Genomic DNA, 57,377 nt, shown 5'->3' on the forward strand with positions numbered 1-57,377 from the left:
ACCCTTCTGAATCTGCATATTCGATTTCAGCTGCACTAATTTAACCGGTCCAGTCGATAACTCACCAATCACTATCGAACCGTTGAAGTCAAAGTGGTTCAAAAAGTCAAAGGGTAAAGATGAATCAATGTCCGCGGTTTCATGATCGCTAATTTCCGAAGTAGCTACTGAAGAGACTTCATTTGAGCCTTCGTGAGAGTGTTCTTTGGTTACTTCACTCTGATCTCCATCCGCCTGAGAGACACGAGATGTGTCAGTCTCAACCGTTGTTTCAACGGAGGTATCTTCTTGGCTGCCGGAGGAAGAAAGTTCTGACGGTTGCGCTTCAACGTTCGCTTCGTTAGACGCACTTGTTTGAACTTCCGACTGCTGGGGCAGTAACGTTGCTGGTAAAGTTGCTTGAGCTCTTTGTAGTGATCTGAAAACAGATAAATCACTTAATTCCAGTCGGCCAAAGACAAGGTCTCCTTTGATGTCAGGGAAATCAAAGCCAGCACTCTCGCCTCGAAATGTCATAGGCGCTCCGTGAAGTCTGGCAAAGATTTCACTATGAATTTTTTCTTTATTCCAATCAATTTTCACATTGCCGGAGACGGGAATGCTCTCTGCTTGTTCAGGCAAGGAAATTGATCCTTGGATATGATCGGCAGTAGTGAAAGTTGTTGCTGTGTCAAAAATGATGGGTGAACGCAAATCAACTTTCAAAGTCTGATCTCCTGCTCCCTTGTTGTATTGAATATGGAAGTCAGGAGCTTGCCAACTGTCTTGGCTGATGTGTAATTCAGCCACGGACAAAGAGACGTCACCAAGGGATTGATCACCGGTTATTTGTACTTTTGCGGTTTTTGTGTAAATGGCCTCAGCGGACAATTGGGTCAGAGGTGAATCCAATTGCGCTTGGAAAGATTTGCCTTGTTGGGTTCCGCTGGTTTGAACGGAAAGATTTTCAATGGCGACTTTGCCAGAAGCTAAATTCAGGTCCAAAGAAAAGCCTGCCTGTACATCCAGGAGGAGATTTTCAGGCAATATCTGAATCTGTGTGCTGAGTGCAACCGGCGCATGCATCTGCGGAGCAGGGCCAGAGATAACTGCTCTTAAATTTTGAAGATTGAACAGCCTTCCGTCATGCTTCAGGTGAATGTCGGAGTCGTTGAATTCAATAGATTCAACCGTCAAACCATCAATAAGAGCAGTGTCGGTTGTTGAATTATTTTTCAACCATTCAGGCAATGACGGGCATTCCGTTTCTTGCAACGAAAATCCGTCAACCAAGATCTTCTCAATATGGATTTGGCCGAAAATAAGCCAAACAGGGCTTACGTTAAAGTGAGCAGAACGGTAAATGGCAATCAGTTTGTTTTGGGAGTCAAATAGTTGCGCGCTGGGCAGCTCAACCGATATCGTTGGTAAAACCCTAACGGTCGGAAGTTCGTTTGCGCGCATGACAAAGCCCATCTGATTTAAGGACGATTGCAAACGATCTTGAACGGATGCAGGGGTAACCAGGAAATACAGGGCAACGACGCTGCCAATTGCCAACAGCGCCAATATGCAGATCACCCAGAGAATTTTGCGGATAATACGCATGGGATTTGTCCAGAACACAGAACCACTTTGCCAAACATAGCACGAAATGCGATCCGTTGCAGAGCCAAAAGAGCACTATTTATTGCGCCACTTATTTCGAATGGTTTGACGCAAGTTAGGAGCAAGACGCTCGAGAGCGTCAAGCGTCATGAAAATAGAATCTCTTCCACGGTTAGAGAGTTCTCTGAAACGGGCCAGCAGCTCACTTTCTTCCTCAACGGGATTGTGGCGCTCACTAGTGATAATGAAGAGAATATCGAAACCACAGTCGTTGAGTCGGGGCATCCTGAAAATTCCCGGATCTTCTTGCCCCAACTCATACTTTTGGTACATTTCCAAGGGTACGCCAAGCAGCTGGGCAATTTGCAATTCGGTATAGCCCAAACGTTCCCGTTCGGTTCTTAACCGTTCACCAAATTCTCGACGACGTTTCGCAAGAACAGTTGCCATAATTTAAGGTCTAATAAAAATGTACCTAAATGTCTATCGGTTAGATCGTAACGATCCCTCTTTTTATTTTAAACATTAAAGAGGAAATTCATGACATCGCCGTCTTGAACGATGTAATCCTTTCCTTCAGCTCGCATTTTCCCGGCTTCTTGAGCACCTTTTTCACCATGATGAGAAATGTAATCATCAAATGAAATAGTCTGAGCGCGAATGAATCCACGTTCAAAGTCAGTATGAATCACACCGGCGGCTTGAGGAGCAGTGTCTCCCTTATGAATCGTCCAGGCACGAACCTCTTTAGGGCCGGCCGTAAAGTATGTTTGCAGACCAAGCAGGTCATAGCCGGCTCTAATGACGCGATCCAAACCTGCTTCATGCATTCCCATGTCTTCCAAGAAGAGGGCTTTATCCTCTTCGTCTAATTCTGCGATTTCGCTCTCAATTTTTGCGCATAAAGCCACCACGGGAGCATTTTCTTTAGCAGCAAATGCTTTGACGGCATCGAGCAAGGGATTATTGTCAAAGCCGCTGTCATCCACGTTGGCTACGTACATGGTTGGCTTAACAGTCAAAAGGCAAAGAGGCTTAATAATGGCCTTTTCCTCAGGCGTCAACGATACCTGACGAGCCGGCTTGCCTTCGTTGAGCACGGGTTGGATTTTTTCCAAGACCGTAACCAATTTCAAAGCCTCTTTGTCTCCGCCTTGGCGAGCTTGCTTAGAGTATTTATTAAGCATCTTCTCAACCGTTGCCAAGTCCGCCAGAGCTAATTCCGTATTAATAACTTCAATATCTTCCGTGGGGTTGACGTGACCGGCGACATGAACGATGTTGTCGTCATTGAAACAGCGAACGATATGGGCAATGGCATCGCACTCACGAATGTTGGCTAAAAACTGATTGCCTAAGCCTTCACCCTTACTGGCGCCGGCAACAAGACCGGCAATGTCTACAAATTCGACAACAGCAGGAACAATTCGGGCAGGATGTACGATATCGGCTAGCTGTTGGAGTCGGTTATCGGGAACTTCAACAATGCCGACATTGGGTTCAATCGTGCAGAAAGGATAGTTTTCTGCTGCGATGCCCGCTTTAGTTAAAGCGTTAAAGATGGTGGATTTGCCAACATTGGGCAAACCGACGATTCCACATTTCAATCCCATGATTTTATTTCCAAAAAGTTAATGCGTGCATTTTAGCATTGACATGTGATACTACGAGAGAGTCATTGAGGCGAAAATCAAGATTTTTCAATTGCAAGCATTAATTGGTGAATTTGGTTTTCGCTGAAAATTTTTATTCCTGATTGGTAGAGCAATTCAGCTAAAACTCCCCGACCCTCTCTAATTTGTCCGTCAAAATTTCCAGAATGAATAAAACAAACCCCACAGGCCGGACTTTTTTCTTTTAATAGCGCAAAAGAAGCATTAATGCTTTGGGCTGTCTTTAAACAATGCAAAGCTCCTTTGCGGTATTGATCGGAACAATCGCGACCGTTAACACTTAAAACGCGCGACTGTTTATCTAAGACCCCTTTAGCATTACCTGAAAACTCAATTTCACAAGGGCTGCGCGGGATGGGTAAGCCGCCCGCGCATTCAGGACAGATAGGTAAGAGAAGACAGCCTTTATTGATTAAACAACCAAGATCGGCCGGTCGACTTTGTCCATCAAAGCGAACTTTTTGTCCCAAAAGACAGGCACTAACGAGGATGATCGGAGGGCACTTGTCCAATTATTGTTCCTCATTCTTTTCGGGATTTGTTTTTGGCTTAGGAGAACCGTATTTCGCCAATGAACGCTGAACTCGAGCCATATCACCACAGGCAATGTCATTGGTTGTTTTAAGAGCAGCAGCAATACACTCTTGAATCATCTCTTTATGCTCAGAACTTGGAGCATGCAGAACAAAATCAGCGACGGGTTGCGCCATTCCTAAAGATCTCGGGTGGCCGGTACCTAAACGGAGTCTCCAAAAGTTCGGTGTGGAAAGTTTTTCAGTAATATCTTTTAGGCCATTATGACCGGCGTTTCCGCCGCCTTTTTTCAATTTCATGCACCCAGGCATCAAATCAAGCTCGTCATGGACAACAAGAATTTCTTCCGGAAGTATCTTGTAGTAAAGGGCCAGAGCAACGACGGCTTGTCCTGAGCGATTCATGAAAGTTGTGGGCTTTAAAAGCCAAATATCCTGCCCAGCTAAACGAACCCGAGCGACTTCGCCTTGAAATTTTTTCTCTTCATGAAAAAAAACTTTTTCTCTTTGGGCAAGTTGATCCAAGAACCAAAAGCCCGCATTGTGACGGGTGTCGGCGTAGTCAATACCGGGATTTCCCAGACCAACAATTAATCGAATCGCAGGCATATATCAGATATCCATATTAAAGATGGGAGCAATTCTATATTTTTGTATCGAGCTCGGTTATAAAAAAAGGGCGCCGAGGCGCCCTTTTTTCGAGTCTAGTCGAAAATTATTTTGCTTCAGAAGCGGCGGGCGCAGCTGCAGCAGCAGGAGCAGCGGCGTCAGCAGCGGCAGCATCAGCAGTCGTATCTTCTTCTTCTTCGACTTGAGCAACGACAGACACAACAACCGGGTCTTCATTGCCGTGAACCACAGCGGAAACACCTTCCGGCAATGCGATGTCAGAGACGCGCATCGTCGTTTGAGCGGTCAAACCAGACAAGTCAACAGAAATGAATTCCGGCAAGTCCTTCGGCAAGCAGCTGACTTCGATAGAGCTGCGAGCGTGGTTGATGAGACCCTTGCTGATCTTAACGGCCGGGCTGTTTTCAGCACCGAAGAAGTGCAACGGCACGCTCATGGTCACCGGTTCATCAGCATTGACACGTTGGAAGTCAATGTGCATGACTTGCGGCTTGTACGGATGCATTTGGAAAGCGCGCAAAACAACGAGCTGATCCTTACCATCCAATTCCATCGTCAAAATCGAGGTGTGGAACTTTTCCTTGCGCAAGGCGTAGAAAATAGGATTGTGTTCGAGCTCGATCGGCGTGGCCGCAACGTTGCCGCCGTAAACAATACCGGGCAACTTGTCGGCGCGGCGCAGACGGCGGCTCGCACCCGTACCTTGCGCTTGACGCGTGGTGGCGATGATTTTCATAAGATTTCTCCAAAATTAAAATTCCCGGGACGCGACCATCCACTAGGAACAAAAAAAGATTGTTAAAAAACAATCGAGTGTGCAATTGTACAGATTTTGCACAAAAAGGCGAGTCGTTTTTCCGACTCGCCTTAAATTCACATTAGCAATTTTCGAACAAAGCGCTCACAGAGTCTTCACGAGCAATGCGAGAGATCGTTTCACCGAAAATATTAGCTACAGAGACTTGAGTGATCTTCGGACACTTAAGGGCATCCTCACGTAACGGAATCGTATCCGTGACAACCAACTCATCCAAGTCGGAATTCGTAATGCGTTCAATAGCCGGGCCGGAAAGAACCGGGTGGGTAATGTATGCACAAACTTTGATTGCGCCGCGTTCTTTCAGTGCCTTAGCAGCATTGCAAAGTGTTCCGGCGGTATCGACGATATCGTCGGTAATGATGCAAGTGCGGCCAGCCACTTCACCGATGAGGTTCATCACTTCTGCCACGTTGGGACGTGGACGGCGCTTATCAATGATGACCATGTCCGTGTTGAGGGACTTCGCCATGGCACGAGCGCGAACAACGCCGCCGACATCGGGGGAGACCACGACAGGGTTTTCATAGTTACGGCTTTGAAGTTCACGCAACAAGATAGGCGTTGCGTAAATATTATCAACCGGAACATCGAAGAAGCCTTGAATTTGGTCAGCGTGCAAATCCATCGTCAAAACACGGTCGACACCAACGGATTGGAGCATATTGGCAACCACTTTGGCGGAGATGGCCACTCGAACCGAGCGCGGGCGACGATCTTGACGTGCGTAGCCGTAATAAGGCATCACAGCAGTGATACGGCGTGCAGAAGCTCGACGCAACGCATCAACCATAATCATCAATTCCATCAAATTGTCATTGGTGGGAGAGCAGGTGCTTTGCAAGATGAAGACATCGCGACCGCGGACCTTTTCGTCAATTTCCACCATGACTTCACCGTCAGAGAAATGACTGACAACAGCTTCACCAAGGGGAATATTGAGATGTTCTGCGACTGCATGGGCAAGTTTGGGATTGGCATTGCCCGTAAAAACCATGAGATTGTCCGGAACCATTGGGACCATGATATGACTCGCCGAAAGTTAGGAAGAGAGAACTCTTCGGTTAGTATTTGGCGGCTTAAAAACCGCTTCGTAAAAAAACAAACGGGAGCTAGCACAACAATGCTTGCTCCCGAAAGTTGGCAGGGGAGGAAGGATTCGAACCTTCGAATGCCGGAATCAAAATCCGGTGCCTTAGGCCAGCTTGGCGACTCCCCTACAAATTTTGGTTCAGCATGATAATGCTGACAACGTCGGGTGTATTGTAAGACTTTTTACCGAAAAATGTTTCCAACTGGATGGCAAATTTTCAAACACCCTTTCCGCCTCATCTTTTGGCATCACGGCAAAAACTGCAGAGCCAGAGCCTGTTAGGCGGAATTGAGGTAAATCCGTTAGCAACTTATTTACCTCGGGATTCACAATTTTTACGATCGGTTCTAGATCGTTGTGTCCCAATCTCATCCACTCACCAGATTGCTGAGCGGCGTCGAGGATCGACATTGTGACGTATTTCGTATTTCTTGTCAAGTCCGGATGTGAAAAAATTTCTCCCGTTGCTTGATTGACTCCGGGCCAAATGATGGCAAAAGGAATGGATGGGATGGAAATGGGGATTAATTTTTCGCCAATACCTTCAACCCATGCATTTGTTCCCAAAAGAAAAAATGGAACATCAGCTCCCAATTGAAGCCCTAAACGCATCAGTTCATCTTTTGTTAAATGCAAATTCCATAGATGATTCAATCCCATCAGTGTCGTGGCTGCATCAGAAGAACCACCTCCCATACCTGCACCGGAAGGAATGCGTTTGACAACGTTAATCGTTGCTCCAAAAGAAGAGCCAGTATATTGTTGCAGTAATTTAGCCGCTCGAACACATAAATCTTTTGATGGATCTCCGACAATATCACCAGTACGAACGACTTCAGGGTCATTGCGAGCGGATAAGCTGATGGTGTCACAAAGGTCTACCAAAACAAAAACAGATTGCAACTCGTGGTAACCGTTTTGTCGACGACCAACGATATGCAAAAAAAGATTCAATTTAGCTGGAGCAAGCAAATTAAGAATCATGATCTCGGCTCGAGACAACAAGAAGAACAGAAATGCTAGGGGCAAAAGAGGTTGCTTCTCTCGTCAATCTTATACGTTTGGGTAAGCCCGACTCATCGTAATTTTCATAGGTGATCAACCAACCGCTTTGTTTGACTTGATTATAAGGGGGAGCACTGGGGATGGTGGATGCCGTCTGGTTGGGAATAACTTTACCGTCGATCCAATAATTTAGTCCATCAACTGGTACGCTGAACCCGAGGCTCTTTAGTAAAAGCGACTCGGCGTCGTTGGCGTACACGGTCGGATTGCCTAACGTCTCCAAAGATACTTCTGTGGGAGTTCGCGTGATTCTCGCCAAAGTGTTCCCTAAAGCACTTTTTAAATCCAAAATAGTTAAATCTGTGTTAGCTTGCGTTAATGTAAAACGGCCGCTGTGATTTTCCTGCTGAGAGGCAGAACGTGCAATCAATGAAAATCGACCTTGCCAAGATTGCTCAAGTTCGGGAGTGGACAGGGCGACACACCCTGTCAACAAGATGCTTGCAATGCCGGTGGCGATAAGTTTAAAAGTCATTTTTTACCTAAAAACGCAGATGTAACCGATCCATCAATGAGTTAATCTCCTGATCTTCCGCATTCTCTTTGAGCATGGGTCGAAGGATATCCATCGCTTTGGGTGTTTCCCCTTGAGCTTGGTAAACCTCAGCAAGGTGCAGCAGTATTTCTTTGTCATTAGACAATTTGGCGGCTTTTTCCAAATAATTTTGAGCTTGCTTGAGACTTCCTTGTTTGAAATAAAGCCAACCCATGGAATCTAAGAAGGCAGGGTTCTCAGGTTCTTGTCGAAGAGCTTTTTCAATGAGCAGCTTGGCTTGATCCAGCTTGACGCCGTTTTCTACCCAAAGATAACCCAGCGTATTGTAGAAATTGGCGTTATCGGGATAGAGTTCAATCGCGTTTTGTAAATATTTCTCAGCTTCATCAATGCGTTTAATCTCATTGGCAATAACGGCGCACTGGAAAAGTAACGTAGCATTATCTTTGTCAGTGGACAAAGCCTTTTTCATTGCTTCATAAGCTTGCGGCAGTCGATCGGCTTCGTAAAGTATCTGAGCACGTTTATGGAGGAACTCTGTTTTCAGTTGATCATTAACTTTTGTTTTATCAAGAACGTCAATTGCTTCATCAAAATGCTTTTCCGCAGCGAATGCTTGAGCTAAAAATAAACGAGACTGCGGGAAGAATTCACTGGACTGATCCACTTGACTAAACCAGTCCGCAGCAGCGGAGAAATGACGTTGTTTATAGTCAATCATCCCAAGAGATAAATAGGTTCTGGGAAGTCTTTCAAGAGAAACTTTTTGCTCTTTGGCCAGACGCTCAAAGGTCATTAAATATCGCTTAGTTTCATCCAATAGTCCGACAGTATCGCAAATACTGGCTAGAGTAAAAGCCAAATTAGGCATCTTCTGTGAGAAAGGATCCAAAATTTGGATTTGTTTTTTTACGCCTTTTTTATTCTGTGTACGTGCATAAGCTTTAGCTAAACCCAGTTGAGCATCGTAGTCTTTTGGGTGACGTTTGACGAAATTTTCAAGAGTACTGACCGCTTTAAGCGGTTCTTTTGCGATGAGCGTATCGGCGTATTCCAAAAGTGCAACCGTACTATCGGGAAGTTGTTGCCAAGCAATTTTTGCAAAATGTTCTCCGAGTTCCGCATTGCCTGTTCGGCGATATAGCTTGGCTAGTGTCAATGCTGCCTCTTTCTGGTCTTTGCACAAACTTGCCAAAGGACGCAAAAAGGTCAGTATCTGTTGAGGTTGGGCTGAGCTGAACTGAGCTTGGAGAGCAATCGCTTGAAACCGTTTTAGGCGTTCTTGCTGGTTTTTCGCACTTAAAATGAGATCCTTTGCGCTCTGCTGCCGCTTTTCAGACAAATCGCCCTGGCGGATTTGAGTCAGCGTATTAGCCAATTGAGCATCCGCATTTGACGGAGAGAGTTTCTCCCAAAGTTGTGCCGCTTCTGAAGCCTGTTCAAAGGCGTGAGCACCGTCTGCTATTTCAAAGGCGCGTTTCGCCAAACGAGGGTCTTTTGTTGTTCGGGCGGTTTGCATATAAGTTTGAAATGCCGTGGCAGGGTCATTGCGCTGCAGAGCAAATTCTGAAGCAATGATTTGGAAAAGAAGTCCCCCGGTTAGTTCAACATTCGGAAGCGTTTCTTTAGCCCAGGATGAACTCACCAAGCAAGTCAGACTTAACGCGGTGCAAAGGGCTCGTTTAAAAGTAAATAGATTAAGAGGCATGTCTTTATAATCAGCAAGGATTTCGCTATTGTACTGTTTTCCTAAAAATCCATGATCTCGGAACAATTTTCTCAAACACTTATTGATTGGCAAAAAGTCCATGGTAGGCATCATTTGCCTTGGCAATACGCACACCCTTACGCACGGTGGATTTCCGAAATCATGTTGCAACAAACTCAAGTTTCTACGGTCATTGAATACTATGATCGCTTTATGAAACGTTTCCCGACCGTCCAATCCTTAGCAGAGGCTTCTGAAGATGAAGTCATGCAATATTGGTCGGGATTGGGTTACTACTCACGAGCGAGAAATTTACATAAAAGCGCAAAAATCATTGTCTATGATCACAAGGGCGTCTTTCCCACAACTCGCCTTGAATGGGAGTCCCTTCCAGGAGTTGGCCGCAGTACAGCTGCGGCCATAGTAGCTTTTAGCTTTGGGGCTAAGGAAACTATTTTGGATGGGAATGTCAAAAGGGTTCTGATGCGTTATTTTTGTCTTGACGCCCCTGTTGATAATGGTGAAACAACTAAAAAGCTGTGGGATTTGGCTGAAAATCTGTTACCTCAAAATGATATTGAAGCCTATATACAAGGGCTAATGGATTTAGGCGCCACAGTTTGTACAAGAACCCCTAAGTGTGTCATTTGCCCATTTCGAGAAACTTGTCAAGCTTTACTGAATGGCAAACAAGGGGATATTCCAGCTCCCAGAAAAAAGCTTAATCGTTTGGAAAAAGAGAGGACTTTTTTCCTTCTTTGGCATGAGGACGGTTGTTTGCTGCAAAAACGATCGGCCCGGGGTGTTTGGCGGGGACTTTTTAGTTTGCCTGAACGAGAAGGCGAAATGTCGGAGGAAGACATTTCGGAGGCGCTTTCTGCTCAAGGCTTCATGATTAAAAATATTCGAAGGTTAGAAAGTTTTCATCACGACTTTTCTCACTACCGTCTCGTCTTGCATCCTTGGGCAATTCATATCAAAAACCCTGATACAGTGAAAAACGACGAGCGATGGGCAAAAGTCGCAGAGTTGTCCGACATTGGGCTTCCCGCTCCTATCAGAGGTCTACTAGAGCGTTTTTTCGCTAGAGAGTCTGACGAAGACCTTTTACCGGTTTTTTCGCTTGACCGATGATGCGGTGACGGATGGCGACAGAGGGAAGTTTCTGTGCAAAATATTTAGCTAGAGTTTCCGCGACATAGACAGAACGATGCTGACCGCCCGTACAACCAATAGCCACGGTTAAGTAGTGCCGGTTTGTTGCTTGGTAGCTGGGCAACCACTTTTCGATGAAGAACTCAATGTCTTTAACCATTTCAGTGACCATCGGCTGCTTTTGCATAAATTCAACGATGGCTTCATCTTGTCCCGTCAGTGGCCGCAGTTGAGGATCGTAGTAAGGATTGGGGAGATTGCGGACGTCAAAAACTAAATCTGCCGCGGTGGGAATGCCGTGTTTATAACCGAACGATTCAAACGTCAAACTGAGATCGGCATGAGGGGCATCGGCGAAGTCTTTCACCCAAGTGCGCAGAGTGTTGCTTTGCAAGTGAGTTGTATCCAGAACGTGTGCCTGCACACTATAAGGCTCGAGTAACTCGCGTTCTCTCGTGATGACTTCTGAGAGCGTGACTTTTTCATTACCGGCGCTAAAGCGCAACGTTAACGGATGTCGGCGTCGGGTTTCAGAGAAGCGTTGAATCAGTTCCTGAGTGGAGGCAGTCAGAAATAAAACGCGCACATCCCAGTCTTTTTGTGCGTTAAGTTCCTCAATGAGTTTTTCGGGAGCGTAGCCCTCAAAGTCACTTCTTGCATCAACAGCAAAAGCAACATAGTCCTGAGTTTGTTGCAGGGCTTTAGCAACCGGGATAAGAAAAGACAGAGGGAGATTGTCAATGCAGTAGTAGCCGGAATCTTCCAACTGTCGGATGGCGACAGATTTTCCTGAGCCCGAAAGACCGGTGACAATAATAAGCTTCATACAAGTCCCCCCACACAAAGTCAGACTATTGTAGCGGAAAGCTTAACTATTGTTTTCAACAGCTGCCACGGTCAAAGAGGTAACGCCTTGTTCTTGCTTGAGTTGAGCTTTGACTTCTTCGTTAAGGATATCCCACTCGTTTTCAAGGGCGTCTTCTTTACTTTCTCGGGCTAAAACAGTGGGAGCAACCCAATCCATGATACAAGCACAGACCTCAACGGCGTTCTCTGCTTTTCGGATTTTTGCACACAACGTTTTATCTTCCATCATGGCGATGCACTCGCGCAAAAGCGGCAAGTACTCATCGTCATTGTCTGTTTTTGGGACGATGAGGAAAAAGAAGATATCAACCGGTTTGGTGTCATACGGTGTTGGGTCAACGTGAATCGGACGTTGAAGAAGGACAATTGTGATGATGGGCTGCTTCAGTCCCTCAATTTCACAGTGAGGCAGTGCTACTCCAGCTCCCAAGGCATTATTACCTAAACGTTCCCGTGCGTAAAGTGCTTCAAAGACCTGTGTGTGCGGAACGCCTGACATTTGAAAAGCTAAGCAAGCCTCTTCGAACACGCGTTTTTTTGTCGCGCGTTGCATTGAATTGAAAAAAATAACGTTTGAAGATGAAAGATATTGATATATCTGATTCATAGCACGCACTACATGCGGAAAGCTTCACCCAAGTAAGCTCTACGCACGTCTTCATTTTGAACGATGTCTTTCGGATGACCGCTAGCCAAGACGCCGCCATCGCAGATGATGTAGGCATGATCACAAATGCCGAGCGTTTCTCGGACGTTGTGGTCGGTAATTAAAACACCGATACCCCTGTTTTTTAAGAAGCGAATAATCCGCTGAATTTCAATAACAGCAATTGGGTCAACACCGGCAAAAGGTTCGTCCAACAAAATAAACTTAGGTTCCGCAGCCAGTGCTCGGGCAATTTCGGTTCGGCGACGTTCACCGCCAGACAAACTCATGGCCGTATTGGTTCTCAACCGTGTTATTTGTAACTCGTCAAGCAAGTCGTCAAGTTTTTTATCAATTTCAGCCTTTGAATAGCTTTTCCCGTTCTCGTCTTGTTGAAGTTCCAAAATGGCGCGGATGTTTTCTTCCACTGTCATACGACGGAAAACGGAAGCCTCTTGCGGTAGATAGGAAACACCAAGACGAGAGCGTTTATAGATAGGCAAGTGGGCGATAGATTGACCATTAAGCTCAATAGAGCCTCCATCGGAGACAACCAATCCAACGACCATGTTAAAAGTTGTGGTCTTGCCGGCTCCGTTTGGACCTAACAGACCGACGACTTCTCCGCTTTTAACTTCGAGCGACACGTCTTGCACAACCCAACGACTGCCGTATCTTTTTTTCAGACCAATAGCTTTCAGCGTATTGACTGGAGCCTCTACTTCTGTTTTTTCTTGATTATCAGAAGCGACCTCATCTTGCGTCGGTTGGACGGAGCTTAGTTTTTCTTCATTGGTTGGCACTATCGGAATCCTTTTGGGTAAATGTACGACTGAGCATTAGCGAGTACTGCTGCGTGGAGCTATAACGGTACTGGCTCGCCCGCCTTCGCTACCTTGGATAATTGTACGTGAGCGGATTGTATCGTAGACGATTTTATTCCCCCTTGCACGATCCTTAACGACTCCGTTTTCGGATCGTTCAACCAGTGCCTTGCCTGTAAGGGTAATAATGCCGGTACGTTCCTCATAAACGATTTGCTCAGCCTTGCCAGAGACCCATTCCTCAATTCCCTTTGTTTTGGGATCTCGTTTTTGGCGAAAAGTTGCTAATTCTCCGGTGAGTGTTCCTTTTTTGTAGCCTTGAGCGGTTTCCTGAAGCACTAATTTTTGTCCGGTTAAACGCATAGTCCCCTGATCAACTCTAACTGAACCGGTATAAGTGGCGACCTGTTTCAATTCATCGCCAAAAAAGTGATCAGCTTGAATCTCAATGGGTTTTTCTCTATCACGGCTTTCGGCCTGCACGGTCGGAACGGCTAAAGCTAAAAGCAGAGCAAAAACAGTTAAAAATTTCATCTCAAATCCTGGGGTGTTTAAGGAAGCAAGTTCTTTGAGCTTCCCTGAGGTTCTATCACCGTAGTAACTCGGCTTTTCAGTTCAACAGTTCGGGACATATTGTCAAAAACCATCCCCGTACCATGAGTTCTGTCGTTGCCGCTGAATATATCGACCTTGTCATCCGTTTCGTAGCGATTAGTGTCTGTGTATACCGTCATGCTTTGGGTTTCAAGGCGAGTTGCGGCAGTTTGACCACTGGCCGCTCTTGAGGCAACGACATCACCCTCAAACACAAAAGTTTCTCCTGCATCACTGCTATGCCCCTTTAAAGCTTGGGCGTGTGTAATCGGTTCATCTGGAGAGACGGTTGTAGCCTGGGGCTTAACCATGGTGATGGAATCATTGGAAAAATGCCGAAATTCTTCAGCCTGTAAGCGATTTTTGGCAACGCCGTTTTCATCAAACGTAACAATAGTTGCTTCAGAAGCGATGAAATCCGGAGATTCTTCACTCGGGATGTATCGCAATTTGCTAAAAGAGGCCTGCATGGCGTACCAGTAGCTGGCCGCAATGAGAAGCAGCAACAAAATAATAGCGATAATGGCAGTCAGTCTTTCTCGCATTCTTTCTCTCAATTAGTAGCGATGCCTGGCGTTAGGATCAGGGTGTAGGAACATTTTTTCCAAAGTACTTTCCCATTTTCCTTGAGTCTTCAAAATGAACTCTGCCAATTCTCTAACAGCACCGGCTCCTCCACTGTATTGGCTCTTAAAATCGGCCAATTGAACAATTTCTTCAACGGCGTTGCTTGGGCAAGCGGCTAAGCCTACCTTTTGGATAACGGCGTAATCAGGCAAATCGTCGCCAATATAAGCGATTTCTTCGGGCGACAACCCCGTGGCAGTGAGAAGTTCTCCAAGTCCCTTTACCTTGTCGCGCTGTCCCTGAAGGACATTGGTGATGCCCAATTCATGCGTGCGACGTTTGAGAATTTCAGAACTTCTGGCCGTTAGGATTGCAACATCAACGCCATTAGCCAACAACATCTTGATGCCGAGGCCATCCTTAACATCGAAAGCCTTGAACAACTCGCCTTCGTTACCGATGTAAATTTTACCGTCAGTTAAAACACCATCGACATCGCAAATCAGTAACTTAATTTTTCTAGCTTTTTCTGTGAGTGTCATAGTACTTTGGCTGTCATAAGATCGTGAATATGCAATGCACCGATGAGGTGGTTTGCTTCATCAACGACCAGCAATTGATTACAAAGAGAACGATCAAGAATGTGGGCAGCCTCAGCGGCCAACGCAGTCTTCGCAATCGTTTTGGGACTGGGAGTCATAACATCGGCGATGCAGACTTGGCGAATGTCGCCCATTCGCTCAATCAGTCGTCTCAAATCGCCTTCGGTAAAGATACCTTGAACACAATTGTCTTTGTCGACGATGGCAGTCATGCCGATGCGCTTGAGCGTAATTTCGCGCACAGCATCCAAAACAGACACCGTATTGAGTACGCTAGGTACCTTTTCGCCGGTTCTCATGACATCGGAAACATGAATCAGTAATCGGCGACCTAAGGCACCACCGGGGTGCGAACGCGCAAAGTCATTCGAGGTGAATCCCTTGGCTTGAAGGCAGGCAACTGCCAAAGCATCTCCCAACGCAAGTGTTGCCGTTGTACTGGTGGTCGGAGCCAGACCAAGAGGACAAGCTTCTTGTCTGACACCGACATCTAAGTGAATATCAGCATATTTAGCCAGTGCACTATCCGGCGCGCTTGTCATGGCAATCAGGGGAGTTCCCTCGCGCTTGATAACCGGAACAATGGTTAAAAGTTCATTAGTCGTCCCAGAGTTGGAAATGGCGATGACGACATCGTCTTTCGTGATCATTCCAAGATCACCGTGGGCAGCCTCACCCGCATGAACGAAAAAGGCAGGTGTCCCAGTAGAGGCTAACGTCGCAGCCAGTTTGCAACCGATATGGCCACTTTTGCCAACGCCGGATACAACAACACGCCCTTTACAATTTAAAAGACATTGCACGGCTTTTAAAAAAGTATCGCCTAAACGATCGGCGAGGTTAGTCAGAGCTTCGGCTTCTCTGCTTAAAACCGTTCTGGCTAGTGCTAAGGTGGAATTATTTGTGTGAGCGTGCTCAATCATTATTAAAAGATCCTTCTACTTTCCCAATCATAACTCAGCGTATTCATTATTTTTTTCTTAGTGATTGAGAATTTTCGATAGAAATTGTACGGCTCTTTCACTCTTAGGTTGAGTGAAGAATTCTTGTGTCGGGGCATTTTCCAGAATCTCACCGCTTTCCATAAATAAGACTCTGTCAGCAACGCGTCTGGCAAATCCCATTTCATGAGTAACAACCATCATTGTCATGCCGTCTTGAGCGAGTTCCACCATGACATCGAGTACCTCGTTAATCATTTCAGGATCAAGTGCAGAGGTTGGCTCATCAAACAACATGCAGACGGGATCCATTGCCAACGCTCGGGCGATGGCGACACGTTGCTGCTGACCGCCTGAGAGTTGACCGGGGAATTTCAAGGCTTGTTGAGATAAATGGACGCGTTCTAGGAGACCTAACCCCCTTTCTGTTGCTTCATCCCTGCTTCTACCTAGCACTTTCATTTGCGCTAAAGTCAGGTTGTCGATGATGGAGAGGTGGGGGAAAAGTTCAAAATGTTGGAAAACCATCCCGATATGTTGTCGCAATTTCGGCAAATTTGTTTTGGGATTGCCGACATCAATGCCATTGACAATGATTCTGCCTTCCTGAAAAGGCTCTAGTCCGTTTACGGTCTTAATCAGCGTTGATTTTCCGGAGCCGGACGGACCGCAGACAACGACCACTTCGCCTTTTTCAACACTGGCGGTGCAATCCTTAAGGACTTGGAAGTTTTCGCCGTACCATTTGCTGACATGTTGAATTTCAATCATTGCCATTATTTATTCTCCTAGTGGGAGCTGACGCTGAAGTCGGGTTTACGGCCTTCTTCAAAGGCTCGACACGCTTCTTTGACTTCATCGCTTTGAAGCCTTTGGGTCAATGCATCGTGCTCTGCATTTAATGCTTCACGAATAGCGATCCCTTGATGTTTTCTCATTAGGGCTTTGGTAGCTCTAAGACTTCCCGGAGGCAGTACGGTTAAACGAGCGGCACGAGCAAGCGTCTCTTTTAATACATCCTCATCCTTAAAGACTGAGGTGACAATTCCCATTTGCAACGCTTCAAAGGCAGAAATTGGTTCACTAAGCAATAATTTTTCCATTGCCTTCTTAAAGCCTGCTTTTTCACAAAGGCTAAATGTCAGTCCGAATTCCGGTGTCAGGCCTAATGCAGTAAAGGGGACTGAAAAAAGGCTTTTTTCTCCGCAGTAAACCATGTCACAGAAGCAAAGAATGGCTACGCCTAGTCCAACAGCAGGGCCTTGGACGGCAGCCAAAATCGGTTTATCAAAGGCGATCATCGATTCAATGAGTGTATCGTAGGCCTGTTGAATCTTTTCATCTCTGTGTAATGATTCTTGAAGATCTGCACCGGCGCAAAAGACAGTCTCCTCGCCGCTTATGATCACACAGCGAACAGCATCATCTTTTTGGGCTTGTGCTAAAACTTTTACCCAACTCAAACATGTTGCTGCATCAATTGTGTTGCGTTTAGCCGGGCGAGAAATCACTAAATGACAAATACCGTTTTGTACACTGACAGTTAAATCAGACATATTTTCTCACTCTAAATTCAGCGTGTAGACAACGAAAGCATCGTCAAGAGTTTCATCCTCATGGCGGACAAATCCGAGCGAATCCATTAATGCGAACATCCCGTCATTGCCGCGTAAAACATAACCGATGAGGACGGTAAGTTTCATAATTTTTGCTTGTTCGATAAGCTCTTTCATGAGTAATGAGGCCAAACCGCGCCGCTGCCATTCATCTTCAACAACTACACCGAACTCTGCAAATGATGTTCCAGGCATACGCTTAAAACGAGCAACGCCATGAATGAGATCAGGCTCTTCGGTGTCACACGCAACAATCGCTACTTCTCTGTTGTAATCAATATTTGTGAGTTCAATCAGTTTTTCTCTAGCCAACTCATTGGAAGAGATGTGCAGTCGCAAGTAAGTTGTTTGAGGCGAAAGTCGCTTCAAGAAGTCACGAAGAGAGTCGTAGTCTTGAGCATGGATACTGCGAAGTGATATTTGTCCGCCCTTGATGTCTCGCCAAGCAGAATCGATAGATGGCTCCGGCGCTAAAGTCAAGTGGGAGGCCAATGCGTCTTTGTCTAAGTTATTGGGAGATATGCCAATATGAGCGTCTAACACAATACAGCCACCTTCATCGACTAAAAGCGGATCAATCGTTAGATCACGGATAAGCGGGAAATCGGTGACGAGCTTGGAAATTCTCATCAAAATTTGAGCCAGAGCTTCTTTATTGGCAGCAGGCATACCTCGGAAATCACCGAGGTAAGTGCTTACGGTCGGCTTCTCGATGAGTGCGGCAGCCAATGGCTTGGTCAGTGGAAGCAGTTCACAGACATCGTCCTTGTAGATGTCTCCCATATGGCCGCCAGCGCCAAAGCTGATAACAGGTCCGAAGCGAGAATCTGTATGAACGGTAATTTTGACTTCCCGTCCATGAGGTTGACGGATGTAACGCTGGATATAAAGTCCCTCTAATTGAGCGTAAGGGGCCCTATTTTTAACGCTTTCCAAAATGCTTTGGCTCGCTTTCAAAACATCCTCTTCAGTTTTGAGGTCCAGCGCGACTCCGCCGACATTACTTTTGTGTATTACGCCCTTGGCAATGGCTTTGATAACAACAGGAAAGCCTAAATTTTTAGCAGCATTAACCGCTTCAATTGGAGATTGCACAAGAATACCGGTGGCAGCTGTTAAGCCCAGACAAGCCAATAGCTTCTTTGTTTGCAACTCATTTAAGCTGTAACGCTCGTTACTCTTATTTTCTTCCAGTATGTTTCGGATAGCCCTTTCATCTGCAGGCAATGGGTCGCTTTCAGAGGCGATTGTGGCTGCAAGATAACGTCGTGACTGGGCGTAATGAGCCATCCATGAAAACGCTTTTATTGCGCTCTCAGGGCTTTTTAAAACGGTAATAGGATGGTCTTTCAGCCGTTTTTTGGCCGCAATGGTTTGAGACTCTCCAATCCAAGCGGTGATGATGGGTTTATAGCTGGCATCTGTTGCGTAAGCGATGGCATCGCAAACTCGCTCAAGTGGCGCAGCAAATGTCGGAGCCGTCACAATGATGATGGCGTCAACATTCTCATCTTTATTTAAAGCATCGACGGCAAGCTTTATTCGTCTGGAATCCGCGTCAGCCCATAAGTCGACGGGATTAGTCATCGGAAGCGGATTGTCGAAAATCTTGTGTAACTTTTCCGTTGTTGTACGAATCAGAGTGGCAATTTTCACGTCACACTCTGAGGCGGCATCAGCGGCGAGAACACCGAATCCGCTACCGTTACTGATGATGCCTACGCGATTGCTGCGGGGGAGGCGTTTTTGACCAAAAATTTCAATTGCAGAAAGCATTTCTTCGAGACCGTAGACTCGAATTGCGCCGGCTCGTTCCAACAGGGCATTAAAAACCTTGTCGTCGCCGGCGGGCACTCCCATTCTGCTAGCCAGAAGTTGCGAGGCTTGAAGGCTTTTCCCGCCCCGAAGGACAATGACCGGTTTGTGTTTGGCCGCTTCTCGAACAGCCGAGAAGAATTCTCTGGGATTTCGGATACCTTCAATGTGCAAAACGATAACACCGGTTTCTTTATCTTGAGCAAGAAAATCAACGACCTCACTCATTGAAACATCAATTTCATCGCCGGTGTTAATTAGCGTGGAGAAACCAATATCTCGAATTCGTTTAGTTGCCAAAAGGGAAGTGCCGATAACGCCAGATTGAGCGGCAAAACCGACATTTCCGGCTAACGGAAGCTCTGACCAATAACTAGCATTTAAATTCATGCTGGGGCGCATAATGCCCAGACAGTCGGTTCCGATTAAGCGAAGCCCTAAAGCGTGAGCCTTATTGACAATTTTGGCTTGCCAATTCGAATCAGATGTGACGGAAGCATCACTGGGGGCAAGAGCTATCCAACGAGTGCCATGAGAGGCGATATCTTCCAGAACGCTCTCAATGGTTTTTGTGGGAACGGCCAAAATAGCCAGATCAATGTGGTCTTCAATGGCTTTGATACTTGGATAGCAAGGAATATCCCCTAAATAACGGTATTTGGGGTTAACAGGATAAATTCTTCCGCTAAAACCGGCACTGATTAGGTTTTTCCATAGCGGCGCTCCGCGAGAGGCTTCACGATCACTGGCGCCGATAACGGCGATACTCTCAGGAGCCAAAGCTGCACGTAATTGGTGGGACGTATCCATTAGAGAATCTTTCGAGCAAAAATTAACCCCTCAATTTTACTCAAAAAAGCCCTAACTCCCTATTTTTCCGTAAGAAAATATTGCTTCTCCAATCGACTTTGCTTAAAGCGATAAGAGAGGCTTTGCTAAAATTAAAAGATATCCTTCAATTCCCTTGTTTGACAGGGGAAAGAAGCTTCTTTTTCACTAAGAGCTAGTTTCAGGACGTCTTATATGAAAGTCAACGGCATCCCCACCCGTACGATTTGGTCAATTGAACATGGTCAAGCCGTAGGAATTATTGATCAAACTAAGTTGCCCTTCGAGTTTAAGAAGGAAAGACTTGATGATTGGCAACAAGTGCGAGATGCCATCGCGACTATGAAAGTAAGAGGCGCGCCCTTAATCGGTATTGCCGCTGTTTGGGCTCTTGTGTTGGCTATACGCGATAACGCGAGCGATGATTTTATTCATGAAGTCAGAAGTGAGTTGATTGCGACTCGACCGACCGCGGTTAACCTTCAATGGGCAGTTGATCATGTGGTCAAACGCGTCATTTCATTGCCGCAAAAGGATCGTTTGCCGGCGGTCTATAAACTGGCCAAGGAAATGACTCAAGCCGATGTTCTGACTAATCGAGCCATCGGAACTCACGGTGCGAAGGTAATTGCGGAGATCTACGCCCGTAAGCGTGAACCGGTCAATATTCTTACCCATTGCAATGCCGGTTGGTTAGCAACTGTTGATTACGGTACCGCATTGTCTGCCGTGTACATTGCGTTTGAACAGGGGATTCCTCTTCATGTTTGGGTTGACGAAACCCGTCCTCGCGAACAGGGATTGTTGACCGCTTGGGAGTTGGCTGGTGTCGGCATCCCCCACACCGTGATTGCTGATAATGCCGGAGGCCATCTGATGCAGCATCGTGAAGTCGATGCGGTTATTGTTGGGGCTGATCGAATTACGGCTATTGGCGACGTGGCCAACAAAGTTGGAACTTATCTAAAAGCGCTCGCAGCCAAAGATATGGACGTTCCCTTTTATGTGGCGGCTCCGTCGTCAACGATCGATTGGTCTATTCAAGACGGCAAGCACAGCATAAAAATAGAAAATCGAGCGGGAGACGAGCTGCGGATTGTTCGCGGCTTGGATAAAAAAGGACATGCTTGTGACGTCAGGATCATCAGTGAGCAAACTAATGTTGAAAATCCGGCTTTTGATGTAACCCCTGCCAAATTGGTGACAGGAATTATCACGGAAAGAGGCGTATGTGCACCGGAGTTTTTAACAAGACTATTCCCAGAAGGGGCAAGGGCTCACGCTAGGGGGTAATGGTGCATCAGGAAAAAGATTTAAGAGAGCTTGTTATTAAAACCGCTCGTAGCATGAATACATTGGGCATTAATGTTAATAAAAGCGGGAATGTTTCTGTGCGTGCTCGAGTTGGGGAATTAGAAGGTTTTTGGATAACGCCGACAGGCATCGCCTATGAAGATCTTGTTGCTCAGGACATCGTTTTTGTAGCCCTGGATGGTTTGCCGCACGAAGAATTCGCTAAGCAAAGAAAAGCCTCAAGTGAGTGGCTAATGCACGCAGAAGTTTATCGTCACCGTCAAGATGTCAGTGCCATTGTGCACACTCATTCGGTGTATGCCACGGCTCTTGCCTGCCAAGATCTTTGCATCCCGGCGTTTCATTACATGGTGGCTGTTGCCGGAGGCAATAGCATAAAATGCGCGCCCTACGCCTTATTTGGCTCAGAAGAGTTAGCAAAGATCGCGGCAGAGGCTCTTGAAAAAGAAAATGCCTGTCTTTTGTCTCACCATGGGGTGTTGGCCGTAGGCGGTAGTTTGAGCGCTGCGTTAAAGCTTGCTCATGAAGTTGAAAATTTGGCACACATGTATACACTGACTCGTCAACTCGGAGAACCCAAGTTGTTGTCTGAAGCTCAAATGCAAGAAGTAATGGAGCGATTTAAAACGTATGGACAACAGTAAAAACGCTATTCCCCGTTGGGAGAAGCCGGATGGCAGTCCGGTTTCCTGTACAGAAAAAGTCATGGTTTTGAATGAAAACTATGAAGAGTTGCGCTCAATGATTAAAGATGCATTAGAGGACGCATTAGTACTCGGATGCTCCGAAAAGCAGGTTCGAGAGAGTTTCCACGCTCTTATCGATGAAATTCAGTCTGACATCAAAGAATGTCAGCATAATCCTTAGTTTTCTGGTGTTTTACTGATCAATAGCCAAAGAGCAATCAAAGCGCATAATGCGGCGGTAGCGTAAAAGCTTTCAAAGTATTGGCCGAACGTATTGTGAATAACGCCAAAAATGAGTGGCAGAAAAATAGCGCCGGCAAAGGTGAAAAAGAGCGTGCCGCCGGTGGCTACCCCAGCTTTCCCTTCCGGAGCGATTCTGGCGACATGAGCTAAGTAGACTCCATTCCAGCCGATGGCTGAGCCACCCAAGCAAAAACATACAGCTAAGAGCAAAATGGTGGCTGTTTGGGGGCTAAAAAAGCCTACGCTGACAAGCATGGCAGCCATTAAGAAGCCCAACAGCGATAGGGTTAATCTCGGCGAATGAATCCAGTCAGCAAAAATTCCCCAAAAAAGACGTCCGCACATTCCGCCGATGCTGGCGGCACTCAAAGCCATCCCCGCTAAAACAATCGGAATTGAAATATCTTCAACCATGAAAGAGACGAGGTAGCTGAATACACACATTTGTGTGCCGTTATAAACGAAGGAAACGATACACATGCGGCGCAATCCGGCCTGGGAAGTGACCAGCCGCAAAGCGTTTAACACAGTGTGAATACTAAAGCGTGATCGTGGATCAAAGTGATCATCTAAACTGCTTCGGTGATACAAAACAAGTAAAGCGACGGAAAGCGCAAAAATAGCCATTACGTGAGGGCCAGCCTGCCAGTTATTAGCCCAAAGCGCAACGCTTGGGACAATAAAACCGGCCAAAGCGCTACCTAGAGGAACGGCGGTTTGTTTGAGGGAGAAAACAAAGCCCATCCGTTCTTTGGGTACGGTATGCGCCAAAATATCGCTGGAAGCCGGGGTGATGGGGCCGTAACTGAGTCCAAGTAAAAGCCCGCCCAAACAAATACACCAGAAATTCGCTACGGCGCTAAGCATAAGCCCAATGGCTGCCAGAATCAGACAACCTTGAGAAACATGGATGCCCCCATAACGGGTGACCATTGTCCCGCCGGCTACAGCGGCAAAGGCTGCACCGATATAAATAAAACAGACGTATGTGCCGATGAAGGAACTGGGCATTCCAATGGCTGCGGCTACCAGTGGAGCAATAGCCGATAGAGTTACTGTACTGGCTGTGGCGATTGACTGAATCGACATCGTCGAGACGAGCGCCAAACGAACAACGGTCATATCTGTTTACCTATTAAGCAAGATGTTTGTATTGTAATTCAAGGTCTCCACATACGGTGAGCAAAAAAGCCAGTCGAGTATCTCTATCAGTTGGTCTGAATAGGCATACAATCAAGACAGAGGACAAGGAGCAATTTTTATGAAAATATTGAAAACAATTAAAATTTGCGCGCTTTCAATGTCTGCGCTGATTTTAGCGGGGTGCGCTCATCCTGATTTGATTGATGTCGGTACACCGGAAAACGCGGTGCTAACCGAATTGGGAATGCCGGACTCAAAGATGACTCAGCCTGATGGCAGCTTTATTTTGGTGTATTCCATGCAGCCTTTCGGGCAGGAAGTTTATTGGATGCGCTTTGATAAGAATGGAAATTACATAGGCAAAGAGAAAACCATGAACGAGGATCATTTCAAATTAGTGATCCCCGGTAAGCACACCAAAGCGGACGTATATCAGATGTTTGGGCATTGCGCTCAGGAGTATGAATTCAAACTCCAAGACCAAACGGCATTCATGTATCGATTCAATGACATCGGCGGTATGGATATGGCTTTTTGGGTGCAGTTTGATTTAAATGGAGTTGTCACAGAGACCGCTGTCACTCAAGATCCCTGGGATCATGACGGCGGATGGTTGTTTAGTCTTTAATTCAAATTGAAGAGAAAAATAACGGGAACCCTCAAAATGAGCGGTTCCCGTTATTGATTATGGGCTAATTATTTCAATTAGTCCTTGGCCGGTTGCGGGTTACGCAAACGAATGTGCAATTCACGCAATTGTTTTTCGTCCACAGGGGCCGGAGCATTCGTCAACAAGCACTGAGCACGCTGAGTCTTCGGGAATGCAATCACGTCACGAATGGAAGGAGCACCAGCCATAATCGTCACGATGCGGTCAAGACCAAAGGCGATACCGCCATGAGGAGGAGCACCGTATTGCAAGTTATCAAGCAAGAAGCCGAACTTCGCACGGGCTTCTTCCGGACCGATATTCAAAGCGGCAAAAACCTTGCTTTGAATGTCTGCGCGGTGGATACGGATGGAACCGCCGCCGATTTCCCAACCATTGAGCACCATGTCATAGGCCTGAGCCAAGCACTTGCCGGGATCAGTACTCAACATGTCGACATGGTCGGGGTGAGGCATTGTAAACGGATGGTGGCAAGCAACCCAGCGATGTTCTTCATCATCGTATTCAAACATCGGGAAATCGACCACCCAGAGGGCCTTCCAACCTTCTTCATACAAACCATTCGCTTTACCGAATTCGCTGTGACCGATCTTCAAGCGCAAGGCTCCCAAAGAGTCATAGACGATCTTAGCGCGGTCGGCACCGAAGAAGATGACGTCGCCGTTTTGAGCGCCCGTTACTTCAAGGATATGAGCAAGAAGTTCATCGGAGAGGTTCTTTACGATCGGGCTTTGCAAGCCTTCACGGCCCTTTTCCTTTTCGTTAACCTTGATGTAAGCCAAGCCCTTTGCGCCGTAGATCTTCACAAATTCCGTGTAGGAGTCGATTTCAGAGCGCGGCATGCTGGCAGCGTGAGGCACGTTCATGGCCACAACCTTGCCGTCGGGCAACTCGGTGGCGGAACGGAACACCTTAAATTCAGACGTCTTTGCCTGTTCGGTGATTTCACGCAATTCAATACCCTTAATACGTAAATCGGGCTTGTCGGAACCAAAGCGGGTCATCGCTTCGTGCCAAGACATCACCGGATACGGATCAGGGAGGTCAACGTTGATCGTTTCTTTGAAAACGTCACGAATCATGTTTTCCATGATGTCGCGAATTTCTTGTTGCGTCAGGAACGATGTTTCAATATCAACCTGCGTAAATTCAGGTTGACGGTCTGCACGAAGGTCTTCATCACGGAAGCACTTCACAATTTGGTAGTAACGGTCAAAGCCGGCCACCATCAACAATTGTTTGAACAATTGCGGCGATTGCGGCAGGGCATAGAAATGGCCGTCATGGACACGGCTCGGAACCAAGTAGTCGCGAGCGCCTTCCGGAGTGCTGCGTGTCAGCATCGGGGTTTCAATATCAATGAAACCTTGTTTGTCCAAGTGATTGCGAATAGCCAAAGCAACCTTGTAGCGCAATTTTAAATTGCGTTGCATTTGCAAACGACGAAGATCCAAAACGCGGTAAGTCAAGCGAGTCGTTTCGGAAAGATTTTCATCGTCCAAATGGAACGGAGGCGTTTCGGACTTATTGAGGATGGTTAATTCACGGCAAAGTACTTCGACACCGCCGGAGATCAAATCAGGGTTGTGGGTGCCTTCGGGACGGGCACGCACGAGACCAACCACCTTCAAGCAATATTCATTGCGGACGGCTTCTGCCGTTTTGAAAACTTCAGGGGTATCAGGGTCACAAACCACTTGCAAAAGACCTTCGCGGTCACGCAAGTCGATAAAAATGACTCCGCCGTGGTCACGACGACGGTGAGCCCAACCGTAGAGGGTTACCGTTTGACCGATGAATTTTTCATTAATGAGACCGGTATATTCGGTACGCATAAATGCTCCCAATATATGAAGGGAATGATTTCCCAAATAATCAACCGAAGTATTCTAATATGAAAGCTTCGGCTTTTGTGAGCTTAAGGCAAAAACAGTCGGTCGAATGTTTGAGAATCCGACCGACTGCAAAGCTCAGACGTCAGTATTAATCTTCTTCGGCCTTGCGTTGATACTTACTGGCCAATTCAGCTTGAACTGAGGCAGGAACCGGTTCGTATGCCAACAATTCAATCGAATAGGTGCCCGCACCTTGTGTTAGAGCGTTCAGGCGATTAGCGTATCCATCAAGACCGGTGAGCGGCACCCGTCCGGTGATGAGCATCATGCCACCGGTCAGGTTTTCGGTTCCGCTGACTTGTCCGCGGCGACTTGCCAAGTCGCCGGCGATGTCGCCCATGCAGGAATCCGGCGCTTCAATTTCGATTCTGACAATCGGCTCAAGCAAAGTGGGCTTAGCATTGGCCAAAGCATCCAACATCGCTTTTCTGCCGGCAGCGACGAATGCGACTTCCTTACTGTCTACGGGGTGATACTTACCATCGTAAACCGTGACACGAACGTCATGGATGGGGTAGCCCGCCACGTAGCCGGAATCCAAAACTTCTTGAACACCTTTTTCAACAGCAGGAATGAAGTTGTACGGAATGGCACCGCCCTTAACCTGATCGACAAACTTGAAACCAGCGCCGCGAGGAAGCGGTTCAACACGAAGGAACACTTCACCAAATTGGCCGGCACCGCCCGTTTGTTTCTTATGGCGAGCGTGACCTTCAGCGGGAGCCGCGATTGTTTCACGATAAGGAACGCGAGGAGTGCGTGTTTGAACTTCAAGTTTGAACTGAGAAGCCATGCGTTTGAGGACAATGCGAAGATGTTGTTCACTCAGACCTCTTAAAACGGTTTCATTCATGACAACGTCATGCTCAACCTCCAAGGTGGGATCTTCGCTAACCATCTTTTCAAGCACTTCCGACATACGGCTTTCGTCACCGCGTTTAGCGGGGCTGACGGCTAAGCCAAACATCGGTTTCGGGAAGTTCAATTTCTTCATGTAAATGCCGCCTTCAATAGAGCTGTCATGAAGAATGCTTCCGTAAACAATATCGTCAACCTTGGCAACGGCACCGATGTAGCCGGGATTCATTTCATCGACTTCGAGGCCTTCTTTACCTTGAAGCATGATCGGACGAGTAATTTTGAAAGCTTTCTTTCCGTCGTCCACAAAGAGTGTGGAGTCTTTCGTGATGCGGCCTTGATGCAGACGGAATAGACCGATCTTGCCAATGTAGGGGTCGTTGACGACCTTGAACACATGGGCCAATACCGGGCGGTTGGCATCCGGGAATGTCATGTATTCTGAGCCGTCGGCCTTGTAAAAGAGCGGAGCATTAGCTTCTGTCGGATTGGGCAAATGACGGACAAAAACCTTAATCAAGTCACGCATACCAATTAAGTTTTTAGCCGAGGTAAAGCAAACCGGGATGATGTGACCCAAACGCAAAGCTTTGGTCAACGGAGCGTGCAAACTCTTGGGATCAACGGCCCCCTCTTCCAGGTAGCGTTCCATCGTCTCGTCGTCCATTTCCACAACACGTTCGACGAAAGCTTGGTGCACACGTTCAACAGAAGCAAAATTGGCTTCACCCTTGTCATTGTCAAAGCAGTCAATAACGTGAGAACAATCTTTGTTCGGCAAGTTAAGCGGTAGCACTTCGTTTCCGAATGCTTCACGCAGGTCAAGAATAAGCTTGGCCAAGTCCACGTCAGGCTGGTCAATCTTATTGACAACAATCATGCGGCAGAGGTTGCGTTCTTTGGCCCAGTGCATCATGCGTCTGGTCATCAGTTCAATGCCTTTTGTGGCATCAACAACCACACAGACGGTTTTTACGGCATCCAGTGCACCCAATGCCTGACCTACACAATCGGGGTACCCCGGGGTATCCAATAAGAAAATACGAACAGGCGTGCCATCGTCTTTTTGAGCGTTCAGATGAGCCACAGTCGTACGCAACGAATGTTTGACTTCTTTTTCCATCGGATCAAAGTCACCAACGGTGTTGCCTTTTTCAACAGTCCCAACTTCTTTAATGACACCGTTGCGATAAAGCAGTGCTTCCATCAAGGTTGTCTTACCGGTGGAGCCGTGGCCCACCAAAGCTACAGTACGGATATTCTCAACTGGATATTGACTCATAATGATCCCCTTTAATGACTAAATGGAAATGTCAATGGTTCTATTTTGCGCTTTTTCTTCTACAGTCGTTAAAAGAATGAGAAAGAATTTGACAAAAATCGCGAAAAAATAGCGATTTATCAAAAAAAGTCGTTTTTTATAGGGAATAGAGCAGCAATTAATCTTGTTTGCAGAGACGGTAACCGACGCCCCTTACACTTTCAATGCAAATATCGTCGCAGTGCAGTTGATGAAGTTTGTGGCGGACACTGGAAATGTGGACATCAATGGCTCTGTCAAATTGTCCGCGAGGACGCCCTAAAACTTTGGGGTAAATTTCATCTTTACTCACCGGGGCATTCAGGTTGTCGGCCAAAAGATCCAAAAGGGTGAATTCCGTGACAGTTAAGGTTAATGGAACGCCGTGAACACTAGCGGTAGCATTTTGTTTGTCAATGCAAAGCGATCCGATGGTGACAGGGGTGAGAGATTTTAATTTTTCATTTTGCCTGGACTCATTGGCGACCTTGATGGCTTCTAAAATAGAAACCAGGGGGGCTGGAAGCGATAAAAGCTGTTCCTGAGGCAAACGAAGTGATTTAATTACATCGTTCGAAACGCCCTCGTGGATTAAGGCGAGAATATCCAATTCGGGTTTAATGGCTAATAAGTATTCAACAAACTGAGCATCCTTTTCTTCTTTGATATCAATAACGGCCATGTCGAAATTGTCGTTTTGGCAGTAGCTGAGCGCATCTTGCTGACTGTATGCCGCCCGGACTTCATAGTTACAAAAAACTAAGAAGTCTGCGATCAGCGCTTCGAATACCTCGTCATGTAACGATAAAAGAAGATTTAAAGGCATTGAGATAGTACAAACACACTTTAATAAATAAGACCGTAATAATAATGATATTCGAGTATTAAGTTTGCCCCAAGTGCGATTTGCCACTAAGACGATTGCCTTACTTGAAAGCACTTGCAAAAAATTACTCGCTTCGGGAGATTGTTACAACTTTTTATGGCACACTTTGAATTAAGGTAAAAAGGGGAAAGAATGTGAAAAAAATTCTCACTCTTGCATTAACGGTGTCATGTGTTGTCGGACTGGCTGGTTGCGCCGTTCAGCCTGTGCAGTTGACTGAAGAACAAAGTCGTCTATTGGCCTCAACATGGAGTTACGGAGAGGGGACGGCAGAGGCAAAGTCGCTCAGGGTGCCTCCTGCGCAATGGTGGTCATCTTGGAAAGATCCGTCATTAAATATGTTGGTGGAAGCGACGCTTAAAAACAATACTGACATTGCTCAAGCCCAGGCGAACTTACGCTCGGCGATGGCTAGTCTGACGGCAGCGACTTCTCAACTCTTCCCGACAGCAACGTTGGGGGCTGATGGCGCCCGAAACCGTCGAAATAACACTTCTACGGAAAGCTTTGGTGCGGATGCCGCTGCGGCATGGTCTTTTAGTTTTGGTGGTAAGGATGTTTCTTCAAGACGAGCGGCTCAGGCCAGTGCATTAGCTTCTGAGTTATCCCTGGAAGACACAAAAAATGCAATGACAAGTGAGGTGGCGCTCACTTATGTCAATTTGCGCCTGGCTCAAAGTCGCTTGGCAATCGCCAGACAAAGTGTCAAATCTTATGAAGAGGCGAAGAATTTAACTCAATGGCGTTACCAGGCCGGGCTTGTATCGGCTACGGACTATGAACAGGCAAATGCCCAATTTGAAAATGCCAAGGCTAGTATCGCCACGAATATGCATAACATTTTGCAGTATGAGACCGCCCTATCAAGATTGACCGTTTTGCCGTTGAGTGAAATTCAAAATTTGCCTTCAGCAGATATTCCGACCCCTCCGGGAAAGATTGCGGTTTCTATTCCTGCAGATGTGATTTCTTTAAGACCTGATGTGTTGGCAGCGCGTGAAACGGTGAGAGCCGCGATGGAAAATGTTCGTGTTGCACAAGCTGATTACTTCCCGACTTTGTCACTTTCCGGTTCAATAGGTACCGCCGCGGCAACGGTTGGGGCGTTGGGAGCAAGTGGAACCGGAATCGGTGCCTTGGTTGGTGCTTTGTCGATGCCTTTTTTGAATTGGGGTGATGTTGTGGCCGGTACCGAGACACAGAAAGCTAATCTTGATCGCGCGCAGGCTCAATACACGCAAACTTTGGTTGCTGCTTTAGAAGAAACGGAAAACGCATTATCCGGTATTCGATCCAGTGCGGCTAAAAAAATGTCCCTTAAAACGGCAACGGAGAGTTCTCACTTGGCTGCTCAATTGGCTTTGCAGCAATATTCAAGCGGTCTGGAAGATTATCAAACGGTTTTGACGACGCAACGGTCTTGGCTAACGGCTCAGGATAATGAGGCCAGTAACCAAGCGGATTGGGCAATTGCTCATATTGATTTATATCGGGCGCTGGGTGGCGGGTGGGTTCCGACTGACCCGAACAATGAGGAAAAATGATGAGTAACGACAAAGAAAAGATCAAATCCTTACTAGGCGGCGATGATGCTCAGGGGCGTTCGAAAAGAAAAACTTGGGCACTGGGGGCTGCCTGTGTGGCAGTGGTTGCGGCTTTTTCCTGGTGGATGGGCAGCAAAGATGCTGGTCCGCGGTACTTAACTGAAGCGGTTACTCAAGGCGTACTGCAGGTTGAGGTGACGGCAAACGGGACGCTTGAAGCTGAACAAAAAGTGACGATTGGCTCAGAACTGTCCGGGATTGTTGAGAATGTTTTAGTTGATGTAAACGATCCTATTAAGCATGGTCAGGTGCTAATTGAACTTGATACAGCCAAATTGAAGGCTTCGGTTGAAAAAGCAAAAGCGGCCTTGGCCAGTGCACAAGCAGCGCAGAAAGAAGCTGAGGCAACGCTCAATGAGGCGAACGCTAAATACAAAAGACTTCTTAATGTGAGAAAACTTTCGGGCGGAAAAACACCGGCACAAACCGAATTGGATGAACAGGCAGCCGTTGTTGCTCGCGCACAAGCTTCATTGGATACTGCCGGCGCTCAAATTCAAACAGCTCAGGCTGAATTGGAAACCGCTCAGACGGATTTAACGAAAGCCTACATTTCTTCACCTATTGACGGTGTGGTTTTAGCTCGTTCCGTAGAACCGGGATACGCGGTGGCGGCTTCTTTACAAGCTGTTGAGCTTTTAACATTGGCGAGTGACCTAAGAACATTAGAACTTGAAATTGATGTAGACGAGGCCGATGTCAGTGTTGTGCAGCCAGGTCAGAAAGCAACGTTCACGGTCAGTGCATATCCCAACAAAAATTTCCCGGCAACCTTGACTAAAGTGGCTTATGGTCCCACGGAGTCGGAAACAAATGTGGTGACCTACACCGCTTATTTAAAAGTGAGCAATGAGGAGTTGCTTTTACGCCCGGGGATGACGGCAACAGCAAGAATTGTGACGGAAAAGCGCGATAACGCTCTGCTGGTTCCTAATACAGCATTGCGATTTGCTCCCAGCGTATCGGCTAAGGGTTCAAGCGCGGTCAGCAGCCTCATGATGGGGCCACCCCGTTCATCCAACAAAGTCTCGAAAGAAGTCGGAGGCGTGACCACACAAAGGAAAAATACCGTGTGGGTTTTGCGTGACGGTAGCGCTCAAGAGGTTGACATCATTACCGGTGCATCGGACGGAACACGAACAGAGGTGGTTTCGGGCGATTTGAAAGCGGGTGACTTGGTCATTACGAGCCAGCTTCGGACCAACTAGCAAGGAGTGAGCATGTCTGAAAAGATCCCATTGGTTCAGCTCATTGATATTCATAAGCGCTACGGACAAGGCGAAGCTGCCTTTTTCGCCTTGCAGGGGATTGATTTCGTCATTGAAGAAGGTGATTTTGTTGCTGTGATGGGGCCCTCGGGATCGGGGAAGTCAACCTGCATGAATATTGTGGGAGCGCTTGATACGCCAACTTCCGGTCGTTACTTGTTTAAAGGGGCTCCGGTCGAAAAAATGAGTCACGACGAAAGAGCTTTGTTGCGCCGGAAATATTTGGGCTTTATTTTTCAGGGATTTAATCTTTTGGCGCGAACAACCGCACTGGAGAATGTCGAGTTGCCACTTCTGTATCGAGGAGTGCCTCGTGAAGAACGCCATAAATTGGCCAGGCAGGCTTTGGACCGGGTGGGGCTTTTGAGATGGGAACACCACACGCCTGCGGAATTGTCAGGCGGCCAACAACAGCGCGTGGCTATTGCTCGTGCAATTGTGAGTAAGCCGTTGCTGCTCTTAGCCGATGAGCCGACAGGTAGTCTGGATACCAAACGAAGTATTGAAATTATGCAATTGCTCAAAGACCTCAATGAGCAAGATGGAATTACGGTTTCGCTTGTAACTCATGAACCGGAGATGGCGACGTTTGCCAAGAGGATTGTTCATTTCAGAGACGGTCGCATAGAAAGTGATCAGGGAGTTTAGGTATGTGGGGGAATGCTTTTATATTGGCTTTACGTCAAATATGGCGCAATCCCATGCGTTCGTTGCTGACGGTCCTCGGTATTGTTATCGGTGTGGCGGCCGTGATCACAATGGTGACGGTCGGAAACGGTGCAACGCAGGCCGTTCGTGAGCAGATTGAAAGCTTGGGCAGTAACCAACTGATGATTCGTCCCGGACAGCGTATGGGGCCTGGCGGTTCAGCGGGCGCTCCGTCTTTTAAACTTGAAGACGTCGATGCAATTGCCAATCAAATCGCAGGAGTTAAAGCAGTTGCGCCTCAAAGACAGCAATCCATGACAGTTGTGGCCCAAGGGCGCAACTGGAGTACACAGGTTATCGGCAGCTCCAATCAGTATTTCATTTTGGATAATCGGCAAATTAGACAAGGGCGCTATTTCGAGCCGCAGGAAGAGCAGTCAGGGGCTGCTGTGTGTGTAATTGGGACAACGATTGAAAAGGAAATTTTCGGATCATCCAATGCCGTGGGGCAAATGTTGCGTACCGGTCAGTTTTCTTGTCGTGTTGTGGGTGTTTTGGAAAGTAAAGGGCAAGCGGCTATCGGTGGTGACCAAGATGACTTGGTGGTCATGCCAATTCAAACCTTTCAACGGAGAGTCTCAGGAAACACAAGGGTTTCAGCTATTTTAGTGTCAGTCGATTCACAGATTGATCGAGCGTTGGTGACAGAAAGTATTCGTCTTTTAATGAGGGAAAGACGCTCTTTATCCGATGCCGATGATGACAACTTTATGATTTTGGATACAGAAGAAATTGCTCGGAGAGTTTCGAGTACGACAGAAATCATGACGATGCTTTTGGGAGCAGTGGCCGCGGTTAGTCTGGTTGTCGGCGGCATTGGAATTATGAATATCATGCTCGTCAGTGTGACGGAAAGGACGCGAGAAATTGGTGTTCGTTTGGCAATCGGTGCATTAGAGAGGGAAGTTTTGATGCAATTTTTGATTGAAGCGGTCGTATTGGGAGCTATGGGCGGTGTTTTAGGTGTTGTGATTGCTTTTATCGGTTCTTTTGCCTTGGCGGCAACAATGGGTGTGCCCTTCATTTTTGATCCAAGCATCAATATGATTGCGTTCTTATTTGCGGCGCTGACCGGTGTTATTTTCGGTTATTTCCCTGCACGCAGGGCCGCTCAGTTGGATCCGATCGAAGCGGTGAGACACGAATGATGAAAAAATTATTTTCACTACTGTTTTTAGGGCTGTTTTCGTTGGTTGCCCAGTGTCAGACATGGCCCCAACAGCTCAATATTACTTACGTAAAGGCTCCGTTTAACATACAAAACATTGTTATGAAAAGTCAGGGGCTATTGGAAAAAGAGTTCGCAGAAGAAGGTATCAAAATCAACTGGATACCCATTAAGGCCGGGCTGAATCAGGTTCGGGGAATGGCTGCCGGTGAGATTGATATGGTCGCCGCCATGAATACCAGTACGTTGCTGATTGCTAATTCTGCGGGCAATCGTATTGTCATTGTTGATGGTGTGGCGCACCCGGATGATACGTTTGCGATTGTGGCAAAGCCTGAGGTTAAAAACATTGTTGATCTGAAGGGGCGACAGATAGTCGGTCCGAAAGGCACCGTCTTGCATCATCTATTAAGCGCCGCATTGAAAAGTTCTGGCGTCGAAATGAAGGATGTCAATTGGGTATCAATGAATTTACCAGCCAGTTTGACAACTTTGTTGGGCGGACGGGCCGATGCGGCGTTATTAGCGGCGGGTGGAATTTTGGCTGCGGAAAAGGCTGGGTTTCATGCGCTCGTTAAGGCAAAAGGATTAATTGAAACCAATTTAGTACTGGCTGCCAGAGGTGATTTTGCAAAAGAATATCCCGATGTTGTCAGACGAGTGGCTAAAGTCAATCGACAGGCACTTCAATGGGCATTGAGCAATAAATCGCAAGCGATTGCCCTGGGAGCAAAAGAGTTGCAGCTCAGTAAAGAAGATGCTGCCAAGTTATTTGAGTGGTCACATTTTTACTCCGACCTTACACAGAAAGACATTGATGCATTACAGAACAGTCAACGGTTTTTATTGGAACAGAAAATGATGAATCGTTCCGTTGATATCAATACATTAATTTTCGAATAAAAAGAGGGAAATCCTCGGATTTCCCTCCCAAAGAACCAATTGAATGGCAAATTAATTTTCGCGTGTGGTGGCAATTAAGCCACGGCGAGCAGCCCATGTCCACGGCGTCTTGAGCCATTCCATGATGGTCGCCTTTTGCTCTTCGTTGATCATGCCCATTTCGACGGCTTTTTCAACAATGCGTTTGAACTCAATCATGCGGAAAACTTTGACGCCAGCTTCCTTAAAGAGTTCAGCTGTTTCAGTCATGTCGAAATTGGTGATGCTTACACAGTCGGTGACGATCGCGCCTTCTTCACGCAATGTCTTAATGGCATCCAAGCAAGATAGACCGGTAGAAATATGATCTTCAATGATCAAAACACGTTTGCCCTTTACGCTGCCGCCTTCGATACGGTCTAAGTTACCATAAGTTTTGGCGCGTTGGCGAACGTAAATCGTCGGAACGTTCAAACGATAGGCAAGAGCGGCGCTATGCGTAAGACCACCGGCTTCCACGCCGGCGATCACGTCATACTCCAAGCCCCACTTGTCAATCAGCGAAGCCATGGTTTCAATGACATCATGCCAAGCATCCGGATGGGTGATCAGCTTGCGGTTATCAACGTAAATCGGCGTGACCAAGCCAGACTTCAAACGCAGAGGTTCTTCAGTTAAGAAAGCCACTGCGTTCAATGAGAGCAGATTCTCAATCAAAATGTTTTCAGCAAGTTTAGACGGCATTTGTTCTTTCTCCTCTCATTATTTCTTGATGGGCAACGGTTCATACGGTTCGAGACCCAAGGCCATGCGACCGTTGCGAGTAGCAATTTCAACCAAGTCTTCAAAGTTGTCATAGCGGCAGCCGGTGGCCATTAAAGTCAATTCATGCCACATGTCACCGCCACTCCACGGAACCATAGCATCGGCCACATTATCCACACCGATAGCCACACGAACGCCTGCAGGTACCAATTCATCAACCGGTGTCATGGAATTGTGCATCGGTCCGATTGCTTCCGTACGCGGGGTGTCAATCCAGGCGGTCGGACAAGCAATCATCATGACGCCAGCTTCGCGCATCAGTTGGTAGAGGCGGTCGCGATACTTCTTGGAGTGAGCGGCAATAGAGATGCCGTGCACACCAACCACTCGTCCTTGCAGACCAAATTCCATGGTCTTCATGCACATTTGTTCCGTTTCATATTCAACAGCTTGGTTGAATTGGTCGACGTGGGCATGAACCATCTTGCCTTTTTCTTTGGCGGTGCCCATGATGATGTTCCAGGCCTCATCGGCTTTGCCAAAATCACGTTCGTCACGTTTGGGCAAAGCGCCGATGATGTCAACCAAATCAGCACCGATATCGAACCATTTACGGGCTTCAGGATCAATCACGCCTTTGAGTGTTTGGTTGGCAAATTTAACAGTCAACTGATCTTTGTAGTGTTCACGAGCTTTGATGCCGGCAATGATGGCACGGTCTTCACTTTGCGGATCGATGTCGACAAAGGTGCACAAGGCGGTAACGCCTTGGCTGATCATTAATTCAAACATTGTGCAAAAGCGCGTGTAGAAATCATCTACCGTTGATTCTCTTTTCAGGCGGTCCAGAGCGTCCCATTTTTGCTGCAGAGTGCAGGTGCGGCGCATTTCCATAATTTCAGGACTTAGCGTGAAGGAACGGTCGGCGTGAGCGTGGGTGTTAACCCAACCACCGTTGGCTTTAATCATCGGCTCCAGCATGGCGCGGACAGTATTTGGAATTACGGTCATTGCTCTTCTCTCTTTAGCGGTTCAAACAAACATATCTAAAAAAACGGCAATCCTTAAAAAAGGATTGCCGTTTTGGAAACATTTTCCCCTCGAGCCAGACGTAAGGCTCGGCCGATTCGATTTCGGTAATGCAAGGGGAATAAACTCATTTGTACACTCTACCCGTTAGGGGGTTAAATACACAATTAACCCGCCATCTTACTCCAGAATGAAATAAAAAATCCAGCCAGTCAGTCAGATTTTTTATAACTTCTTTTTAAACAATAAGATAGCTCTAGGAGTATAGCGCTATTCTTAGGCGAAGTTTTGTTGCCTTTGAATCAAGCGGAAATAAAAACGCCCGCTTATGATTCGAGCGGGCGTGTGTCTGATACTGAGTTCAGAAATTAGAACGGAATGTCTTCGTCAAGATTATCCAAACCGTTCACTGGAGCGGGCACGGGTTCCGGTTGGCGCGGCTGTTGATAGGTCGAAGCCGGAGCGTGTTCGGTGTGAACAGGAGCGGGACGGCGGGGAGCAGATTCAAAACCACCTGCGCCAGTGCCTTCACTGCGTTCACGGCTACCCAACATCTGCATCGTTTCAGCGATGATTTCTGTTGAATAACGATCTTGTCCGTCCGGACCTTGCCATTTACGAGTACGCAGACGACCTTCAATATAAACCGGGCGACCTTTGCGGAGATACTCGGCGGCGATTTCGGCTTGACGGCCGAAAAACACAACGCGGTGCCATTCTGTTTCTTCCTGAGGTTGACCGTTGGAATCTTTGTAGCGGCGAGAGGTTGCAACCGTAATTGTCGTAATGGCGGTACCGCCTTCAGCGGTGTAGCGCGTATCCGGATCACGACCCAAGTTACCAATAATGATGACTTTATTTACCGAAGCCATTTTCTTTCACTTCCAAAAAATAACAACACCGTTAAAACGGTATTTGATAAACACACCCAAAGGCTTCAAAGTGAGAAAACTCACCCGTTCGCATTCGAGACGTTTGGTGAGCATATTCAAAAATACGCTAAGCGCTAATTGTGTAGAAAGTTTGAAAAAATGTCCATACCGTCATAAAGGATTTTCTTGGCTTTATATGACAGTAGATCAAAAATATTACCTATCTTTGCGAAATTAATTTCTCGCTTTAAACGTAACGAGAACTAAACACAAGTTAAAATAAACAGTTGTTTCAAAAAGACTCTAAAGGACTTCCTATGGCTTCCAAACAATTTACTTTTGCCTATGGTCACGGTACGAAAACGTTTGACTACGAAGAAAACGACATTTTGAAGGTCGTTCGTACCGAAGATTTCCCTCCGATGCAAAACATTGAACAAGGTATTTTGGATGCGATCAATCATCCGATTGGCTCGCCTGCTTTGTCTGAAATTGTTAAGCCGGGTGATACGGTTGCTTTTATTTGCAATGACCCGACACGTGTTGCCAACAGTTACGACTTCATGCCGGTGTTTGTCAATGAAATGAATCGTTTGGGTGTGCCCGATGAAAATATGCGGATCGTTTTTTCTTTGGGAACGCACCGTGTGATGACGCATGAAGAAATGGTTGAGCAGGTTGGAAAAGAAGTCGCCTCCCGCATCAAGATGTATAACAGTGTCGCCACCAATGCGGACGATTTCGAGTACTTTGGCGATACGAGCCGTGGTACGCCGGTTTGGATCAATAAGCTCTTGTGTGATGTTGACCACGTTATTTTGACAGGCACCATTGTCCACCACTACTTCTCAGGTTATGGTGGTGGCAGAAAGGCTATTTTGCCGGGTTGCGCCGCCATGGAAACAGTTCGCAAAAATCACAGCTGGATGTTGGATCCTCATGCGGGTTTGGGCATCATGGAGGGTAATCCTTGCTACGAAGACCAAATGGAAGGCGTGGCGCTTTTTGCTAAAGGTCGTTCATTGTTCCTTTTTAATGCCGTTTTGAACGCAAAGCATGAATTCTTGAAGATGTTTGCAGGCGATTACATTAAGGCTCATAAGGTGGCCTGCAGCTTTGTCGATGAAGTGTATGGTTGCGTGATCCCCAAGGAAGCCGATCTTGTGATTGCCTCCTGCGGCGGCTACCCGAAAGATATCAATGTCTATCAGATGCAAAAAACGATGGACAATGCCATGTGTGCAGTGCGAGAAGGCGGGGTGGTGATTTTACTTGCCGAATGCATTGAAGGTTCGGGCTCTGCTAAGTTGGAAGAAACGTTTAAGCGCTTAAAGACGCCTGAAGCTATTCGTAAAGAGTTGGAAGATAACTTCCAAATTGGTGCGAATAAGGCCTTTGCCATTACTCGTCCTCAATCCAAAGCGGACTTTGTTTTGGTGACTAAGCTCGATAAGGACCTAGCAAAATCCATGCACTTTGCCGCTACGACAGAGTGTGTTGATGAGGCTATTGCTATTGCTAAACAAAAATTGGGCGACCATCCTGCGACGATTTTGATGCCCGAAGGTTCACTGACCGTTCCTCGTGTGGGTTAATACCCCGATAGATGAATAAACAATGGCCCGCATTTGTCGGGCCATTGCTTTAGTGATCCGAGCTTGAAATCATGTGTTGGAGGTGCTTGAAGCACAAATCTTCATCTTTGTCTTTGATGGCTTCATAAATTCCTTGATATGCCTTGATCCAAGTAGAAGATTTATTTCCTGCCGGGTTATCAATGCGTTTTAAAGCATTGACAAGCATGTGTTTACGGATAGGTACTTTGCAAATTGAAAAGGCTAATTGGAGTAGCTGGTTACCCGATAGCTCAAAAATGGTTGTGTGAAAATCTAAACCAATATCGACTGTTTTTTCCAGACATTCCTTTTTTTGTTCTTGGTTATCTAACTGATAGTAGCGCGCAACTTCCGTCTTGAAGTCATCACAACATTTTTTCAGTTTCCCCAAAATCTCCGGCGTTTGACGTTGTATGGCTAATTTGACCGCGGCCGTTTCAATAATTGTTCTGTATTCCTGAGTATCGTTTAGCACCTGGGGGTTGACATAAAAGTCCGAGATTTCCGCCATGTGTGTCGAGAAATCAAAAGAGCGCACAAAGGTTCCTTCGCCTACGCGCGTATCCAAAATTCCTAATGCATTGAGTCGCTGAAGAGCGATGCGCACAGTTAGACGGTTGACCCCAAAAGTATCGGCTAATTCACTTTCTGATGGAATTTTTTGATCAGTAGCCCAAGTTCCGTTGGTTACTAACTCTTTGATTTTTGAGCAAACTAAATCTGCTGCAGAGACTTTTTTGATTTTTAAACTTCTAGCCATGTCTTTATCTCAATGGATCTGAAAAGGTCACCAATAACCCCAGATGATCGTTAAGTGGGAAATTGTACGGTTAACCGTCTGTTTTGAAAAGGAAATCACTATCGGGATAGTCCCAATACACAGGTAAACAGAAAAGGTAGTAGATTACCTAGCGAACAAGTGAACAAATAAACAGGAGGCTGTTATGTCTTGTCCTGAAGTGATGACACAAACCGGATTGGTTCGTGGATTTGAATGCAATGGTGTGTTCAAGTTCAGAGGCGTCCCCTACTGCAAACCGACAACTGGTGAAGGCCGTTTTAAACCGGCTCAAGCTGCCGAACCTTGGAATGGTGTTTTAGATTGCACGAAAGAAACACCGATCGCTCCTCAAGGACCGTCAGATCTGGAAGGTCCGATGGGGCCGCTTAATCGCCGCTACGACGAGGATTGTTTGACTCTGGAAATTTCTACGCCGAACGTTAACGAAAAATTGCCGGTAGCCGTTTGGTTTCACGGCGGCGCCAACGTGAGTGGAGCCGGAAACATTGATTGGTATGACGGCTCGGAATTGGCTCGACAAGGTCATATGGTTGTTGTGGGGGTGAACTTCCGTATTGCGGCATTGGGCTTTTTGGTCCATCCGGCCTTAAACACCGACAACCTGTCCATCATGGATCAAATTGAGGCTTTGCGTTGGGTTCAGAAAAACATTCATGCTTTCGGCGGTGATCCGGACAACGTAACCGTGTTTGGTCAATCCGCCGGTGGCAATGCCATTGTTCATATGATGGGTCTTGAAGAAGCCGATGGTTTGTTCCAGAAAGCCATTTTGGAAAGCCCGTCCATCGGTCGTGGCAATCACACCATGCAAGACGCCATTACCGTTTCAGAATCCATTTTTAAACATTTGGGTTTGAGCGCAACCGATCCTCAGTTGGGTGAAAAAATTCGTTCAAAGTCTGTTGATGAAATTTTGGCAGCCACGGACGCTTGCTTTAAACAGGACTGCGGAGCGAAGTATGCCGGCATGATTTTCCGTCCTGTCAAAGATGAATGGCACACAACCCAGGCAACGATTGATGCCGCGGTTAAAGGTGCTGCTCGTAAAAAACTCAAGATTGTGATCGGAACGACTGCCGATGAAGTGCATGCTTTCACTTTGGCTCGTGATCCGGAAAGTGAGAAAAAGAGCGCGGCGATGCAGTTGGCCCGTTATGACTGGCCCGCTCAGGAATTTGCTGCCCGTACTCAAGAGGCAGGTTGCCCGACTTGGAAATACCGTTTCATGTGGAAGGCGCCCGATTCGGTGTACGACTCTTGCCATACCATTGAATTGCCGTTTGTTTTCGGAACGCTAAAAGCGTGGGAAAACGCCGCGATGTTATCCGGGGCCACTCAAGAAGAAATGCTTCGTTTGCAAAAAACGATGCAGACGTTGTGGATCAAATTCTTCAAAGATGGTGAATTTGATGAACAGTGCTGGCCGCAATTTAGTCGCAAGCACCCCGTCCACAAGATCATCGATAACGAAGAAAACGGTGTATCGGAAGTCGTTTTTGAGCAAGCTTAAAAAGGGACTAAGAAATGACAAAACAAAAAGAAAGTTTTTCCGACAAGGTCTTTCGCTTCAGTATTCCGCACGTTTTAGTTTTGATTTTATTAATCATTCTATTTTGCTGCGGTTTGACCTACATCCTGCCTGCAGGCCTTTATGAAATTGATCCTCAAACGGGATTGGTGGTACCGAATTCTTTCCATTGGGTGGAGAATTCACCAATCAGTCCCTGGCGTGCTTTGGTTGAAGTAACCAACGGCGTAGCTTCTCAGGGTGTGATTTTTGCACTGCTCTTCATTATGGGCGGTTTGATTTACGTGGTGATTGAATCCGGTGCTATTAACAACGTGATCAATTACTCGGTCTATAAACTCCAAGACAAAAGCATTACGGTTTTGGTACCGGCAATCGTTGTTTTGATGTCGGCGATCGGGGCCTTGGCCGGTCAGGATTCATTAGTTACATTTGTGCTGGTGGGCTTGCTTTTGGTGAAGAAGCTTCGTTTGGACAAAATCGCTGCTTTGTCTATCTTTTATTTGTCTTATATCACGGGTCAAGCCGCAGGTCCGACGGTTGCCATTATTTTGATGGCTCAAGAGACCGCAGGCCTTGCTCCTATTTCAGGTTTGGGTGCCCGTTTAGTTGTTTGGGCAGCTTTGACGCTTCTTTGTGTGATTTACACGACTCGTTACTGCTTAAAGATCAGCAAAGATCCCTCTCGCAGTATTTTGGGTTGTGTTGAAGAGCCTGATGGCAACGATGAACTCAATAAGAGTATTCCGGTCTTGGGTACAAAAGACATCGTGACGGCTCTGTGCATGTTGGTGCCATTTGCTTTCTATGCTTATGGTGCCGCAGCCTACGCATGGGGCTTCCCTAATTTGATCGCTTTTGCCATGGTGGCTGTGATCGTGGTGGGTATTGTCAACAGAACCAATCCGAACGAATTGGCCGTTACTTTCTTAAAAGGCGCTTCGGCCATGGGTGGTATTTGCTTGATGATCGGTTTTGCCAAAGTGGTCGGGATTGTGCTCACGGACGGCAAAATTTTGCACACGATTGCCTACGCTGCTGTTACGGCTATCGGCGGGTTAGGTGATGCGTTTACCGCTTCCGGTATGTTCCTCTTCACTACGGCAATCAATCTGTTAATTCCGTCCGGTCCTGCCAAAGTGCCGATGCTTATCCCGCTCTTTGTGCCTGTCGCGGATGTCTTGGGCATTACCCGCCAGGTGATGTGTCTGGCCTTCCAATTGGGTGACGGTTTGACGAACTTTGTGACGCCGGTCTCCGCCGTCTTGGCTGCCGCATTGTCCATGAGTGGAGTGGATTTGCGTCAATGGTGGCGTTATGTTTTACCGTACACGGGCATTACATTCATTATTGCTATTGTGGCTCTCACCATTCTTCAATCGACTGGCTGGAGCTAAAGGCTCTTAACAAATAACAGAATAACTTCAAGCGGTTGCCCTCAATACCTTCCCTAATTACCGGAGGTATTGAGGGTCTTTTTATGTAGCAAAAATAATTTTGTTTGTATTGGGCTTAAGACGCTAAAATCAAAAGTTAACTTTTTGAAGGCGACACAGTATGCACGGCGACATTCACATTCGTGGGGCTCGCACTCACAACCTAAAGAATATTGATCTGGATATTCCGCGTGATCAGTTGGTGGTTATCACGGGTTTGTCGGGGTCGGGGAAAAGTTCTTTAGCTTTCGATACCTTGTATGCAGAGGGCCAACGTCGCTATGTGGAAAGCTTGTCGGCCTATGCACGTCAATTTCTTGATCTGATGGAAAGACCGGATGTCGATTTGATTGAAGGACTTTCTCCGGCTATTGCCATTGAACAAAAAGCGGTTAACAGTAATCCGCGTTCAACGGTCGGCACCATCACCGAGATCATGGATTATCTTCGCCTATTGTTTGCTCGAGCCGGGACTCCCTACTGCCCAATCCATGGCTTGCCTTTGGAGGTGACGCCTGTATCCTCAATGGTTGACCGTATTTTGCAAGGTCCTGCAGAAAGCAAAATCATGGTTTTGGCGCCGGTCGTACGTCAGAAAAAATTAGACTTTGATCGCTTTTTCCAAGATATGCAGACTCAGGGCTTTATTCGATTTAAAGTCGATGGCGTCCGCTATGAGGTGGAGACGTTGCCACAACTTGATCCGAAGGAAAGGCATGACGTAGATGTCATCGTGGATCGATTAAAAATTCGCCCTAATGCTTCGCAGCGCTTAGCAGAAAGCCTGGAGACGGCATTAAAGTTGGCCGATGGCCGTGTGGTCATCGAGGATATGGACACCGGTGAACGACAGCCTTTTTCAAGTCACTACTGCTGTCCGGAATGTGGTTATAGCATCGAAGAACTCGAACCAAGACTTTTTTCATTTAATAACCCCATGGGAGCTTGCCCTGTGTGTAACGGCATGGGCGAGAGCATGGTTTTTACAGAAAAAAGCGTTGTCTGTCATCCAGAGTTGTCTTTAAGCTCGGGAGCTATCCACGGTTGGGATAGGCGAAATCTATACAACTTTGATTTGATAGAAGCCGTAGCCAAAGCGGTTGGTTTTGATGCGGAGACGCCTTGGAATCAACTTAAGCGCAGTGATCAGGAAGCCGTGTTATGGGGTTTGGGTGACAAAACAATTGAGATGCCCTATCGACGGGCCGGAACTGTTACCTATAAAAAAGAGATCTTTGAAGGGGTGATCGCTATTTTGAACCGTCGCTATGCCGAAACTCAAAATGAGGCGGTTCGGGAGGAGTTAAACCGCTATCGAGAACTCAAAGTCTGTGATGCCTGTAAAGGAACACGGTTAAAAGAGGCGGCCAGACACGTTTTCATCGGACACGGGAACCATAAAAAGGCCATCTATGAAATCACAGCCATGCCTCTTTCTCAAGCTCATGAGTACTTCAGAGGACTCAAGATTGAAGGAAGTAAGGCAGAGGTTGGGAAAAAGTTGGTTGCGGCAATTGAGCAGCGATTGACTTTTTTAACAGATGTCGGATTAGGCTATTTGACTCTTGATCGTCGGGCAGATACTTTGTCGGGCGGAGAGGCCCAGCGAATTCGTCTAGCCAGTCAAATCGGCTCGGGTCTGACCGGGGTGATGTATGTTTTGGATGAACCGTCTATCGGGCTGCATCAACGAGACAACGACCGACTGATAGAAACGTTAAAGCGCCTTCGTGATTTGGGTAATTCCGTCATTGTGGTTGAGCACGATGAGGATACGATTCGGGCGGCGGATTTTGTTGTCGATATGGGCCCGAGAGCTGGGGAAGACGGCGGCAGAGTTGTCGCCTTTGGGACACCTCAACAAATTACCCATAATCCGAATTCCCTGACCGGTCTTTATTTGAGCGGCGAGAAAAATATGCTGCCTTCGGGTAAGCCTAAACGCAGATCCGGGGAGGCTTTAAGACTGATAGGAGCCAAGGGGCATAACCTGAAAAATGTGGATTTGGAAATCCCGGTGGGTTTAATTACGGTTGTAAGCGGAGTCTCGGGGTCTGGTAAATCAACCTTGATCAATGACACGCTTTATCGTGCTTTGGCGCAAAAACTTTATCGAGCCAGTGCGTCGCCTGAGCCTTTTGAGCGCATAGAAGGAAGCGAGCTATTCGATAAGGTTATCAGTGTGGACCAAAGCCCGATCGGTCGTTCTCCGCGTTCCAATCCCGCCACCTATACGGGTCTATTTACGCCGATCAGAGATCTTTTTGCTCAAACCCCCACTGCTAGAGAACGTGGTTATGACGCCGGCCGCTTTAGCTTTAACGTGAAGGGGGGAAGGTGTGAGGCTTGCCAGGGTGAAGGCTTTATTAAGGTCGAGATGAACTTTTTGCCGGATATGTATGTGCCATGTGAACATTGCCATGGTCAACGATACAATCGTGAAACGCTGGAGGTGCTCTATAAAGGACTCAATATTGCGGAGGTATTAAACCTAACCGTAGAGGAAGCTAGAAAGATTTTTGCCACGCATCCGATCATATCGCGTAAGTTGGATACTTTGGTGGATGTGGGGTTGGGCTACGTCAAATTAGGTCAAAGCGCTTTGACACTTTCAGGCGGCGAAGCGCAGCGAATGAAGCTTGCTCTGGAATTGTCGAGGAAGGACACTTCCCAAACGCTTTACATTTTGGATGAACCTACAACAGGCCTTCATTTTGAGGATGTCAAAATGCTGGTTGAGGTTGTGAAAAAACTGCGTGATGCCGGCAACACCGTTGTAATCATCGAGCATAATTTGGATGTCATTGCCTCGGCCGATTGGGTTGTGGATATGGGGCCTGACGGAGGACAAGATGGCGGTGAAATCGTGGCCTGCGGAACGCCCGCACAAATTATGAAAAATAAAAAGAGCGTTACGGGGATTTATCTGAAAAAGCATCTGGACGCGATTAAGGGAAAGAAAAATTGAAAGTCGTTTTGTTTGGCGCAGGCGGACAAGTAGGAAGTTCTCTTCTAGAACTTTTTAGAGATGACTTCGACTGGGTTTGTCCGCAGAAACAACAATTCGGTGGTGATTTGCTTTATCCCGAGGCAGTTTATCGATATCTCTTGTGTGAGCAACCCGAGGCTATTGTCAATGCAGCGGCTTTTACGGCCGTTGATAAGGCTCCTCGCTATCTTTGTGAGGCTCAGACCGTCAACGCTGAAGCGCCGGCATTGATGGCTCAGGCCGCTTCGGAGTTGGGCGCGTATTTCGTGCATTTAAGTACGGATTATGTCTTTAACGGAAACGGAGAAAAAGCCTGGAAAGAATCCGATCAGAAGAATCCGGTTAACGCGTATGGGAAAACAAAGGCCAAAGGAGAGGATCTGGTTTTAAAACACGATTCCCAAGCGTTAATTCTCAGACTTTCCTGGCTTCACGCTCCTGGTCACCTCAATTTTGTTTCGAGTTTTTGTAAAAGGTTGCAGGAACAATCGGAAGTTTCTGTCGTGACGGATCAATGTGGATCGCCCACTAGCGCAAGAGATGTGGCAGAAGTCATTAACCTTTTACTGAGTAAGGACAAAAACGGCACACCTCTTCACGGCATTTATCATTTCGCCAATCAAGGTTTTTGTTCCCGTTATGAGTGCGCACAATACATTCTTCGTGTTCTCAAGGAAGCTGGCATAAGTTGGGCTTCGAATAAAAATATTGTTCGCGCAAAAACCGCTGATTATTTGTCGTCGGAACCGAGACCTCTTAATTGCCGACTTGATACGCAAAAACTTTGCTCGCAGCTGTCAATAGCACCTCGCTCCTGGCAGGAGGCCTTATGTGCGACATTAAAGCATTATTGCCAAGAAATTTAGTGACAATTTTTCTGGAAAGCCCAAGAGTGACGACACATCTCCTCGAGCCCGTATTGTGCTTTCCAACCCAGTAATTCCAATGCGCGTTTAGGGTTGGCCCAATTGCTGCCGACATCGCCCGCACGACGCTCGACGATCTTATAGGGGATGGGTTTGCCACAGGCTTTTTCGTAGGCATGAATGATATCGAGAACAGAGTAGCCGACACCTGTTCCTAAGTTAATGGCGATCCATCCCTTGTGAGTCAAACTGTATTGTGCGGCGTTTACGTGTCCTTTTGCCAAGTCCACAACATGGATGTAATCGCGAACACCCGTGCCGTCCGGCGTGTCGTAATCATTGCCAAAAACGCGGACCGCTTCGAGTTGACCGGCGGCTACGCGGGCAACATAAGGTAAGAGATTATTGGGAATACCTCTTGGATTTTCGCCGATTAAACCGCTCTCGTGCGCACCGATCGGGTTAAAGTATCTCAAGCAAACGGCGGACCATTCGGGGTCGCTCACACAGAGATCGGACAAAATTTCTTCGACCTGAAGTTTCGTGCGTCCGTACGGATTGGTGACCGATAACGGATGATTTTCGTCAAGCGGCAAATATTGGGGCGTACCATAAACCGTGGCGCTTGATGAGAAGATAATGCGTTTGATGCCGAGATCTTTCATGGCACGCAAAAGCGTAATTGTTCCGGTGATGTTGTTGTCGTAATACTCTAACGGTTTTTCCACGGACTCACCGACCGCTTTCAGACCGGCGAAGTGTACAACCGCTTCAATTTGGTGTTTTTTGAGCACTTCGTACATACGGCTGTAGTCACGGATGTCGCCTTCCTCAAAGGTAACAGGCTTACCCAGTATTTCTTCAAGCCGCTCTAAGACGGAGGCGTCGCTATTGCAGAAATTGTCATAAATGACCACCTCATGACCGCTTTTGGTCATTTCTACCGCCGTGTGTGAACCGATAAATCCGGCTCCGCCCGTGAGCAAAATACGCATTTTTAAAATTCCTACAGTCGTCGAAATACCGAAAATGATACTGCAATAGTGCCGAATTAACATTAAGATGGACTAAAAAGGAATCCGTCCATGTTTCGTCGAGTTTTTCAGTCCTTACTGCTTGCGTTAAGCCTTGTGCTTTGCTCGGTTGTCTCAGCCGAAACTGTGCAACATGCAAACTCTTTAACGCTTAGCAGGCCCAAAGTCGCACTGGTTCTTTCAGGGGGCGGCGCTCGGGGCTTTTCACACGTTGGGGTTATCCGTGAATTAGAACGGCTAGGTGTAAAAATTGATATTGTGGCCGGTACAAGCATGGGGGCCATGGTGGGTGGCGGTTATGCCTCGGGCTATTCCGTGGAGCAAATGCAAGACATTATTTTGGGCGTGGATTGGAAAGAAATGTTTGCCCTGCGCCCGGATCGTGATGAGATTAACTGGCGTCGCAGGCAAGACGACTTCAAAGGATTGGGCACACAAGAAATAGGGTTATCAAAAAAAGGAGTACTTTTCCCGGACTCTGTTGTTCCGGCTCAACACTTGGAAATCTTTTTACAATCCATAACGCGGCACGTCAGTTCAGTGACAGACCTGTCAAAACTTTCTATCCCCTTTGCTGCGATTGCAACAGACTTGGATACCGGAGAGGCTGTTGTGATGCAAAAGGACGTTACATTGGCCGATGCCATGCGATCTTCAATGTCGGTGCCGGGAGCATTTTCTCCGTTTCCCTATAAAAACCATGTGCTGGTCGACGGTGGATTGGCGCAGAACCTTCCCGTTGAACAGGCCAAGGCTATGGGTGCGGACATCATCATTGCGGTTAACGCCGGCACGCCTTTAGGAAAATCCAAAGACATCCACTCTGTGGCGGGCGTGATGGGACAAATGATTGGCATTTTGACTGAAAGAAATGTGGATCACTCCAAATCCCTTTTGACTGAAAAAGACATTTTGATCACAACGGATTTAACCGGTTTCAATGCAGGGGATTTCCAGAAAGCCGAGGCTATTATTGAAGCCGGCGAGAAAAGCGCCCAAAAATATGAACCTCAGTTAAAGCGGTTGGCGGTTTCACAAAAAACGTTTGAACAGTGGAACTTGGCCCGGCAGTCAGCGGTACAGCCGCCCCAAGCCAGGCAAGTTGCCTCAGTACAAGTTCAGGGGTTAGAGGTGGTTAATCCGAAAAGCGTTATAAAAAGCGCCGATTTGGATTTGACAAAGCCCATTACGGAGGATCAGATCGCTCAAGCGAGCGCAAAAATCTGGGCAACGGATGATTTCACGTTGGTTCCGTATACATTTGAACCGGGCCCCAATGGGACTCAAACTTTAGTCTGGAGGCCTCAGGAAAAGCCATGGGGTTACAACACCATTCGGGTTGGGGGAAAGATTTCTACGGACTTTAATCAGGAGCATACATTCGATTTTCTAGTGGCTCATACCATGGGGTGGTTAAATTCCTGGGGAGGAGAATGGCGCAACGAAGCGCAAATTGGGAAAGATAGCTATTTTTCCACCAGTTTTTATCAGCCACTGGGCGCTGCCAGTCCGCTTTTTCTCATGCCTGAAATTCGTTATGAAAGCCAGCGCTATGATTGGTACAACGGCTCCAGTCACGCACTGGCGACACTAAAAAATAAAACACTGGAGGGCTCTCTGTCTTTAGGTTTAGAACTTGGGAAAGCTTCTGTTTTTAAAGCCGGTGTTGGTTATGTTTCGGCTCAAAGTAAAGTTTCTGTTGGTGAAATCCCCGGCTATAACTCCATGGATGATGAAGCATCTTTTGTCGAAATCAGTTGGCAATACGATACGCTGGATAATGTTAATTTCCCGACGAAAGGTTTTTATTTGGATGCGCGCGCCAGGCGCTATGACCAGATGGAAAATTCTGCTGATCCCGAGGTCTCCGACTATTATGTGGAAACTATTTTCCCGTGGGATTGGGGTGATGGTTGGGTGAGTGTGTTGTCCGGCAAGGCCGGTTCTTCAACAATCCCGGGGCGCTATCCTTTGGGAGGACTTTTCAATATGTCCGGTGCCTACTACGGGCGATACAGTGGATCTGATATGGTCTTGGGCCGTCTGCAATTATCAAAGCGTCTGCAACACACTGATGTCTTTGGTTTTCCCATTTACGTCGGAGCCGGATTTGAAATGGGGCGGGTTCAGGAAGATGTGCTGCCTACCTACCTAAGTGATAAAGACCTGGGTGTGTGGAAAAAGGCAGTCAGTGCTTATGTGGCAGCCGATTCGATTTTTGGTCCCTTATATTTGGCTGTTGGTCAGACAAGCGATAATGATTCAGCTGTGTACTTTTTCTGGGGACGGCCGCTTCAATAGTTTGATGCCGCCGATTGAAATCAGAAAAGATCAATCGGCGGTATTTATCACTTAGCGGTGTTCAACGCTAAGCCCAATAGCTTTGGTTGAAAGTGAAACTTCTTTGACGAAATAAATTGTTGAAATAAGCAGACAACCGATAGACAAAATAAGTGCCCCGAGTTTTAAAACATCTAGATTCAGCATGAAAAGGCACTCAAGAATGCCAGCTAATACCTGTAAACCACTGAATGTTGCCGAAAGAACGACAGTGAGAATAGACATTCTCAGCAAAGAAGCTCTCTCGAAAATCAAATCGATTTCATGATTGAGATCTTGATTTTCTCTCGGAGCAATCGAATTGCGCTCGCGCAACAGCTGGCGCACACGGTTTGTCGAGTGGTTATAGCGGGCGGTCATTGCCAAAAGCAAAAGGCCAACACCGGAGATTAATGTCACTGGGGGCAGTGACGTGGTAAGCATCTGATGATATTCAACCATGTTCCTGCTCCTTTAGTGGTGAACGCTCAAGCCCAGCGCTTTCATGGAAGTGCCGACTTCTTTGGCAAAAATAAGTGTGGATACCACAACCATCACGATAGCAATCAAAAGCAAAATGGATTTGAGCACCATGAAATCATCTCCAAGGGCGATTTCAAAAATACTCATTAGCACCAAAAGGGCGCTGAACATACCGGAAAGAACAATGAGGAGGATCGCTTTGCGCAAAAGTCGCACACGCAGAAAAATCAATTCAATGGCGTGATCAAGATCATTGTCTTTTCGGGGTTTGATGGCATCGCTTTCGCGCAACAGCTGGCGCAAACGGTCAGTGGAGTGGTTGTAGCGATTAGTCATCGACACTAAGAGCAAACCGACGCCGGAAATCAAGGTAATCGGCGTGAGGGCAGCTTGAAGAACTGTGCCGTAATCAATCATGGCAATAAAAAAGTCAGCTAAAAAAGAAAGTCGCCAATGATAGACCTTTTTAGCTGACTTGAAAAGGAGTATTAACACCAAAAATCATAATGGCGTCAAATGGTTAAGACGGAGGGTTGTCTTTCAGGAAGTCAATCAGTTCAGGGTGAACAACTCTCTTGTAATCTTCCGTTTTAATAATGATGGAGTGATCCAACAGGCCTGCGTTAAATGCCAATTCATCATAGCGCTCATAAAGGCTCGGATCGGCAACGAGTTTCAAATCCGGGTGAAGGCTTACGGGAGGAACCGCACCGAAGACACAGCCAGTTAATTCTTTAACCTCATCGGGGCTAGCCAGAGATGCCCTGCGTCCGCCAAGAGCTTGGGCGAGCTTTGCCAAATCAGCTTGCTTATCGGCTGGCAAAACGGCTAAAACATAAAGCTTTACCCCGTTTCCTTTAACGTGACAGACCAAAGCCTTAGCACCTTGGCCTAATTCTGTGCCGCGAATTTCAGCAACAGATTGGCTGGATTTTCCGCCTGCGGCATGCTCCAGAACCCGGAATTGAGCCTGACCTGTTTTGAAAAGATCGATTAATTGTTCGAGGACGTTTTCAACCATGATGCATCTCAAAGTAACAGAATTCTTCCATCATAGCGCAGGCGTGACAGATGTGTAAAAATACTCTTTTGTTAGGATGATGGGGAAAGTCAGAATGGCAGAATTTGTTTCCTATAAAGATCATTTTTTGATTGCAGCACCCAATATGAAAGACCCGACATTTGCCGGGACGGTTGTTTACCTTTGCGAGCATACAAAAAGCGGGGCGATGGGGATTGTCATTAACCGTTCCATTCGTCTCAGTGTGGAATCGCTTTTGCAAAGAATCGGGATTGAAAATAAGAATCCGGCGCTAAAAGAAATTTTCCTTTACGACGGTGGGCCTGTTCAGATAGAAAGAGGCTTTGTGCTGCACAGCGCCAATAAGAAATATCACTCAACCATGCAGGTGACGGATCAAATATATTTGTCGACATCCCGTGATGTTTTAGAAGCGATCGGAGCTTGTGAAGACGTTCCTGAAAAATTCTTGCTCTCGCTTGGTTATTCAGGATGGAGCGAGGGGCAGTTGGAAGCGGAATTGTCCGTGAGTGGTTGGCTGATTGCGCCAGCGGATGAAAAAATTATTTTCGACACACCGATTGAAGAGCGTTACGAGAAGGCGTTGAAACTTTTAGGTATTGATTCAACCACACTGGAAGCGTGGGGAGAAGAAGTGGGGCACGCATGAGCGACGGAGTAATTATTGGCTTTGATTTCGGTGAGAAAAGAATAGGTGTTGCGCTTGGAAATACCCTGACGCGGCAAGCGAGTCCCTACCGGATTATTGATTCCCGGACGGTTCAATCTCGTTGGAATGGAATAAACGCGTTGGTGAGAGAATGGTCGCCGGTGGCTTTTGTTGTAGGAATACCTAGGCATCCTGATGGTCATTCTCACGAAATGACAAATCGATGTGAGCGTTTTGCAAGGCAACTTGAGGGTCGGTTTCATTTGCCGGTTAACAGAATTGATGAACGTTATTCCTCGGCCGTTGTTGATAGTGAAGCAGACTTTATAGACGATGAGGCAGCGTGTATCATCTTGCAGCAGTTTTTTAATGAATCCACTTCTGTTGACGTATGAATAAGATCGTTGGTTCTTTTCGATTTATCTTGGCGCTTTTATTTGCCTTAGCCTGTATTTTACTGGTGTTGTTTTATCTTCAATGGATAAAGCCAGAAGCCAAACGAAAAATTATCAAAACATGGGCCCGAACTTTTATTGACATGATCGGGATGCGCTTTTCTGTTGAAGGGGACGTTTATAAGAGCCACTGCCTGATTGTTGCCAATCATATTTCCTTTGTGGATATTTTCGCGCTTAATGCCATGAAACCCGGTCGCTTTATCGCCAAAAGCGAGATCGCCGGTTGGCCAGTATTCGGTCGTATCGCTAAGGGAGTGGATACGCTTTTTATCCAGAGAAAGAATCGCCGTTCAATCATTTCCGTGAATGAGCAAATTAGCGCCGCTTTGATGCAACATCAAACCATCATGCTTTTTCCCGAGGGGAAGACGAGTGAAGGGGTTTCTCTTTTACCTCTTAAACCAAATCTGATTGAACCGGCAATATTGTCATGTACTCCGGTGTTGCCGGTTGCGATTTGTTATACGGAAAATGGGGTTAAAACCACCAAGGCATCTTACGCAAACATTTCCATTTTTAAATGCCTTTGGACAATATGCAGCACTCCAGGACTCGCGGTGACTCTAAAGGTACTGCCCACGATTAACGTGGAGGGTAAAACTCGCCACGAGGTCGCATGCGAGGCTTCCGCGCTGATGAGTTCTGCCATGGGAGTGACCGACCCGATGAAGGATTATCCCGACAATGTGCATCACCACTGTGATGCTGTCGGAACTCTCGAGAAAGCCTAATTAAGCAAAAGGATCGCAATATTGGGGCGCTTTTACTTGAATGATTTGTCTTTGAGGCAGCACGACAGCAGTTAGCGCTCCGCCCCATATGCAACCTGTGTCCAGTGCAATGATGTGCTCTTGAATAACAAGTCCCAGTGTTGACCAATGGCCAAACACAATATTGTCGTTTTTTGTTTTTCTGTGAGAGCACTCAAACCAAGGTATTAGATGTTTAGGTGTATTGTTGGGAGAATCTTTGGCCTTATAATCGGGAACGCCTTTTTTGTCCACGAAGCGGATTCGTGTAAAACCATTCAAAATAGCTCGCATGCGAGCGGAACCGGTTAAGTCGTTGTCCCAAAGATCTTTGCCATACATTTCCTGCAAGTAATCTTTCCAATGATCACTTCGTAAATGTTCTTGAACTTCGCAAGCTAGAGCGCGAGCTTTCTTTAAAGACCAGGCCGGATCGATTGCCGCATGAACGAAGGTGTAATCTTTCCAGTCATAAAGTAAATATTGGTGACGAATCCAATCAATCAATTTTTCAGCGTCTGGAGCGGCCAGAATTTCATCAATAGTGTCTCTGCGGTTGGGTTTGCCGGCGCCGGCAGCTGTCGCGAGCAGATGCATTTCATGATTGCCCAAAATTAAAGTCGCTCGTTTTCCCATGGAATACACAAGTCGCAACGTTTCCAACGATGCAGGTCCCCGATTAATGAGGTCCCCGATAAAAATCAGTGGAGAGTTTTCTGGAATTTTTTCTAAAAGTTGGGATAAGCTTGGTAGGCAACCGTGAACATCTCCGATGACGGTTACATTTTGTTCGCTTTGCATGGGTATTAATCCTAGGTCTTTAGGCTTAGTTGAAAGAGGATTCGATATACTTAACGGCTGTGTATTTTAATTCTTTGAGTCATAAAAGATGAAAGACGTTCGCAAAGTTGTATTCCCGGTCGCAGGGCTCGGAACTCGTTTTTTACCGGCGACAAAAGCAATGCCTAAGGAAATGCTGCCGGTCGTGGATAAGCCTTTAATCCAGTATGCGGTAGAAGAAGCGTACGCAGCCGGTATTACAGAAATGATTTTTATCACTGGGCGTTATAAACGAGCCATTGAAGATCATTTCGATAAGGCTACGATGCTGGAAAAAGAATTAATTGAAAAGGGTAAGACAGAATTACTTCAAACGGTTCGCTCTATTGCGCCGATGGGCGTGACTTTCATCTATATTCGTCAGCCAGAACCGTTGGGACTGGGTCATGCGGTTCTTTGCGCTCAACCCGTGGTTGGAGATGAACCTTTTGCCGTAATGTTGGCCGATGACTTAATTGATGCTCAACAGTCTGCCATCGGTCAGTTAATTGAAGCGCGCAAGCAATTGGGCGGTGGAAATATTTTGGCGGTTCAGGATGTGCCGAAGGCTGATACGAAAAAGTACGGTATTGTTGGAGTCGAAGATAGTCTTGCGACCACAAGCCTGGTACACGAAATGGTTGAAAAACCCGATCCTGATCATGCGCCTTCAACCCTTGCTGTGATCGGTCGTTATGTGTTGGAGCCGGAAATCTTTGAACGCTTAAAGAAAGTTCAAAAGGGCGTTGGCGGAGAAATCCAATTAACGGATGCTATCGCCGGTCAGTTGAATCTGAATACAACGTACTCTCACCGCTTTGACGGTATTCGCTATGACTGTGGATCCAAGCAAGGTTTCTTGGATGCGACGGTTCGTTTTGCCCGTAAAGCCGGTTACTCCATTTAATTTATCTAAAAAAGAGCCTCCCGAGATTCTTCGGGAGGCTACCTTAAACAGGTCAAGTGAAGAATGGTTGGTTCTGGGGTGAGAATTGACTATTCGTCAAAAATTTCCTGAAGTGTCTTACGATCGCCCGCTAATTCAGAAATTTCAATTTATGCAAGAATTAATCTCAGATGGGTCTTAATTGCGCCCACGATGACTCCGCGCCTGCAGCTATCCGTAGTGAGCTCCGGTCAACCATACACATCCAAAACACGTTCAGCTTGAAATTATGATGAGCACGCCTTTAGAGATGGCTTTCAGATCTTAACGATAAGAAGACGTCTTCAGGATTTTCTCAGCATTAATCACCCGCTCAGTAGACGGAGTCGGCGTATCCTTGAGTTCATACTTTAACCCCAACTCTTCCCATTTGTACATGCCGAAAGAATGGTAGGGTAGTACTTCTACTTTTCTGACATTGTGGAGAGTAGAAATAAAATCAGACAGCTTTTGTAGCGCTTCGTCTTCGTCGGTTCGCCCTGGTACCAACACATGGCGAATCCACACATCTTTATGGATCTCGTCTAAATAGTGAGCACAATCCAGAATGGTTGCATTGGACTGTTTGGTCAATTCTCGGTGTTTGGCATCGTCAATATGCTTAATGTCGAGCATAACCAAATCGGTCAATTGCATCAGCTCTTTAAATTTGGAAAAGAATGGCTCTTTTCGGGTAAAAGGCCAGCCGGCTGTATCAATGGTGGTATGTATCCCTTCGGCCTTGGCCATTTTGAAAAATTCTAAAAGGAAGTCAATTTGCAGCAACGGCTCCCCGCCGCTGACAGTAATTCCGCCGTCTTCTCCCCAATACGACTTGTAGCGCAAGGCAAAGTCTAAGATCTCGCGAGCACTTTTTTGTTCGCCGATACCCATTTTCCACGTATCGGGGTTGTGACAGTACTGACAGCGCATTTTGCAGCCCTGTAAAAAGAGAACAAAACGCACGCCGGGGCCGTCTACAGAGCCGAACGTTTCATAAGAGTGAACATGTGCAAGGGTCATGACAATCACAAAAAAAATGCACGCCACTCAATCCGCGTTGTACGGACTGATGGCGTGCGGTTTGTCAAATTACATCGCTTTGTGGCAAGTACGAGAAATCACGTCGAGTTGTTGTTCACGGGTCAAGTCAATGAACTTGACAGCGTAGCCAGACACACGAATCGTGAAGTTCGCATATTCAGGTTTTTCCGGGTGTTCCATTGCATCGATCAACTTTTCCGTACCGAAAATGTTGACATTGAGATGATGGGCACCGCGTTCGAAATAACCGTCCATCACGCGAACCAAGTTGTTGACGCGTTCTTCGAGCGAATGGCCGAGAGCGTCGGGACTAATGGTTTGCGTGTTGGAGATGCCGTCCAAAGCGTATTCGTAGGGAAGCTTAGCCACAGAATTCAACGAGGCAAGCAAACCGTTTTGTTCCGCGCCGTAGCTGGGGTTGGCACCCGGAGAGAGCGGCTCGCCTGACTTGCGGCCATCCGGAAGATCGCCCGTAGCCTTGCCGTACACAACGTTGGACGTAATCGTCAAAATCGAAGTGGTCGGTTCGGAGTTGCGGTATGTGTGGAACTTGCGAAGCTTCTTCATGAAGGTCTTCAAAAGCCACACGGCGATGGAGTCCGCACGATCATCATCGTTGCCGTAGCGCGGGAAGTCGCCTTCGGTTTCGTAACCAATGACCACACCTTGTTCGTTACGCACGGTCTTGACCTTAGCGTACTTAATGGCGCAAAGGGAGTCGACTACATGCGAGAAACCAGCGATACCGGTCGCAAACGTACGACGCACGTCCGTATCAATCAAGGCCAACTCTGCAGCTTCATAGTAGTACTTGTCGTGCATGTAGTGGATCAGGTTGAGGGTGTTCACGTAGAGACCGGCCAACCAATCCATCATCTTGTCAAAGCGTTCCATCACTTCGTCATAGTCGAGGTATTCGGAAGTGATCGGGCGCAATTCGGGACCCACTTGCATGAGCGTTTGTTCGTCAACGCCGCCATTAATAGCGTAGAGCATGCACTTTGCCAAATTGGCACGAGCACCGAAGAACTGCATTTCCTTACCGGTTTCCGTAGCGGATACGCAGCAGCAGATGGAGTAATCATCACCCCAGATCGGGCGCATCACATCATCGTTTTCATACTGAACAGAAGATGTGTTGATCGAAATCTTCGCGGCGTAGTCACGGAAAGCTTTAGGCAAGTGCTTCGTGTACAGAATCGTCAAATTCGGTTCCGGCGACGGTCCCATATTTTCAAGGGTATGCAAGAAGCGGAAGTCATTCTTGGTG

The 57,377-nt window shown here is 46.9% G+C and carries 55 protein-coding genes and 1 tRNA gene (2 of these 56 cut by a window edge); 20 read left to right on the plus strand and 36 right to left on the minus strand.

The features are described from left to right. The 11 genes from NW199_RS04610 to NW199_RS04660 form a co-directional block, all read right to left on the minus strand. Positions 1-1,587 carry the 5' portion of an AsmA family protein gene (locus NW199_RS04610; protein ID WP_258333769.1) on the minus strand. 660 nt of this gene lie to the left of the window's left edge, so the window shows 1,587 of its 2,247 coding nt (coding positions 1-1,587); its start codon is at positions 1,585-1,587; its stop codon lies beyond the left edge, outside the window. Positions 1,588-1,662: 75 nt separating this feature from the next. Continuing rightward, entirely contained in the window at positions 1,663-2,037 is a 375-nt protein-coding gene (locus NW199_RS04615) for a helix-turn-helix domain-containing protein (RefSeq protein ID WP_022472581.1), read from the minus strand. Positions 2,038-2,105: 68 nt separating this feature from the next. Continuing rightward, entirely contained in the window at positions 2,106-3,200 is a 1,095-nt protein-coding gene (gene ychF, locus NW199_RS04620) for a redox-regulated ATPase YchF (protein ID WP_022472582.1), read from the minus strand. A gap of 77 nt (positions 3,201-3,277) precedes the next feature. After that, entirely contained in the window at positions 3,278-3,772 is a 495-nt protein-coding gene (locus tag NW199_RS04625; RefSeq protein ID WP_022472583.1) for a 2-thiouracil desulfurase family protein, read from the minus strand. After that, positions 3,773-4,402 carry an aminoacyl-tRNA hydrolase gene (pth, locus tag NW199_RS04630; protein WP_022472584.1) on the minus strand — a complete coding sequence of 210 codons (630 nt, stop codon included), beginning with the start codon at positions 4,400-4,402 and terminating at the stop codon, positions 3,773-3,775. A gap of 106 nt (positions 4,403-4,508) precedes the next feature. Beyond that, entirely contained in the window at positions 4,509-5,159 is a 651-nt protein-coding gene (locus tag NW199_RS04635; RefSeq protein ID WP_258333770.1) for a 50S ribosomal protein L25/general stress protein Ctc, read from the minus strand. Between the two features lie 142 nt (positions 5,160-5,301). Beyond that, on the minus strand, positions 5,302-6,255 hold the full coding sequence (locus NW199_RS04640; RefSeq protein ID WP_249091777.1) for a ribose-phosphate pyrophosphokinase: 954 nt from the start codon (positions 6,253-6,255) through the stop codon (positions 5,302-5,304). Positions 6,256-6,381: 126 nt separating this feature from the next. Then, positions 6,382-6,459, minus strand: a tRNA-Gln gene (locus NW199_RS04645). Between the two features lie 12 nt (positions 6,460-6,471). Then, positions 6,472-7,317 carry a 4-(cytidine 5'-diphospho)-2-C-methyl-D-erythritol kinase gene (ispE, locus tag NW199_RS04650; RefSeq protein ID WP_258333771.1) on the minus strand — a complete coding sequence of 282 codons (846 nt, stop codon included), beginning with the start codon at positions 7,315-7,317 and terminating at the stop codon, positions 6,472-6,474. Beyond that, positions 7,307-7,873, minus strand: coding sequence for an outer membrane lipoprotein LolB (locus NW199_RS04655; RefSeq protein WP_249091578.1), 567 nt, complete (start codon positions 7,871-7,873; stop codon positions 7,307-7,309). Before NW199_RS04655 ends, ispE begins: the two co-directional genes overlap by 11 nt. A gap of 7 nt (positions 7,874-7,880) precedes the next feature. Continuing rightward, positions 7,881-9,602: a tetratricopeptide repeat protein gene (locus tag NW199_RS04660; protein ID WP_258333772.1), complete on the minus strand. Its 1,722-nt coding sequence runs from the start codon at positions 9,600-9,602 to the stop codon at positions 7,881-7,883. Between the two features lie 51 nt (positions 9,603-9,653). Between NW199_RS04660 and mutY the strand changes: the two genes are divergently transcribed. Further along, positions 9,654-10,736, plus strand: a complete 1,083-nt coding sequence (gene mutY / locus NW199_RS04665; RefSeq protein ID WP_258333773.1) for an A/G-specific adenine glycosylase — start codon at positions 9,654-9,656, stop codon at positions 10,734-10,736. Here the strand turns inward: mutY and rapZ are convergent. The 10 genes from rapZ to NW199_RS04715 all read right to left on the minus strand — a co-directional run bounded on the left by rapZ (position 10,687) and on the right by NW199_RS04715 (position 20,039). Continuing rightward, entirely contained in the window at positions 10,687-11,583 is an 897-nt protein-coding gene (gene rapZ / locus NW199_RS04670) for an RNase adapter RapZ (protein ID WP_258333774.1), read from the minus strand. The genes mutY and rapZ overlap by 50 nt on opposite strands. A gap of 42 nt (positions 11,584-11,625) precedes the next feature. Next, positions 11,626-12,231, minus strand: coding sequence for a PTS sugar transporter subunit IIA (locus NW199_RS04675; RefSeq protein WP_258333775.1), 606 nt, complete (start codon positions 12,229-12,231; stop codon positions 11,626-11,628). Between the two features lie 8 nt (positions 12,232-12,239). Continuing rightward, positions 12,240-12,971, minus strand: coding sequence for an LPS export ABC transporter ATP-binding protein (gene lptB / locus NW199_RS04680; protein WP_249091776.1), 732 nt, complete (start codon positions 12,969-12,971; stop codon positions 12,240-12,242). Between the two features lie 138 nt (positions 12,972-13,109). Next, the gene (gene lptA / locus NW199_RS04685) at positions 13,110-13,628 is read right to left on the minus strand and encodes a lipopolysaccharide transport periplasmic protein LptA (RefSeq protein ID WP_258333776.1); all 519 of its coding nucleotides are present in this window, start codon (positions 13,626-13,628) and stop codon (positions 13,110-13,112) included. Positions 13,629-13,645: 17 nt separating this feature from the next. Next, entirely contained in the window at positions 13,646-14,233 is a 588-nt protein-coding gene (lptC, locus tag NW199_RS04690) for an LPS export ABC transporter periplasmic protein LptC (protein WP_022472595.1), read from the minus strand. A 12-nt stretch (positions 14,234-14,245) separates the two neighbouring features. Further along, the gene (locus tag NW199_RS04695; protein ID WP_258333777.1) at positions 14,246-14,797 is read right to left on the minus strand and encodes a KdsC family phosphatase; all 552 of its coding nucleotides are present in this window, start codon (positions 14,795-14,797) and stop codon (positions 14,246-14,248) included. Beyond that, positions 14,794-15,780, minus strand: coding sequence for a KpsF/GutQ family sugar-phosphate isomerase (locus tag NW199_RS04700; protein WP_249091570.1), 987 nt, complete (start codon positions 15,778-15,780; stop codon positions 14,794-14,796). The genes NW199_RS04695 and NW199_RS04700 overlap by 4 nt, the downstream gene beginning before the upstream one ends. A gap of 57 nt (positions 15,781-15,837) precedes the next feature. After that, positions 15,838-16,569 (minus strand): amino acid ABC transporter ATP-binding protein, encoded by a 732-nt coding sequence (locus NW199_RS04705; protein ID WP_249091775.1) that lies wholly within the window; start codon positions 16,567-16,569, stop codon positions 15,838-15,840. Positions 16,570-16,586: 17 nt separating this feature from the next. After that, the gene (locus NW199_RS04710; RefSeq protein ID WP_258333778.1) at positions 16,587-17,354 is read right to left on the minus strand and encodes an enoyl-CoA hydratase-related protein; all 768 of its coding nucleotides are present in this window, start codon (positions 17,352-17,354) and stop codon (positions 16,587-16,589) included. A gap of 6 nt (positions 17,355-17,360) precedes the next feature. Further along, positions 17,361-20,039 (minus strand): bifunctional acetate--CoA ligase family protein/GNAT family N-acetyltransferase, encoded by a 2,679-nt coding sequence (locus tag NW199_RS04715; protein WP_258333779.1) that lies wholly within the window; start codon positions 20,037-20,039, stop codon positions 17,361-17,363. A gap of 213 nt (positions 20,040-20,252) precedes the next feature. On the opposite strand from NW199_RS04715, the gene mtnA reads away from it, so the two are divergent. The 3 genes from mtnA to NW199_RS04730 are packed head-to-tail and all read left to right on the plus strand — an operon-like array spanning position 20,253 to position 22,238. Continuing rightward, on the plus strand, positions 20,253-21,350 hold the full coding sequence (gene mtnA, locus NW199_RS04720) for an S-methyl-5-thioribose-1-phosphate isomerase (protein ID WP_249091568.1): 1,098 nt from the start codon (positions 20,253-20,255) through the stop codon (positions 21,348-21,350). Beyond that, the gene (locus NW199_RS04725; protein WP_258333780.1) at positions 21,350-22,015 is read left to right on the plus strand and encodes a class II aldolase/adducin family protein; all 666 of its coding nucleotides are present in this window, start codon (positions 21,350-21,352) and stop codon (positions 22,013-22,015) included. The genes mtnA and NW199_RS04725 overlap by 1 nt, the downstream gene beginning before the upstream one ends. Beyond that, entirely contained in the window at positions 22,002-22,238 is a 237-nt protein-coding gene (locus NW199_RS04730; RefSeq protein ID WP_022472603.1) for a hypothetical protein, read from the plus strand. Before NW199_RS04725 ends, NW199_RS04730 begins: the two co-directional genes overlap by 14 nt. On the opposite strand, the gene NW199_RS04735 is transcribed toward NW199_RS04730, so the two are convergent. Continuing rightward, the gene (locus tag NW199_RS04735; protein WP_258333781.1) at positions 22,235-23,422 is read right to left on the minus strand and encodes an MFS transporter; all 1,188 of its coding nucleotides are present in this window, start codon (positions 23,420-23,422) and stop codon (positions 22,235-22,237) included. The genes NW199_RS04730 and NW199_RS04735 overlap by 4 nt on opposite strands. Before the next feature lie 139 nt (positions 23,423-23,561). On the opposite strand from NW199_RS04735, the gene NW199_RS04740 reads away from it, so the two are divergent. Continuing rightward, a complete protein-coding gene (locus tag NW199_RS04740) occupies positions 23,562-24,071 on the plus strand; it encodes a hypothetical protein (RefSeq protein WP_258333782.1) in 510 nt (169 codons plus the stop codon). Positions 24,072-24,148: 77 nt separating this feature from the next. On the opposite strand, the gene aspS is transcribed toward NW199_RS04740, so the two are convergent. From aspS to NW199_RS04755, 3 genes are all read right to left on the minus strand, one after another. Then, the gene (gene aspS, locus NW199_RS04745) at positions 24,149-25,948 is read right to left on the minus strand and encodes an aspartate--tRNA ligase (protein WP_022472559.1); all 1,800 of its coding nucleotides are present in this window, start codon (positions 25,946-25,948) and stop codon (positions 24,149-24,151) included. Between the two features lie 148 nt (positions 25,949-26,096). Continuing rightward, positions 26,097-28,148: an elongation factor G gene (fusA, locus tag NW199_RS04750; protein ID WP_258333783.1), complete on the minus strand. Its 2,052-nt coding sequence runs from the start codon at positions 28,146-28,148 to the stop codon at positions 26,097-26,099. Between the two features lie 157 nt (positions 28,149-28,305). Then, positions 28,306-28,992, minus strand: coding sequence for a winged helix-turn-helix domain-containing protein (locus NW199_RS04755; RefSeq protein WP_258333784.1), 687 nt, complete (start codon positions 28,990-28,992; stop codon positions 28,306-28,308). 194 nt (positions 28,993-29,186) lie between these two features. Here NW199_RS04755 and NW199_RS04760 point away from each other — a divergent pair, with 194 nt between their 5' ends. From NW199_RS04760 to NW199_RS04780, 5 genes are read left to right on the plus strand one after another with little or no spacing between them, the layout of a single operon-like run. Further along, positions 29,187-30,596 (plus strand): efflux transporter outer membrane subunit, encoded by a 1,410-nt coding sequence (locus NW199_RS04760; RefSeq protein WP_258333785.1) that lies wholly within the window; start codon positions 29,187-29,189, stop codon positions 30,594-30,596. Then, on the plus strand, positions 30,593-31,864 hold the full coding sequence (locus tag NW199_RS04765) for an efflux RND transporter periplasmic adaptor subunit (protein WP_258333786.1): 1,272 nt from the start codon (positions 30,593-30,595) through the stop codon (positions 31,862-31,864). The genes NW199_RS04760 and NW199_RS04765 overlap by 4 nt, the downstream gene beginning before the upstream one ends. A gap of 12 nt (positions 31,865-31,876) precedes the next feature. Continuing rightward, positions 31,877-32,572: an ABC transporter ATP-binding protein gene (locus tag NW199_RS04770; RefSeq protein ID WP_022472554.1), complete on the plus strand. Its 696-nt coding sequence runs from the start codon at positions 31,877-31,879 to the stop codon at positions 32,570-32,572. 2 nt (positions 32,573-32,574) lie between these two features. Then, on the plus strand, positions 32,575-33,780 hold the full coding sequence (locus tag NW199_RS04775; RefSeq protein ID WP_258333787.1) for an ABC transporter permease: 1,206 nt from the start codon (positions 32,575-32,577) through the stop codon (positions 33,778-33,780). Next, positions 33,777-34,703 (plus strand): ABC transporter substrate-binding protein, encoded by a 927-nt coding sequence (locus NW199_RS04780; protein ID WP_258333788.1) that lies wholly within the window; start codon positions 33,777-33,779, stop codon positions 34,701-34,703. The genes NW199_RS04775 and NW199_RS04780 overlap by 4 nt, the downstream gene beginning before the upstream one ends. Positions 34,704-34,754: 51 nt before the next feature. On the opposite strand, the gene NW199_RS04785 is transcribed toward NW199_RS04780, so the two are convergent. The 3 genes from NW199_RS04785 to ssb all read right to left on the minus strand — a co-directional run bounded on the left by NW199_RS04785 (position 34,755) and on the right by ssb (position 37,348). After that, positions 34,755-35,426 carry an orotate phosphoribosyltransferase gene (locus tag NW199_RS04785; RefSeq protein WP_258333789.1) on the minus strand — a complete coding sequence of 224 codons (672 nt, stop codon included), beginning with the start codon at positions 35,424-35,426 and terminating at the stop codon, positions 34,755-34,757. An 18-nt stretch (positions 35,427-35,444) separates the two neighbouring features. Further along, positions 35,445-36,458, minus strand: coding sequence for an amidohydrolase family protein (locus tag NW199_RS04790; RefSeq protein ID WP_022472550.1), 1,014 nt, complete (start codon positions 36,456-36,458; stop codon positions 35,445-35,447). Positions 36,459-36,844: 386 nt separating this feature from the next. Beyond that, positions 36,845-37,348 (minus strand): single-stranded DNA-binding protein, encoded by a 504-nt coding sequence (ssb, locus tag NW199_RS04795; protein ID WP_022472549.1) that lies wholly within the window; start codon positions 37,346-37,348, stop codon positions 36,845-36,847. Between the two features lie 317 nt (positions 37,349-37,665). Here ssb and NW199_RS04800 point away from each other — a divergent pair, with 317 nt between their 5' ends. After that, positions 37,666-38,943, plus strand: a complete 1,278-nt coding sequence (locus tag NW199_RS04800; protein ID WP_258333790.1) for a nickel-dependent lactate racemase family protein — start codon at positions 37,666-37,668, stop codon at positions 38,941-38,943. Positions 38,944-38,992: 49 nt separating this feature from the next. Here NW199_RS04800 and NW199_RS04805 read toward each other — a convergent pair whose 3' ends face one another. After that, positions 38,993-39,724 carry a FadR/GntR family transcriptional regulator gene (locus NW199_RS04805; protein ID WP_258333791.1) on the minus strand — a complete coding sequence of 244 codons (732 nt, stop codon included), beginning with the start codon at positions 39,722-39,724 and terminating at the stop codon, positions 38,993-38,995. A 184-nt stretch (positions 39,725-39,908) separates the two neighbouring features. On the opposite strand from NW199_RS04805, the gene NW199_RS04810 reads away from it, so the two are divergent. From NW199_RS04810 to rfbD, 4 genes are all read left to right on the plus strand, one after another. Further along, positions 39,909-41,276, plus strand: a complete 1,368-nt coding sequence (locus NW199_RS04810) for a carboxylesterase/lipase family protein (protein ID WP_258333792.1) — start codon at positions 39,909-39,911, stop codon at positions 41,274-41,276. A 14-nt stretch (positions 41,277-41,290) separates the two neighbouring features. Then, complete coding sequence (locus NW199_RS04815; RefSeq protein WP_258333793.1) at positions 41,291-42,691, plus strand: AbgT family transporter; 1,401 nt, start codon at positions 41,291-41,293, stop codon at positions 42,689-42,691. Between the two features lie 160 nt (positions 42,692-42,851). Continuing rightward, positions 42,852-45,698, plus strand: a complete 2,847-nt coding sequence (uvrA, locus tag NW199_RS04820) for an excinuclease ABC subunit UvrA (protein ID WP_258333794.1) — start codon at positions 42,852-42,854, stop codon at positions 45,696-45,698. After that, positions 45,695-46,585, plus strand: coding sequence for a dTDP-4-dehydrorhamnose reductase (gene rfbD, locus NW199_RS04825; RefSeq protein WP_258333795.1), 891 nt, complete (start codon positions 45,695-45,697; stop codon positions 46,583-46,585). The genes uvrA and rfbD overlap by 4 nt, the downstream gene beginning before the upstream one ends. Here the strand turns inward: rfbD and galE are convergent. Continuing rightward, positions 46,582-47,580 (minus strand): UDP-glucose 4-epimerase GalE, encoded by a 999-nt coding sequence (gene galE, locus NW199_RS04830; RefSeq protein WP_258333796.1) that lies wholly within the window; start codon positions 47,578-47,580, stop codon positions 46,582-46,584. The genes rfbD and galE overlap by 4 nt on opposite strands. Positions 47,581-47,670: 90 nt before the next feature. Between galE and NW199_RS04835 the strand changes: the two genes are divergently transcribed. Continuing rightward, on the plus strand, positions 47,671-49,920 hold the full coding sequence (locus NW199_RS04835) for a patatin-like phospholipase family protein (protein ID WP_258333797.1): 2,250 nt from the start codon (positions 47,671-47,673) through the stop codon (positions 49,918-49,920). Between the two features lie 51 nt (positions 49,921-49,971). Here the strand turns inward: NW199_RS04835 and NW199_RS04840 are convergent, their stop codons facing one another. From NW199_RS04840 to NW199_RS04850, 3 genes are read right to left on the minus strand one after another with little or no spacing between them, the layout of a single operon-like run. Continuing rightward, complete coding sequence (locus NW199_RS04840; protein ID WP_022472540.1) at positions 49,972-50,400, minus strand: DUF2721 domain-containing protein; 429 nt, start codon at positions 50,398-50,400, stop codon at positions 49,972-49,974. Between the two features lie 12 nt (positions 50,401-50,412). Beyond that, positions 50,413-50,916, minus strand: coding sequence for a DUF2721 domain-containing protein (locus NW199_RS04845; protein ID WP_258333798.1), 504 nt, complete (start codon positions 50,914-50,916; stop codon positions 50,413-50,415). Between the two features lie 25 nt (positions 50,917-50,941). Next, complete coding sequence (locus NW199_RS04850; RefSeq protein WP_258333799.1) at positions 50,942-51,442, minus strand: YbaK/prolyl-tRNA synthetase associated domain-containing protein; 501 nt, start codon at positions 51,440-51,442, stop codon at positions 50,942-50,944. Positions 51,443-51,521: 79 nt separating this feature from the next. On the opposite strand from NW199_RS04850, the gene NW199_RS04855 reads away from it, so the two are divergent. From NW199_RS04855 to NW199_RS04865, 3 genes are read left to right on the plus strand one after another with little or no spacing between them, the layout of a single operon-like run. Continuing rightward, complete coding sequence (locus tag NW199_RS04855) at positions 51,522-52,112, plus strand: YqgE/AlgH family protein (RefSeq protein ID WP_258333800.1); 591 nt, start codon at positions 51,522-51,524, stop codon at positions 52,110-52,112. Next, a complete protein-coding gene (ruvX, locus tag NW199_RS04860; protein ID WP_022472536.1) occupies positions 52,109-52,507 on the plus strand; it encodes a Holliday junction resolvase RuvX in 399 nt (132 codons plus the stop codon). Before NW199_RS04855 ends, ruvX begins: the two co-directional genes overlap by 4 nt. Then, positions 52,504-53,301, plus strand: a complete 798-nt coding sequence (locus tag NW199_RS04865; RefSeq protein WP_258333801.1) for a lysophospholipid acyltransferase family protein — start codon at positions 52,504-52,506, stop codon at positions 53,299-53,301. Before ruvX ends, NW199_RS04865 begins: the two co-directional genes overlap by 4 nt. On the opposite strand, the gene NW199_RS04870 is transcribed toward NW199_RS04865, so the two are convergent. Then, on the minus strand, positions 53,302-54,120 hold the full coding sequence (locus NW199_RS04870; protein ID WP_249091546.1) for a symmetrical bis(5'-nucleosyl)-tetraphosphatase: 819 nt from the start codon (positions 54,118-54,120) through the stop codon (positions 53,302-53,304). Positions 54,121-54,208: 88 nt separating this feature from the next. Between NW199_RS04870 and galU the strand changes: the two genes are divergently transcribed. Continuing rightward, the gene (gene galU / locus NW199_RS04875) at positions 54,209-55,045 is read left to right on the plus strand and encodes a UTP--glucose-1-phosphate uridylyltransferase GalU (RefSeq protein ID WP_258333802.1); all 837 of its coding nucleotides are present in this window, start codon (positions 54,209-54,211) and stop codon (positions 55,043-55,045) included. Positions 55,046-55,348: 303 nt separating this feature from the next. Here the strand turns inward: galU and pflA are convergent, their stop codons facing one another. Then, the gene (gene pflA, locus NW199_RS04880; protein ID WP_258333803.1) at positions 55,349-56,086 is read right to left on the minus strand and encodes a pyruvate formate-lyase-activating protein; all 738 of its coding nucleotides are present in this window, start codon (positions 56,084-56,086) and stop codon (positions 55,349-55,351) included. A 69-nt stretch (positions 56,087-56,155) separates the two neighbouring features. Then, a protein-coding gene (gene pflB / locus NW199_RS04885) for a formate C-acetyltransferase (protein ID WP_022472526.1) crosses the window boundary here: on the minus strand, positions 56,156-57,377 show its 3' portion. Its footprint extends 1,025 nt past the window's final position; the window shows 1,222 of its 2,247 coding nt (coding positions 1,026-2,247); its start codon lies beyond the right edge, outside the window — the gene reads right to left on this strand; the stop codon is at positions 56,156-56,158.

Source organism: Parasutterella secunda (assembly GCF_024733725.1).
Classification (GTDB): domain Bacteria; phylum Pseudomonadota; class Gammaproteobacteria; order Burkholderiales; family Burkholderiaceae_F; genus Aphodousia; species Aphodousia faecalis.

Bases quoted from the DNA above. Each gene is read 5' to 3' on its own strand.
- NW199_RS04615 (WP_022472581.1), bottom strand. From the start codon at position 2,037: ATGGCAACTGTTCTTGCGAAACGTCGTCGAGAATTTGGTGAACGGTTA.
- ychF (WP_022472582.1), bottom strand. From the start codon at position 3,200: ATGGGATTGAAATGTGGAATCGTCGGTTTGCCCAATGTTGGCAAATCC.
- pth (WP_022472584.1), bottom strand. From the start codon at position 4,402: ATGCCTGCGATTCGATTAATTGTTGGTCTGGGAAATCCCGGTATTGAC.
- NW199_RS04635 (WP_258333770.1), bottom strand. From the start codon at position 5,159: ATGAAAATCATCGCCACCACGCGTCAAGCGCAAGGTACGGGTGCGAGC.
- NW199_RS04640 (WP_249091777.1), bottom strand. From the start codon at position 6,255: ATGGTTCCGGACAATCTCATGGTTTTTACGGGCAATGCCAATCCCAAA.
- ispE (WP_258333771.1), bottom strand. From the start codon at position 7,317: ATGATTCTTAATTTGCTTGCTCCAGCTAAATTGAATCTTTTTTTGCAT.
- NW199_RS04655 (WP_249091578.1), bottom strand. From the start codon at position 7,873: ATGACTTTTAAACTTATCGCCACCGGCATTGCAAGCATCTTGTTGACA.
- NW199_RS04660 (WP_258333772.1), bottom strand. From the start codon at position 9,602: ATGCCTCTTAATCTATTTACTTTTAAACGAGCCCTTTGCACCGCGTTA.
- mutY (WP_258333773.1), top strand. From the start codon at position 9,654: ATGATCTCGGAACAATTTTCTCAAACACTTATTGATTGGCAAAAAGTC.
- rapZ (WP_258333774.1), bottom strand. From the start codon at position 11,583: ATGAAGCTTATTATTGTCACCGGTCTTTCGGGCTCAGGAAAATCTGTC.
- NW199_RS04675 (WP_258333775.1), bottom strand. From the start codon at position 12,231: ATGAATCAGATATATCAATATCTTTCATCTTCAAACGTTATTTTTTTC.
- lptA (WP_258333776.1), bottom strand. From the start codon at position 13,628: ATGAAATTTTTAACTGTTTTTGCTCTGCTTTTAGCTTTAGCCGTTCCG.
- lptC (WP_022472595.1), bottom strand. From the start codon at position 14,233: ATGCGAGAAAGACTGACTGCCATTATCGCTATTATTTTGTTGCTGCTT.
- NW199_RS04695 (WP_258333777.1), bottom strand. From the start codon at position 14,797: ATGACACTCACAGAAAAAGCTAGAAAAATTAAGTTACTGATTTGCGAT.
- NW199_RS04700 (WP_249091570.1), bottom strand. From the start codon at position 15,780: ATGATTGAGCACGCTCACACAAATAATTCCACCTTAGCACTAGCCAGA.
- NW199_RS04705 (WP_249091775.1), bottom strand. From the start codon at position 16,569: ATGATTGAAATTCAACATGTCAGCAAATGGTACGGCGAAAACTTCCAA.
- NW199_RS04710 (WP_258333778.1), bottom strand. From the start codon at position 17,354: ATGTCTGATTTAACTGTCAGTGTACAAAACGGTATTTGTCATTTAGTG.
- NW199_RS04715 (WP_258333779.1), bottom strand. From the start codon at position 20,039: ATGGATACGTCCCACCAATTACGTGCAGCTTTGGCTCCTGAGAGTATC.
- mtnA (WP_249091568.1), top strand. From the start codon at position 20,253: ATGAAAGTCAACGGCATCCCCACCCGTACGATTTGGTCAATTGAACAT.
- NW199_RS04725 (WP_258333780.1), top strand. From the start codon at position 21,350: ATGGTGCATCAGGAAAAAGATTTAAGAGAGCTTGTTATTAAAACCGCT.
- NW199_RS04730 (WP_022472603.1), top strand. From the start codon at position 22,002: ATGGACAACAGTAAAAACGCTATTCCCCGTTGGGAGAAGCCGGATGGC.
- NW199_RS04735 (WP_258333781.1), bottom strand. From the start codon at position 23,422: ATGACCGTTGTTCGTTTGGCGCTCGTCTCGACGATGTCGATTCAGTCA.
- NW199_RS04740 (WP_258333782.1), top strand. From the start codon at position 23,562: ATGAAAATATTGAAAACAATTAAAATTTGCGCGCTTTCAATGTCTGCG.
- aspS (WP_022472559.1), bottom strand. From the start codon at position 25,948: ATGCGTACCGAATATACCGGTCTCATTAATGAAAAATTCATCGGTCAA.
- fusA (WP_258333783.1), bottom strand. From the start codon at position 28,148: ATGAGTCAATATCCAGTTGAGAATATCCGTACTGTAGCTTTGGTGGGC.
- NW199_RS04755 (WP_258333784.1), bottom strand. From the start codon at position 28,992: ATGCCTTTAAATCTTCTTTTATCGTTACATGACGAGGTATTCGAAGCG.
- NW199_RS04765 (WP_258333786.1), top strand. From the start codon at position 30,593: ATGATGAGTAACGACAAAGAAAAGATCAAATCCTTACTAGGCGGCGAT.
- NW199_RS04770 (WP_022472554.1), top strand. From the start codon at position 31,877: ATGTCTGAAAAGATCCCATTGGTTCAGCTCATTGATATTCATAAGCGC.
- NW199_RS04775 (WP_258333787.1), top strand. From the start codon at position 32,575: ATGTGGGGGAATGCTTTTATATTGGCTTTACGTCAAATATGGCGCAAT.
- NW199_RS04780 (WP_258333788.1), top strand. From the start codon at position 33,777: ATGATGAAAAAATTATTTTCACTACTGTTTTTAGGGCTGTTTTCGTTG.
- NW199_RS04785 (WP_258333789.1), bottom strand. From the start codon at position 35,426: ATGCCGTCTAAACTTGCTGAAAACATTTTGATTGAGAATCTGCTCTCA.
- NW199_RS04790 (WP_022472550.1), bottom strand. From the start codon at position 36,458: ATGACCGTAATTCCAAATACTGTCCGCGCCATGCTGGAGCCGATGATT.
- ssb (WP_022472549.1), bottom strand. From the start codon at position 37,348: ATGGCTTCGGTAAATAAAGTCATCATTATTGGTAACTTGGGTCGTGAT.
- NW199_RS04800 (WP_258333790.1), top strand. From the start codon at position 37,666: ATGGCTTCCAAACAATTTACTTTTGCCTATGGTCACGGTACGAAAACG.
- NW199_RS04805 (WP_258333791.1), bottom strand. From the start codon at position 39,724: ATGGCTAGAAGTTTAAAAATCAAAAAAGTCTCTGCAGCAGATTTAGTT.
- NW199_RS04810 (WP_258333792.1), top strand. From the start codon at position 39,909: ATGTCTTGTCCTGAAGTGATGACACAAACCGGATTGGTTCGTGGATTT.
- NW199_RS04815 (WP_258333793.1), top strand. From the start codon at position 41,291: ATGACAAAACAAAAAGAAAGTTTTTCCGACAAGGTCTTTCGCTTCAGT.
- uvrA (WP_258333794.1), top strand. From the start codon at position 42,852: ATGCACGGCGACATTCACATTCGTGGGGCTCGCACTCACAACCTAAAG.
- galE (WP_258333796.1), bottom strand. From the start codon at position 47,580: ATGCGTATTTTGCTCACGGGCGGAGCCGGATTTATCGGTTCACACACG.
- NW199_RS04835 (WP_258333797.1), top strand. From the start codon at position 47,671: ATGTTTCGTCGAGTTTTTCAGTCCTTACTGCTTGCGTTAAGCCTTGTG.
- NW199_RS04840 (WP_022472540.1), bottom strand. From the start codon at position 50,400: ATGGTTGAATATCATCAGATGCTTACCACGTCACTGCCCCCAGTGACA.
- NW199_RS04850 (WP_258333799.1), bottom strand. From the start codon at position 51,442: ATGGTTGAAAACGTCCTCGAACAATTAATCGATCTTTTCAAAACAGGT.
- NW199_RS04855 (WP_258333800.1), top strand. From the start codon at position 51,522: ATGGGGAAAGTCAGAATGGCAGAATTTGTTTCCTATAAAGATCATTTT.
- ruvX (WP_022472536.1), top strand. From the start codon at position 52,109: ATGAGCGACGGAGTAATTATTGGCTTTGATTTCGGTGAGAAAAGAATA.
- NW199_RS04865 (WP_258333801.1), top strand. From the start codon at position 52,504: ATGAATAAGATCGTTGGTTCTTTTCGATTTATCTTGGCGCTTTTATTT.
- NW199_RS04870 (WP_249091546.1), bottom strand. From the start codon at position 54,120: ATGCAAAGCGAACAAAATGTAACCGTCATCGGAGATGTTCACGGTTGC.
- galU (WP_258333802.1), top strand. From the start codon at position 54,209: ATGAAAGACGTTCGCAAAGTTGTATTCCCGGTCGCAGGGCTCGGAACT.
- pflA (WP_258333803.1), bottom strand. From the start codon at position 56,086: ATGACCCTTGCACATGTTCACTCTTATGAAACGTTCGGCTCTGTAGAC.